This is a genomic window from Acidithiobacillus albertensis, from assembly GCF_001931655.1.
GTDB lineage: Bacteria > Pseudomonadota > Gammaproteobacteria > Acidithiobacillales > Acidithiobacillaceae > Acidithiobacillus > Acidithiobacillus thiooxidans.
The window spans coordinates 1,394,163-1,451,833 of record NZ_MOAD01000001.1 but is presented as its reverse complement, the minus strand read 5'-3'; the positions used below and the strand labels follow the sequence as shown (position 1 = coordinate 1,451,833).

The following is a 57,671-nucleotide window of genomic DNA, read 5'->3' as shown; positions in this document are numbered from 1 at the left end:
GCGGTTTTCACCAGGTGGGTTTTGCTGTTGAGTTTAAGCAGATAGGGAACTTCAGGATAATCCATTCCATAGTGGCTGATCAGCCCCATCTGAGCCGCGAAGCAACCTACCGGTGCCGCACTGGCAATCCGAAAAAGATGTTCAGGATCAGCATCATCTGCAGCAACCTGACCTCCAACAAAATCATCATTCAGATGCTCGACCTTCTGGTCGCCCGCCATCAAAAAAAGACGCCCGCTTCCTTGCGTGGCGAGTTGGTAGTTTTCTGTCCAGCGTTTAGCGCTGTCTGTGGGGATACCCAAGGGGGGGTGCTTGAATTGAGACATGCCTGCTAACTCCTTTCATGGCTAAAAGGGAAATGCGGTTGACCTGATTATAGGAGATGGACGTGAATCGTGAGCGTTTTGGTCCATCTCGTTGCTGCAATGGAGTGCTTTGGCCTGAGAATTTTACTTGGTTGTATCTCGCTGCTTGGCCACACGGTGGCTCAGGACGGCAATTTCATGGGCAAGCAGGTATTGATCCTTGGTGACCTCCCATTCCCGAGCCTGTTCCGCATCGTAGCTTTCCGGATCACAGAGGGCAGAAAGTTGTTCACAGCTCATACTGTCATTCAGGAAACCAATCAGTTCAACAAGTTGATCGTTGCCGAAAACGCCCACGGCAGCATCCAGGGATAATCCTTCTTTTTTGCTGAGTTGTTCTGCTGCCGCAATGGTTGCCGCATCCAGGGAGTCCTCGTTTTTGAGGGAGAGGGCGCGAGTCAAAGCTGACGGTAAATCGATGATGGACATATTTCCTCCTGGGCAAAATCAAATGGGTAAAGTAATGAAGATGGATGTGTCATTATTCCTGGATCATCCCATTATCCAGATAAAGGGATTCATATTCAAAAATGATGGATTGGTCAGGAAGTACCCGCATTTCATCCTTGTCTGTGTAGGACAGCCGGCTCAAAAGCCCTTTGATGAGTTGCAACCGGGCTATCTTTTTATCATTGGCATTGACAATAATCCAGGGGGCGAAAGGAGAATGACTGCGGGCAAACATGATATTGCGTGCTTCGCTATAATCCTTCCAATGTTTCAAAGCTTTTTCATCAATGGGACTGGTTTTCCACTGTTTGAGTGGATCATCTTTGCGCGCTTCAAGGCGTTGTTTTTGCTCGTCGCGCGAAATATCCAGATAGAACTTGAATAGATGAATGCCGGAACGCACCAGCATCCCTTCAAAATTATTGACTTCGGCGAAAAACTCTTCGTATTGCTGGTCTGTACAGAATCCCATCACCTTTTCAACGCCTGCACGGTTATACCAACTGCGGTTGAAAAAGACCATTTCTGCGGCTGAGGGCAGGTGTTCTATGTAGCGCTGAAAAAACCACTGACTTACTTCCCTGTCCGAAGGCTTGCTTAATGCAACCACCCGGGTTTCGCGAGGACTGAGGTGTTCGATAATGCGTTTGATGGACCCATCCTTGCCGGCTGAATCCCGACCTTCGAGTATCACCAGTATTTTTTCATTTTTACGAATAATATCTCTTTGCAACTTGACCAGCTCAATCTGGAGGGCCCGCAGTTCCGCCTTGTAATGGGCTTTTTCATCAAGATGATTTTTTTCGTGCGCATCATCTTGAAGTGACCGCATCGTACTATTTTTTTTATTCCTGGACATCTCAGGACTCCTGTTTAGTTTGTGTTGCAAGGTAATAAGTAAATTATACCTCATCATTATAGAACATTTTCATACGATTATGTGAAGCTAAAAAAAGGGGCCTTGCGGCCCCAAACGGAACATCACCAGGGAAATGACTTAATGACTTTCATAACCGGCCAGATGGGTGATGCGCTTGCGGAACACCCAGATTTGATAAACGTTATAAGTAATCATCACCGGCACGAATCCCGTCATGAACAGGGTCAGGATGGCCAGGTCATTGGCCGGATTGCCGCCCTGACTGATAGTCCAGGTCTGCGGAATAATGTAGGGGAAATTGGTGGCCCACATCCCGCCCCACATGAACAACACAATGGCGCCACACCAGAGCAGTGCGGCGAAGTCACGGTGGGCTGCGTGATTGCTCATCATTTTGTAGGCAGAAATCAGGATGGCAATGAGCAAAATCAGCCAGCCGAACCAGCCGCTCCCCGTCCACTTGGCGGCATCGGGCATGATCGCGTAGGACCAGATCAAGGTGATGACTACCGCCGCCAGCGCCAGGAAAGAAAACAGAGTGGCAGACTTGTGAGCCTTCTGGTAGATGGGATCATCCTGCTCAAAACGGGCACAAAGGTACAAGGTGCCTGCCAGACCGCCGGCGATCAACGCCCCAATGCCTGTCCAGATGCTGAAAGCAGAAAGAAAGCTCAGGGCGTTGCCGGAAAAGTGCGGAACCGTATTCACAAACGGGTCATTGGCCACCTGAATGCCTTGCGCGTTGCCGGTATTCATCGGAAAGCCCAGCAAGGTGGCTCCAAGTGCAATCCCCGCAAAAAGAGCCGCGACCAGGCTGCCAAGACCAAACATGTAGCCCCAGAATTTGCGGCTGCTTTTGGCGTGGACATGAAATTCAAAGGCCACCGCCCGGGAAATGATGCCCCAGAGCGCAAACATCAACGGGATCATCAGATAATTGAATGTGGACCCATAAACCAGAGGAAAGGCCCCGAAAATCACGCCACCGGCCACCACCAGCCAGGTTTCATTGGCATCCCAGGTGCCCGCCATGGAGGACATGACGGCCGCCCGATCATTCTCGTTGTTGAGGAGCAGGGAAAATACGCCGGCCCCCAGATCCGCGCCGTCGAGAACAATATAAATGACGAAGAAAACCCCTAACAAAATCCACCAGAATGTACTTAAGGTGCTATGTATGCGAAATATTTCATGCATGGTATCGGTCCTCAGTTCAGCTTGTTCATTGTCGGTTTGGCGAAAGTCGGCTTGGCAATTCCGCCACCGGATGGATGGGCATCATGATCCGAAGCACCAATGACCGGGCTGGTCATATCGGGTCCTTTTTGGATAACCCGGGTAAAGAAGTACCAGGCACCCCCCCAAACCATCAGTTCGAAAATGATGTAGCCAATCAGCCAGAAGGATTCAGCAGTGACTCCCATATGGCTGACACCCTGCCAAGTCCGCATCAGGTTATAAACAACCCAGGGCTGACGGCCTATTTCACGTGTCCACCAGCCGGTCCAGACGGCGAGATAAGGCAGGAATCCACTGAACACCAGCAGACGCAGGAACAACGGATTCTTACGCAGATGTTCTGCAGTCAATTTCCCCCGCAAGCGCAACCAGTTACCCCAGAGTGCCATGAAAAACAGGAAGAAGCCGATGGCGACCATCACCCTGAAGGCATAAAAGGGCACCCAGACATTGGGTCGATCATTCGGAGCAAAATGATCCATACCGGTGACTACTCCGTCCCAGGTATGGGTTTCGAGCAAGCTGAGAACATGGGGAATCTGGATGGAGAACAGATTTTTTCCTGCTGAAACATCGGGAATGGCAATCAGATTCCAGCTGGTGTTGGGCTTACCATCGGGCAGATAGGTGTGGAAATGGCCTTCCATGGCCGCGAGAGAGGTGGGCTGGTCGTGTGCCACTTCCCGACCCAGTTCATCACCAATAAAAATCTGCAGCGGGGTGATGATGATCAGTGCCAGCAAAGTCGGCTTCAAGAGTTTGGTAAACAAATTGGCCTGGCGATTTTTCAAAATAAACCAGGCGCTGACCGCCGCGAAGAAAAACAGGGCTAATTCTACGGTAGCTACCCACATATGCGGGAAGCCAATATTAAAGTTCGGGTTAAAAATGGCTTCCCACCAGTTGGTGACCTGAAACAGCCCATCTTTCAGTTGAATTCCGGTGGGAGACTGCATCCAGCCGTTGGCGACCAGAATCCACATGGCTGAAAGACTGGATGAAAGGGCTACGTTGAAGGTTGCAAAAGCATGCATGCCCTTGCCGATTTTGCCCCAGCCAAAAATCATCAGGCCAATGAAGCCGGCCTCGTACATGAAGGCGGTGATGGTTTCAAAGCCGAGAATGTTTCCGAAAAAAGGGCCAACAGCCTGGGAGAAAGGGCCGTACAAAATGCCGAAGGCCATTTCCATGGTCACGCCCGTGGCCACACCAGCGCCGAAATTGACGATAAAAAGCTTTTCAAAGAAGCGCTGCAGGCGGTACCAGTGTTCATTGCCGGTCTTCAGCCAGGCCACCTCCAGAAAAAATAGCAGCCACGACATGCCAATGGTCACCGGAGTCCAGAGAATATGCATGGAGGTGATGAAGGCAAAATCGAGGCGACTGAGAAGCACGGGCAAAGTGTCTTCAATAATCATAGTTGAATCCTCGTGAACGGTTGTTTTTAGGTGTTACTACCGGGGATAAAAGCATCTTTTGTTCCTGACTGAATTGCTCGGATATGAGTCATATAAAAACATGGTCTTATATTATTATGTAATGATGCGTCGGTTGCTTTTGGTTTATTTCACCCATGATGAATTGGTTTATATCAACCACATTGGTTTATATAAACCAGACTCTTCAAGCTAGGCTTGTGCCGATCAAAATTGTAGTATGAGCGTACCTTGCTGAGCTGCGGAGCGCGGGTGAACCGCCAAAAACACATGAAAAATACAGATAATGTCGCCAGACCGACCCGGGAGATGCAGACCGGGCGCATGCGCTTGGGTGTGCTGATTTTCATTATTTTTTTGCTGGTCATTTTGTTGTTTGTGTCCTTTATCTGGAAATCTTCGGCTGTTTCCGAACCTGGAAAAGTCAAAATGATCACTTCAGATTCCACCAGTGTATTCCTGACCTTGCCGAAAACGTCTGCCGCGACCGGTTCAGCAGTATCCACAGCCAAAACGCTGTTACTGACTTCGGCAACCCGTTCTCCTACTTCACCGGTGTCCGCAGAGTCATCTCCGGGCCCTGCCAACGTTGCGTCAGCTGTTCCCGCAGCCGTTAAACCGGTACCCATTCCCCATGCTTGTCAGCAAGCCGGTTGGTATGTGCAACTGGGTGCTTTTGGAAAAGTCACCATGGCTGAACAATTGCTGCAAGAAGTCGATAAAGTGGGTGTCAAAGCCTGCGTGGGGACGCTTTCCGTTAACCACCTGTTTCGGGTGCTGGTGGGGCCGCAATCCAGCAAAAGCGAGGCAGGATCAGCGGCCACGGGAATTGGCAAAAAATCCGGGCAGAAGGGTGCCTATCCACAGTATTGGGCTACTCAATAAATGGGTTCATGAACAGCGAAATTGCCAGCAAACGTTCTGATTGCCTGCAATGTCGCATGCGCGACCAAAGTATATTTGCAGGACTGAATACCGAAGAACTCTGCAGTCTGGGGATGGAAGTGCAGGATATAGAGGGTCGGCAAGGGGACGTTCTTTATCGGATGAAAGAACCTGCTCGATATGCTTATACCTTGCGAAATGGTGCGGTGAAGCTGGTAAGTTCTCTGGAAAGTGGTCAGGACGTTATCGTTCGTTTACTCCATCACGGAGATCTGCTTGGTTTTGAAGGCATGCAGGGAGAACATCATCGCCATAGTGCTATCGTTCTTGCTCCGAGTCAGCTCTGTCGACTTGATCTGGCAGAACTACAGCGCTTGTCGGAACGTCTGCCCAAAGTTCGGGCGGCCATTTTGCAGCGTTGGCAGGACGCCCTGCAAAAAAGTGAAGAACGGATTATTGAGCTGGGCGCTAAACGGGCCGAGGCCCGGCTGGCGACTTTTTTACTGCAATGGGCCCGGCGCTATCCGCAGTTACGCAGTTTGCCTTTCCCGTTAACGCGAACAGATATCGCCGCCTTTCTGGGGCTATCTACCGAGCATGTCAGTCGGATTATGGCAGATTTCAAGCGTAAGGCGTTGATTCAGGAGCAGGGCAGTCAACTGGAAATCTTGAAACCAAAAAGTCTTGCGCATATTGCCGGCCTGTCTGAAGCGCATAAACCCGACTAAATCAGTCAAAATTGATTTTTATCAATGCCGCTTTGTGGTGACTGCAGAATACTTACCACTAAGTAAGTTCTGGTGATGATATGTTCACTAGATATCCAATCCATTGATGTAGCTGTCCCGATGAACCTAAAAACGGCAGTTGCCGTGGATGCTTTTCAGCGACTTTTGTTCTGGGCCGTCGTTGTTCTTGGTGAAGTCCTGCGCCCGTCAGGAGGAGATGTTTGAGCCCGTAGGGCGAGTTCTCTCCTGACAGCAGGATGAGCCTTAGAACAACAGGCAAGGAACAATGGAGCAAAACGCACCCACGGCCACTACCGGTAGAATGAATCATCTGGGCGGCGACATGCTTAATTTAAGGAGTATCTATATGTTTTCAAAACAGAATATGCATGTTGGCATGCGTGGGGCTGGTCGTGATCCTATCAGGGCTGCTCGTCATCAACATGACCAGAGTGTTTTCCATCGTCTTCTGGCACTGCATGATGATATTCAGCGTGATCTGGAAATGTTGCCTGATGGGATTCGCTCGCGAACCCGTTCACACAATCCGGAGGTGGTGGCTTTATTGCACGATCATGTCCCTGCGATGAAACAGCGCTTGCACGAAAATTTTGGCCTGCGCTTTTGGGATCCGGCTTTTGCCGAGCTCTTTGCTCAACATGACAAAGTGCATATGGAAGTCAGACTGCTTCCAGATGGTGTGATGATTGAAGAACGCAGTGATGATCCCAATGTGGTGACCCTGATTCAGGCCCACGGACAAGTGATTAATTTGTTCGTGGCCCATGGTGAAAAGCAGGCGCAACAGGAAAGCCCGTTGCCGGCAGAGTACCTCCGGGTTTTATAGGGTTTGCTGTATGCTTTATAATTGCATTGCCAGCGTTCAGCGGATTATCATGTAAAAAGATGTTTTAAACTACAATAAGCTCTCAAGAGGATATTCGTCGGATGAGTATGACAGAGGCCAATCAGCCCAAGAAAGACTGGCGATTTATTTTGATTGCAATTGTTGCCGGGCTCGGTGGATTACTCTTCGGCTACGACACAGGTGTCGTAGCTGGCGTTCTCTTGTTTGTGAATCAAGTTTTTCACTTTGATGCAAGCATGAAGGGGTTGTTTGTTGCAATCGCGTTAGCTGCTGCCGCCGTGGGCGCAGCATTTGCCGGAGCACTTGCAGATGCTTTTGGACGTCGTGCCGTACTGATTGTTGCCGCCGTTCTTTTCTCAGCAGGTGCAATTTTATCTTCAGTAGCTGGGACCATACCTATTCTCTTCCTTGGCCGGGTTATGGTAGGAGCCGCCATTGGGGTTTCTTCCATGATTACCCCTCTGTACCTATCAGAGATCACAGCGGCGCACTGGCGCGGCGCGATTGTAACCATCAATCAATTTTATATTACGGTTGGTATTTTTGTATCGTATCTGGTTGATTATATGCTCTCTGGAACCCCAGATGGCTGGCGATGGATGCTGGGGCTTGGTTCCGTTCCCGGACTTATTTTGCTTGGGGGGATGATGGTCCTGCCGGAAAGTCCTCGGTGGTTGGCGGGGCGTAATTTTATAGAAAAGGCGACGGCGGGACTTCGTTTTTTACGGGGACGTCAGGATGTATCCGAGGAACTTGGGGATCTACATCGCGATATTGTTGAGGACAGCCGTCGGGCAGCGCCGTGGTCGTTACTTCTGACACGTAAAGTTCGTAAGCCTCTGATTATCGGAGTTGGTCTGGCGGTTTTTCAACAAATAACGGGTATAAATGTTGTTATTTATTTTGCACCAACCATTTTCCGGGATGCCGGTTTATCCTCCGCTTCCGGTTCTATTCTTGCCACTGTGGGTATTGGTGCCGTCAATGTGATCATGACAGGCGTCGCAATGCGGTTACTGGACACCGCTGGCCGCCGCAAAATGCTACTTTTGGGTCTGTATGGTATGCTGACCAGTCTTGTTTTTATTGGTACTGGATTCCTGATACAGCTTCACGGCCCACTAACTTATATCATCGTGGGCATGGTTGCGATTTTTGTTGCTTTTTTTGCTATTGGCCTCGGACCCATTTTCTGGCTGATGATCTCTGAGATTTTTCCGCTCGCTATCCGGGGTAGGGCCATGAGTATTGCAACCGTCGCCAATTGGGTCTCAAACATGGTGATTTCCGGCATATTCCTAGACTTGTTATTGATTATTGGACGCGGCCCTACTTTCATGTTTTATGCGGCAATGACTGTTTTGGCGATCTTGTTTACTCTTTGGATTGTACCAGAAACAAAGGGAAAGACACTGGAACAGATCGAAGATAGCCTCTAATGTGAAAGAGATGGGATAATAGACACAGGAGATCCTATGCAGGCTGCCGGATTTTTTCTTGCGTAAAATTTTCATATAATTATTAACGATTCAATCTGATAAGTGGTCATTTCCCAACGCAAGATTCAGTCTTCCAGTGTTTGTACATTAATTTCAGGGATACCTTCCAGAGGAGGGCGTTCCCAGTCGTATTCCAGCTTTTCATTTCCCTGGCTTGCCTGTTGATATTTTTGAAAGGCCCTGAGCTTGGCTAGTTCACTTTGCAAAGCCAATTCAGCGGCGACAAAATCCATTTCTGAAGCCTTACGCTCTTTCAGGATACGCTCAGCGGCGCTGATACGATTTTGGCTGAGTTTGGGGTCAATATCGCTGACGCGTAGTCCGTTGTTGGCCAGAACCGTCACCATTTCGTGCTGAACTTCTGCCATTCCGCCTTCAATGAAAAGAATTTCCGGCGGTCCTTCAACGGGGGTGATGCGTAACTCGCCAGCCTTGAGAATGCTGATTAACGGTGCATGACCGGCCAAAATGCCCAGTTCACCCAATTCACCAGGCACAACCACAAAAGTGGCTAGACCGGTATAGATTTCGCCATGCACATCGACGATCTGAAGCTGAAAATGTCGTGACTTTGCAATCATAGTATTCCCGGGCTCCCAATAAAAAGCTTAAGCATGCGTCAGTTTTTGTAGCAGAGGAACTTTGATCTGGTCCAGCAACAGCGTATAGACAACAGTCGCTCCCAGCAGACAAAGCACAAAAATCCAGGGGATAGGGGCCATCAACCAACCCATGATGGCCAGAATGCTGACAATCATAATATCTACCAGACTGGCGACGCTGAGGAATGTTCCGGGGCGGGATGCCCAGAGATGACCGCGCTCGCGGACCAGAAACACATTGGCCAATCCTGAGAATACCAGGCCGAGAAAATCCAGGGTCTGGATTGAGGGGGTAGGCAGATGGAGACTACGGCCTACAGCATAGACCGCAAAAATATAGATGAGCCAGGCGATGGCGACAGCGAGAGAGGAAAAGACCAGGGTCCGGATTGCCCAGCGATCCGGCTGGGGGGAGGGACGGACGTTATCTTCGGCCAGGGACATGGTCACAAAATCGTTGGCAAAGAGCAGGAGCAGCACGAGCAGGGGAGTGACCACAAAGCTGCGGAAAAGTAAAAATCCGAGACTCAGAAACAGGGCAACCTGAAAGACCTTGACAATTTTGTTCAGGGTATAAGTCAGCATGCGCTGATAGACGCGACGGCCGGTGATAACCGCCTCCAGTACGCCTTGCAGTCCGGGGGTGGTCAGTACAATGCTGGCAGCGGCCTTGGCCACATCGGTGGCGCTTTCCACCGCCACTCCCATTTCCGCCTGCTTGAGTGCGGGGGCGTCATTCACCCCATCGCCGGTCATGCCGACAATCCGGCCCTTTTTTTGCAGCCCCTGGACCAGATGGAACTTGTCGGCCGGGAAGACCCCGGCATAAACCCCACAATCTTCGGTGATTCGCCCCCGTTCGCAGACTTGACCGTCAATCCCGAGAGTGCTGGCGACGCTTTGCGCGGTCTGGACGCTGTCTCCCGTGACCATCCGAACCTGCACGCCCAGTTTCCGGAGCTGTTGCACCACGTCTTTGGCATCAGGGCGGATAGGATCTGAAAGAGCCAGCAAACCGAGAAAGCGCGGCTGACTATCTGGCCCTGCCGCGACCGCCAGTACCCGCGCGCCGCTGGCAGCCAATTGTGCGGTGCGACTTTCCCAGTCTGCATCCTTGCAGAGCCTGGCGATGATTTGCGGGCTTCCCTTCATGGCGCGCCACTGATTGCCATCTTGGGTAAAAGTGCCTTCAGAGCGCTTGCTGGCCGGATCAAAAGGCACGAACTGCGCACGGGTTGGCGGACTGATCTGTCTTTTGCTACTTTCCTGGAGAATGGCTAGATCAATGGGATCTTGGGTAGAACTGTCACTGGCCAGGGCGGCCATGCGCAGCAAGTCCTCCTCTTTGACATCCGGCCAGGGCTGAATCTGGCTGAGGCTGAGACGATTCTGGGTGAGGGTACCGGTTTTATCACTGCACAAATCGTTCATGGCCGCAGCCTCTTCCACGGCGGCCAGGCGGGTCACCAGCACCCCGCGATGAACCAGATGCAGGGAGGCAATGGCGGTGGCGAGGGTGAAGGTGGCGGGCAGGGCGACGGGCACCGAGGCGACCAGCAAAATCAAGGCGAAGGGCAAAATGTTGGCGAGCGGAATGTGCTGCACCATGGCATAGGCGAGAATGGCGAGCACCAGCAGAACGTCCATGGCGACCAGATAGCGGACAATGCTGAGAACCAGTTCTTCCAGATGGCTTTTGGCACCCGCGCCACGTACCAGTTCGGCGGTTTTGCCGAAATAGCTTTTGGCCCCGGTAGCGGTGACCTCCCCACTGGCCTCCCCGCGTTTCACGATGGAGGCGGAATACAGGGTACTGTCTGCCGTGCAATCCACCGGCATGGATTCTCCGGTCAGGGCGGATTGATCGACCAGGACATTGCCATCTGTCAGGTGCAGATCGGCGGGAACAATATCCCCCACGCGCACATGCACCAGATCACCCGGAACCAGATCGGCGGCCGCCAGAGTCTGCCAGTTGCCATCCCGGCACACCCGAGCCTGAATACGCAGGCGTTCACGGAGAAGGGCCAAGGCGTTTTGGGCTTTGCGTTCCTGGCTGAAGCCCAGTATTCCGTTAAAAAGTAAAAGCAGGGCGATGATGATGGCTTCCGGCCACTTGGTCAGCAGCACCTCCAGAACAAAGGTGGCTTCCAGCATCCAGGGAACCGGTGCCCAGAATTTGTGAAGGAACAACAGCCAGGTTTTGGGCGCTTCTTCGACTACGGCATTGGGTCCGTATTGTGTCAGACGTTTTTGCGCCTCGGCACTGCTGAGCCCGCTGCAGGTATGAATGGAAGAACCGGATTCAAGAGTCATGACTGCTGTTCCTCGTGTATCAACTGTTTTATCCACGTACCGGCCGCACAAAAGCCTTTTTACCGGCAAAACTGGCGGCTGTGCCCAGTTCTTCTTCAATCCGCAGTAACTGGTTGTATTTGGCCACCCGTTCACCCCGGGCCGGTGCGCCGGACTTCAGGTGACCGGTGTCCAGGGCCACGGTCAGGTCGGCAATGAAATCATCGGTGGTTTCGCCGGAGCGATGCGAGACGAAAGCTCCCCAACCATGGAATTGAGCCAGCCGGGTGGCGGCGATGGTTTCGGTGACTGTGCCAATCTGGTTGAGCTTGATCAGCGTTGCATTGGCAATGTTGTCTTCAATGGCCTGAGCAATGATTTTCGGATTGGTGCAGAAAATATCATCGCCCACCAGTTCGATGCTGCTACCCAGTTTTTCATTGAGTAGCTTCCAGTTTTCCCAGTCGTCTTCGGCCAAACCATCTTCCAGCAGAACCACTGGGTAATTACGGACGATTTCTGCATAATAATCGACCATTTCCGCGCTGCTGAGAGCCCGGTTTTCCGTGCGCAGCTGGTATTTTCCGTCTTTGAAGAATTCCGAAGAAGCCGGATCAATGGCGATGCCGCAATCTTTTCCGGGTTCAAATCCGGCACGGCGGATGGCCTCGACCAGCAGGTCATAGGATTCATGATTGGAATCGACGGCGGGGGCAAAGCCGCCTTCGTCACCGACGCCGACGGAAAGATGTTTTTCGAGGAGCAGGGCCTGCAACGCATGGTAGATTTCCGCACCCCAGCGGAGCGATTCGCGGAAGCTGTCAGCCCCATAGGGAACCAGCATGCATTCCTGAAAATCAGCCCCCTGCCAGTGCGCATGGACGCCACCATTCAGCACATTAAAACAGGGCACGGGCAGGCGGGTAGCACCGGGTCCACCCAGGTAAGCATACAATGGCAGATCACAATAATCAGCGGCGGCACGGGCGCAAGCCATGGACACGCCGAGAATGGCATTGGCACCGAGCTTTCCTTTGTTATCCGTGCCATCCAGACCGATCATGGTCTCGTCAATGGATTTTTGATCGCGCACATCCAGATCCTGCAAGTCGGGGGCAATGATCTCCTCAATATTCTGAATGACCTGGCGGACGCCTTTGCCACCAAAACGATGCTCGTCGCCATCACGGAGTTCCACCGCCTCCTTGCTGCCGGTGGAAGCTCCGGAGGGAACGGCGGCACGGGCGTGTTGCCCGTTGCTGAGATACACTTCCACTTCTACCGTGGGATTACCGCGAGAATCCAGAATTTCGCGGGCGATAAGGTCTTCAATCAAGCTGTCCATAAAACACTCTCCTGTTATTGCGTGGCAGAAACATCCAGATGAATGATTTCCAGGCGGTTGGTCCCTCCCGGATGACCCTTGCTGGGGCCTTGCGTCAGTAAAATCAAACCTTTTTCAACAGCGTTAGTGAGCAGCCAGCGACGCGCCGCATCTTCCCAGCCACTTTCAGGGCTCGGCATCTCTATAGGATAGACCCCATAGTGCAGACAGAGGCGCTGACAAGTCGAAGTATGGGGACTCATGGCCAGAATCCAGGGTTCAAGCCGAAAGCGCGCAATGCGTGCGGCGGTTGTTCCCGTTTCTGTAGGGGTTACTACAAATAAAGGATTCAGCCGTTCGGCGCTGTGCCGGACATTACTAGCAATAATAGATTCTACGCTGGGCTTGTCATCGAGGTCGATGGAACTCAAAGGATTGAGTTCCGCCCGGTTTTTTTCGGTAACGCGGGCAATTTCTGCCAGCATTTTTACAGCTTCTACCGGAAAATCTCCCATGGCCGACTCTTCCGAGAGCATGATGCAGTCCGTACCATCGAGGATGGCATTGGCCACGTCGGTCACTTCCGCGCGGGTTGGTCGCCGGTTATGTACCATGGACTCCAGCATCTGGGTAGCGGTGATGACGGGTTTGCCCACGGCGCGTGTCTTGCGGATCAGGCGTTTCTGGATAATGGCAATTTCTTCAATCGGCACTTCTACTCCGAGATCGCCGCGTGCCACCATGATGGCATCGGTGGCGTCGATGATCGCATCAATATGTTTCCAGGCCCGTGCTCTTTCGATTTTGGCGACCAGAAAAGGATGAAATCCCAGGGTATTGGCTGCACGGCGGGCGGCGTGCAGGTCTTCGGCACTTTCCACAAAAGAAACACTCAGACCATCGACTCCGGCCTTCAGGACAAATGCCAGTAATTCCCGATCGGCAGCGGTGAGCGCGCCGCCCTCCAGATAAACACCGGGTAAATTGACGCCTTTATGGGAAAGCAGCACACCACCGACGAGCACCTGACACAGTACGCCCTGGCTATCATGCTGTTCTACCCGAAGTTCCAGAAAGCCGTCATTGAGGTAGACCGTATCGCCCTTGACGAGGGGTTTGGCCAGGGGCGGCAGTTCCAGAGGAATGGCCTGCGCCGTCCCCGGCGCACCCGGAGCGAGCAGAACATGATCCCCATGCTTGAGGGTGACCGGGGCCGGCAAGCGGCCAATGCGGATTTTCGGGCCGGGCAGATCGGCCATAATGGCGACGCGATACCCGGTCTTGCGGGCGGCATCGCGGATGCGGGCAATGCGCGCCCGATGTTCATCGGGGGTGCCGTGGGCCAGGTTGAGACGGGCGACATTCATGCCCGCCCGGATCATCTGTTCCAGGACATTGGGGGCATCAGATGCGGGACCGATGGTGCAGACAATTTTGCTGCGATGCTTGGGGAGTTTCATAAGGGTTGGTCCTCCACGCAGGGGTGGAGGAGGGCATAATGACGCTGCAGGGCATCTCCGGTTGCGGCAACCAGCGGATGCAGGGAAGGGGTCAGGCGCGGCTGGCTGCCAAACTGCATGCTGACCAGATCGGGTGCAGTAGCGTGCATCTGAATGGCGAGACCGATTGTGTTGACCAGTTCCCCGGTGGTGGCACCGCCCAGGACCTGCCCGCCCAGGATTTGCAGGGAGTCAGCAGCAAAAATGATACGGCAGAAAATTTCTGTGGTGTTGGGCATGGAGGCCGGATGGTGATCGGGCAGGCGGGCTTCCCCACTTAAAATCGGAAAGCCTTCCTGTTCGGCCTGATGTTCGGTCAAGCCGGCCACACCAAAAGCCAGGCCATCAATTTCACTGGCGTAGACGCTCACCGAGCCGGCATTGGTACGCAACTGACGCAGGCCATACAAATTCATTCCGGCAATGCGGCCTTCAGCGGCGGCTTGTGAGGCGATCATGGCATGATTGGCCTTGCGCGTAAAAAAGTCCTGTTTGTGGGCACAATCACCCACGGCGAAAATATGGGGGTCTTCCCGGGTACGTTGAAAAGCATCGACCCAGATACCACCAGAGCGGCTCAGGGTCAGGCCCATCGCCTTGGCCAGATCCACCTGTGGACGGGTACCGATGGCAATGAGCACCGCATCAACCTCCAGAGCCTCCTGTCCGGCGATTTGCACTTGGCCTACCCGTTTACCATCGACACCGGCCACCAGGGCTTCTACCTTGCAGCCGGTATGAATATGGACGCCGTGCTCGCTGAGCTGTTTTTCTACCGCCTTACAGGCATCCAGATCAAAAGCCGCCTGCATCAGGTGGGGCAGCATCTCGACAATGTGGACCTCAATACCGCGCTTGCGGATTTCATCGGCAAATTCCACGCCGATAAACCCTCCGCCAATAATCGCCAGCTTTTTGATTTGCGGGATCAGGGTGCTGAACAATTTGTCGAGATAGTCATAATCCTTGTGAATGCTGAAAACGCCTTCCAGTTCTGTACCCGGAATGGGCGGAATGAAGTTTTCTGCGCCGGTCGCCAGAACCAGCCGTTCCCAATGGATGAGATCCCCGTTTTCCAGAGTGGCGGTGTGGGCATTGCGATCTATGCTGGCGACTTTACCAATCTGGATTAGGCCGCCCGCTGCTAGGAGCGGCGCACGTCCGGCCATGTCTTCTTCGGTGCCTCCCAGGGTACCGAAAATATAGGGAATCCCGCAGGGAATGACAGCGTCCGTCTCGGGGCGCAGCACCAGAACCTTTTTGTGGGGAGAAAACTGGGCGGCGGTTATGCCCGTCATCATTCCGGCGGGACCACCGCCGACAATCAGAATATCCGTTGTACTTTCCGTCATGTCGTAAATCTCCTTTTAAATATCGAGCATCTTGACGTTCACCTGTTGCAACAGTTCAACCACCTGACTGTGAGAAAATATTTCCGTACCGGGCCGTGCCGCCGTGCCACTGCCGCAGGCAACGGCCAGTCGCAACGCCTCGGCGGGGCTCTGCCTGCGTGCCAGCGCCGCTACCAGTCCGGCAACCATGGAATCTCCCGCACCAACCGTGGATTTGACCGCTATGCTGGGTGCCTCGGCCAGATAACTGCCGTCGGGTCCAACCAGCAGGGCGCCTTCAACACCCAGCGAGACACAAACGTACTGGACGCCTTCCCGCTGGATGGCGCGGGCTTCCCGGGCGACATCTTCCAGGGTTGGCAACTCACGCTGTCTGAGTACCGATAACTCATAGCGATTGGGTTTGATCAGGTAGGGCTGATGGGGAAGGGCCAGTTGCAATAACGCGCCGTGGGCATCGACAACGGCCTTGCCGCCGTCCCCCTGTACTTTGTCCACCAGGTCGCCATATATGAGATCGGGCACCCCCGGAGGAACCGAGCCGGTGAGCACCGCAAATCCGCCCTTGCAGAGTTCCAGAAAGCTTGTTTTGACGGCGCTGAGCGCAAGTTCAGAAACCAGTGGACCAATTCCGGTTACTTCAAACTGCGCAGGCGGATCGCCCTGAAGTATGGTGGCATTGATCCGGGTTTCGCCTTCCACATGCACGCAATGCGGACTGTCCAGTTGATGCTGCAGCAGCTTCTGCAACAGCTCGCCTATATTCCCGGCGACGATGCAACAACTATGGGCGCAGACCAGGAGCTCCTTGAGGGCGCGGGCAACATTCACGCCATTACCGCCAGGATCATAACGCGTAGCAAGGGCATGACTTTTCTGATCGGGAATCAGGTGCGGCACTTCATAGGCAATATCCACTGCCGGATTGAGGGTCAGGGTGGCGATGGCCTGGCATGGCTCCGTTGCAGTCATTGGGAATGGGCTCCTGTTTTGTGGTAATGAATCAGTGCCGCCAGGGCCGCCGAAACCAGTCTGGCCCGGGCCGGATCAGACCGGGAGGTGAGGATGACGGGCACTTTGGCCCCCATGACAATGCCAGCCATGGTCGCGCCGGCCAGATATTCCAGGTCTTTGGCGAGAATGTTGCCGGAAACCAGATCGGGTACCAGCAGGATATCGGCATCTCCTGCGACTTCGCTACGGATGCCTTTGATCTGCGCCGATTCCCTGGAAATGGCATTATCAAAAGCCAGGGGTCCATCGACCAGTGCATCGGTAATCTGACCGCGCTCGGCCATTTTGGAGAGGCAGGCGGCATCGACGGTGGAGGCAATGGCCGGATTGACGACTTCCACCGCCGAGAGAATGGCGGCCTTGGGATGCGCTACGTCCAGAATATGTGCCAGATCGATGGCATTTTGCAGAATGGCGGCTTTGGTTGGCAAATCCGGGGTGATATTGATGGCCGCATCGGTTATCAGCAGCAGTTTGTGATAGCTGGAAATGTCGGTAACGAATATATGAGAAAGCCGTTTTTCCGTACGGAGCTTGGCGAGAATGGGATGGAGAAAGGCATCACTATGCAAATGCCCTTTCATCAGCGCTTTTGCTGCTCCCGAAAGGACCATTTCCACGCCCTTGTCGGCGGCATCATCGGGATTGTCGGCGGCGACAATCTGAAAGTTGGGACAAGTACCCGAATCGGCCCCCATCTGTTGGAGCAGATGACGGATTTTATCAGGATCGCCGATGAGAATGGGTTCAACGATGCTTTGTTTTTTGGCCTCGCAGGTACCCAGGAGGACATGTTCCTCGGCCGCATCTACCACCGCTACCGGAATGTCCGGGAGGGTTGCTATGGCAGCAAGCAGATCGTCAAAGTGTGGATATGCCATCCTGGTTTCCTCCGGGGTTGGGTTTATTCATACAACGTATTGAGATTCATGGGGTACCCGTGCCCAGTAGGCGCAGGGTATGGCGCGCAATCATCAGATCTTCGTCGGTAGGCACCACCAGCACCTCAACGGGGCTTTCCGGGGCCGAAATCCTGCGAGCCTCCTGAGCGACAGCAGCATTGGCCTCCGGGTCGAGATGAAAGCCCAGGGCCTCCAGGGGCCGACAGATGGCCCAGCGCACGGCCGCCGCGTGTTCGCCAATGCCGCCGGTAAAAATCAGGCGCTGAACACTGCCCAGCACCGCCATGAGACTGCCGATATGCTTGCGGGCACTGTAGGCAAACTGGGCAATAGCCTCCGCTGCATGGGGATTGTTTTCCCGCTGCCGCAATAATACCTGCATATCCCCGCTGCAGGCCGAAATCCCCAGCAAGCCGGAAAGATGATTGAGCAGCCGCTCCAGTTGCGGCGCGCTATAGCCTTTTTCAGCCATCAAATAAAGAAGTATGCCCGGATCCAGATCCCCGGAGCGGGTACCCATGACCAGGCCTCCAGTAGGGGTCAAGCCCATGGTGGTGTCCAGACAACGGCCATCGGCAACCGCCGCCATGCTGGCCCCATTCCCCAGGTGGGCAATGATGGCAGGTGCTTTCCCCAGATCCGGAAGCTGACTGACAATGTACTCGTAAGAAAGACCATGAAAGCCATATTTGCGCACCCCTTCCTGCCAGAGATTGCGCGGCAGCGGCAGGCGCGCGGCCTTTTCCGGCATGCTGTGATGAAATGCCGTGTCCAGACAGGCGACCTGAGGTTTTTCCGGCCAGATTTTTTGCAAAGACTCGATGGCCGCAATTTCGGCCGGTAAATGCAGGGGGGCAAAAGCCAGGGCATCACGGAGATCCTTCAGGACGGTCGCGTCAATGCATACATGGGCCTGCTGATGGGGTCCTCCGGAAACAATCCGGTGACCGATAGCATCGGGATGGGTGATACCCAGTTCGGTTAGCACTGCGACAACCGCCTGCAGGGCGGCCGATTGATCCACAAAGGCTTGTTGTCGGTCCAATACCCGCTGACCGGCCTGTTCCAGCCATATCCTCCCCATGCTTTGACCAATGCGTTCTACGGCCCCGTCAAGCTGCTGCTCCTCAAGCCCTGCGCCGAAAGCAAACAGAGCAAACTTGATGGAAGAAGAGCCGCTATTGATGGAGAGAATCTGGGTTATGTCAGCCAAGAGAGGTCCTCCAGACGCTTGCCCAGGCGTTGCAGAAAACGCGCCGCATCCGCACCGAAAATAACCCGATGATCACAACTCAAGGTGAAATCCGTCAGCCCGTCACTATCAGCAGCCGCTACAGCCAGAATGGCTGCTGCCCCCGTGGGGACAATGGCATTGAAGCGCTCAATCTCCGGAAAAATTCCCAGATTGGACAGATAAAAACTGGCGCCCTGATAGTCATTGGGTGTAACTCGGCCTTTTTTGACCTTGCCCAGCAATATGCGCCAATCCTCAGCGAGTTCCGGCATTGTTCTGCGGGCGGCATCCCGCAGCACCGGGGTAATCAGACCTTCACCAGTGTCCACAGCGATGCCCAGATCAACCCGTTGCCGTTTGGCCAGTCCCTGGCGGGTCCAGACCTGATTGAACCAGGGATCTTCAGCCACGGTGAGGGCGCAGGCTCTGCCCAGTGCCAAGGTAAAGCTGAGTTTGGCCGTTTTGGCACTTGCGTGCAGCGCGCTCAAATTGAAGCGGCTGCTGATCAAAAAGGTCGGCGTCTGGAGGGTGGCTGACATGTTGCGGGCCACGGCAGCCCGCAGGGCACTGGGCTTTTCGATCTGGTAGGGTGGACCCATGCGCAAGTCCGCGTCCTGAGGTGCCAAGGCTGCGGCCAGTACCTGACTGGCATGAATCACACCATCAGGTCCCGGCGTGATCTGCTGGAGATCCAGATTCAGATCCGCCGCCAGAGCGCGGGCGTAGGGAGAAATCAATGCCCCGTCGGCATGGTCGCCGGATTTTGGAGAAATTGTCCCGGTGTTTTGCCTTGTCGGTGCGGAAGGGATTGCTTGGGACGGCGATGGAACGGGATTTGCTGTTCCCGGTGCCGCAATTCGCGCAGCCGGTTCCGGTTCCGGCACTGGTGCAGCATCCGCAACGGCCGCATGAGGCTCAGGCGCGGGAGGGGTAGCAGGCGCCTCTTTTTGATCAACGATATACCCGATAACCTGGCGAACCGGAATATCCGTATCCGTAGCCGCCAGTGGCCCAGCCAGAAAGCCATCCGCAAAGGCCTCCACGTCCAGGACCGCTTTATCGGTTTCCACTTCGGCAACAGCCTCGCCCTTTTTGATGGCATCGCCAACGGACTTGTTCCAGCGCGTCAGCCGACCGGTTTGCATGGTATCCGACAATACCGGCATAGTAATGGGGTTTTTCATGATTGACCTCCCTGCGAGCCCAGCATTTGCCGGGCTGCCGTAATGATGTCTGCCGTACGCGGGATACTGGCTGCTTCGAGCTGACCATTGAAGGGCGTGGGGATATCCAGTCCAGCGACCCTCTGGATGGGGCGATCCAGAAAATAAAAGCAGCGCTCCTGAAGGGTGGCGCTCAATTCCGCACCGGCTCCGGCAAAACGACAGTCCTCTTCCACAATCAGACAGTGATGGGTTTGCTTGACGGATTGCACACAGGTCTCCCAGTCAATGGGTGCCAGGCTGCGCAAATCAATGACCGTCATGGCAATACCTTCCTTGGCCAGAATGTCCGCAGCTTCCAGAGCCAGCATCACCATCCGGGAATAAGCAATACAGGTAATGTCCCGTCCCTGACGGCGGAGCAAAGCCTGATGAATAGGCGGGGCAACAGCCGCCTCATCAACATGATCCTTGGTGAAATAGAGCAGTTCATGCTCTAGAACAATGAGCGCGTCATCACTATGAATGGCCTGGCGTAATTGCCAGTAGGCATCCTGAGGCGTGGCCGGAACGGCTATCCGCAATCCGGGCACGTTCATCAGAGTATGCTCCAGGCGCTGGGAATGTTGGGCACCCAGTTGCCGGGCAATGCCACCCGGCATGCGAATGGTCAGGGGCATGGGAAATTGCCCTCCGGACATGAACGGGATCTTGGCGGCCATGTTGATGATGGCGTCAATGGCAAACAGAGCAAAATTGATGGTCATGATTTCGACCACCGGGCGCAGACCCAGCATTGCCGCGCCCACACCGAGGCCGGTAAAACTGTTTTCGGAAATGGGGGTGTCGCGCACGCGCCATTCGCCATACTTGGCCATGAGCCCCTCGGTTACCCGATAGGTTCCGCCATAAAGACCCACGTCTTCACCCAGGGTGATGACACTTTCATCCGCCGCCATTTCGGCATCCATGGCCCGATTCAGCGCTTGCCAATAAAATAGCTCGTTCATTGGGCTGTCTCCATCAGTACTTCATAACGACGATTGTGATGAAAGACGGACCAGGCATCCTGCATGTCCGGCTCCGCACTTTGTTGGGCAAAACGGACGGCGTCATCCACTTCCGTTTGCACTTCCTGACGCAAACGCGTGATTTCCGCCTCGTCGAGATGACCTTCCTGGCAGCAATGGTCACTAAAGTGGCTAATGCAGTCGGCTCCTGCGGCAGCCATGGCTTCAGGTGATGGATAAGCGGATTCTGCTTCGTGGATGGCTGCGGCAATGGGATCGTTAGCCTGATAGGCATTCAGTTCCACATTGGGGCGATAGCTCGCCGGATCCGCCATGGAGTGCCCGCGATAGCGGTAGGTTTCCAGCTCCAGAAATTGCGGGCCGTCGCCGCTGCGAACCCGCTCCAGCGCCTTGCGGGCAGCGGCATGCACCGCAAGAACATCCATGCCATCGACTTTTTCCGCCGGAATCCCATAGCTGCAGGCACGTTTATACACTTCAGTCACGGCAGAATGGCGGTGAATTTCCGTACCGATCTGATAATGATTGTTCTCACAGACAAAAAGAATGGGGAGTTTCCAGAGCGCCGCCATATTGAGGGATTCATGGAAGGTCCCCTGGTTGACCGCGCCATCGCCAAAAAAGCAGATCACGGCTTCCGGCAGACGGCGGTAGGCGACGGCGTAAGCTGCTCCCAAAGCGATGGGAAAGGTTTCGCCGACAATGGCGTAGCCCCCCAGAAAGCGCCGACTGGCATCAAACAGATGCATGGAACCGCCCATCCCTTTGCTGATGCCGGTAATTTTGCCATGCAGTTCCGCCATGATTTCCTGCGCAGGAATCCCCCGGACCAGGGCATGGACATGCTCCCGATAAGTGCTGACCACATAGTCCCCGGGCTCGGCGGCATGCAGCACCCCCACGGCTACCGCCTCCTCTCCAGGATACAGGTGCAAAAATCCGGCAATCTGGCCCTGGGCATATCCCTGGGCAGCGGCCTCTTCAAAAGCCCGGGCGCGGAGCATATCCCGGAGCATGGCGCGCATTTGCAATCTATCCATGGGTGTTCTCCGGCAGGAATTCATCCAGCGCCTTGCTCAGCGGCACCAGATACATCAAGGCGGGGCCGCCATGCATAATGACCGCCATGAAACCGGCACTCATGATTTCATCGCGACTGGCCCCGGCTTCAATGGCGCTTTTGGTATGCAAGGCAATGCACCATTCACATTGCGCAGCGACGGACAGAGCCACGTTGATCAACTCCTTTTGTGCCGCACTCAGGGCCGGGTTTCCTTCCGCCTTTCCCATAAAGCCCAAAAAGGAATTGATTTCCGAGGGATAATCCTGCTTGAGATTTTCCATCAACTGATGTACTTCGGTGAGTCGATCTTTAGCGGTCATGGTATTTCTCCGAATCAGGGGGTGCAATAAGAGAACATTATTTTGAATCTCCACCTCTCATAAAATGGGTAAAAGCCTGCCGAATGTTTCGTTGAAAGCCGGCACCATCCCGTTCCAGCTGTGTCAGGGCGAGATGCAGAGAATGATTGAGAGTGCGCAAAAACCGGCTCTGATGGGCTGCCTCATGATCCATCAGGCGGTGAATGCCCAACTTGGCAAGATCGGCCAGTACCATCCACACAATGTTGTACGCCCATACCAGGCCAATGGTCGTCCAGGGCACCGCCGTCATCAGCCAGCCGAAACCGACAATCGCCACGCCGACAATCTGGGTGCCCAGGATGGCCAGCAGGAGAATGGGCGCAGGGTAGGGAGGGCGCCAGAAAGGCCCGCGCACCCGGGTCAGGAACAACATGAGATGCCCCCCGGCAATCAGCTGCAGGAACATGATGCTTTGTGCTTCCGGCAGAGGAATATGAAACACAAAGCGGGTAAGGAGATAAAGCCCAAAGGTCCCCGCAAAAGCCAGGAGCCCCATGGCTGAAGACAGACTCAGCACTCTCGGCATTTCCCAATGAACGGGGGACTTCTTTACGGCGGTATGGTCCCAGGCAATGGTCATGATGGGAATATCATCGAGCAGGGAAAGCAGAACAACCATGATGGCCGTCAACGGATAAGAGTTGAAAATCAGCATGGCAACGACCACAAAAAACAGAATATCCAGGGTCATGGCGATGCGATATACCGTATAACTGGTCATCCGCTCAAAAATGCGTCGCGCCTCCTCGACGGCCTTGACGATCACATTCAGGCCCGGGGCTGTCAGAATCAGGGCGGCAGCACCGCGTGCAGCGTCGGTGGCACCCGACACAGCAATCCCCACATCGGCCTGTTTGAGCGCCGGCGCATCATTCACGCCATCGCCGGTCATGGCGACAATATGCCCGCGTTGCTGCAGGGCTTTGACAATGGCGTATTTATGTTCAGGAAACACCTGGGCAAAGCCATCGGAGTGTTCAATTTCATCGCCCAGTGCCTGGGGAAGTACCCCGCCCTCGGCAAATTTCGAGAGCCGGTCATCCACGGTCAGAATATGCGTGCCCAGGTTCAATTGACCGGCAATTTCACTGGCAATGGCCTGATGATCACCCGTCACCATCTTGACTTCAATACCATGTTCCTGCGCTTCCATAATGGTCTGCTTGGAATCGACCCGGGGCGGATCCAGCAATGAAAGAATCCCGAGAAAACGCCAGTTCTGCCCATCATCGTCGGAACGGACCACGCCCAGCGTACGAAACCCCTTGGCGGCGGCATCCTCGACCACTTTTTCGGCCTTGGCACGTTCAGCATCAGCCAGTTTGGCCATTTCAATGAGAACTTGAGGCGCCCCTTTACTCACCCGAAACTTTTTCCCGTCGCTTCCGTGAAGTTGCCCTTCCGTACGCTTGGAGATGGGATCAAAAGGAATGAATTTGTCCTGAGTGAAAGCCGCGAGGGTTTTGTCGCGATCGGGAAGTCCGGCAAGCACGGCATTATCAATGGCGTCCGCGTCTTCCGCCTTACTGGCCAAGGCCGCCGCAAGAATGAGTTCCTGTTCATTCTGCGCGGCAAACAGGGCGCTTCCCCCCAGGGTGATCTTGTTTTGGGTTAAGGTTCCAGTTTTATCCGAGCAGAGAATATCCACCCCGGCCATTTCCTCAATGGAAGTCAATTTGGAAACAATGGCCTTCATGCGCGATAGGGCCAGAGCCCCCAGAGCCATGGTGACGGACAATACCGCCGGCATGGCGACCGGAATGGAAGCCACCACCACCACCAGGACAAAAGCCAGCAGGGTCAAAAACGGCAAGCCACGGACTAATTCTACAACAATCAGCAATAACGAAAGGGATAGAGCCAGAACAATTAAAAAGTTACCGATATTAAGTACGGCTTTTTGAAAGTGCGAAACGGGAGCGGCTTTTTGCACCAGACTCGCCGTACGTCCGAAAAAAGTCGCAGAGCCGGTTTCATAGACCAGCCCCAGCATTTCTCCCTGCTTGGCAATAGTTCCTGAGTAGGCCACGTCTCCGGGTTTTTTGTTCACCGGTAAAGACTCGCCCGTCAGGGCAGACTGATCCACGGACAGATAATCACCGGAAATGAGTTTGATATCCGCCGGTAGAATATCCCCCAGGCGCAGACGAACGACGTCACCCGGCACCAATTGCGCTGCGTCAATGCTTTGCCATTGCTGATCGCGCAAGACCCGCGCTTTGAGCGCCAGTTGATTTTTCAGCGCCTTGAGGGCGTCATTGGCACCTTTTTCTTCCCAAAAACCAATGCCACCGTTGATGAGCAGCATGGCAAAAATGACAAAAAAGCTCTTCCAGTCGCCGTTGATGGCCGATAAAACGGCCGCAACCTCAATCATCCAGGGAATGGGTGCCCAAAAATAGGAAATTAATCTACGCCAGAGCGGAGTTTCTTTTTCTTCCAGCAGGTTGCTGCCAAATTGCGCCAGGCGGGTACTGGCTTCACTGCTGCTTAAACCTTTATCGCTACTTTCCAGAGCCTGAAAGCTGGCATTCAAATCCAGGCTTTCAAAACCCTTTGCATCAACCGGTTGCATGCGACGGTCTCCCTTTATGAAAATTCTCTACAGAAAACATCTGACCAGCTCACAATTAAAATCTCAATATCCTAATATAAGATAGCACAAGATTCGTTCGGGCAATCTGACTTCGCCATATTCGTCACCATGAGTATAGACAAGGTGAAAGAATCATCATGAATTTTAATGATATATTCATATCTGCCTGTTGTTTGCTTGTGCTAGGCTTTGCAGGATTGGATTCAACGTGGAGGGCTGCAAAATGACTGTTCAGGAAGTGGATTTGTTATGCGTAGGTGCAGGTGGCGCCGCCTATCCGGCCGCTTTTCGTCTGGCAAAAGCTGGAAAGAAGGTACTCATGGTCGATCCGAAGGGGGTCATGAGTGGTAACTGTCTGTATGAAGGTTGTGTTCCTTCCAAGGCGGTTCGGGAAACAGCCGCTTTTTACCAGGATGCCCAGCGTTTTCAGCCCTACGGACTGGGCGGCAATCTGCACGTGGATTTTGCCGCCCTGATGCAGCACAAAGATGCCATTCAGGAGCGGCGTTATGTCCAGCACGCAGCGGAACTGGCCGCAGAACCTCTTATCCGCTTGATCAAGGGCGTAGCGCACCTGTTAGATCCCCATACGGTGAAAGTAGATTCAGATGCGGGAACGGATACCTATCATGCCCGGCATATCCTGATCGCCAGTGGCTCGGACGTGTTCATTCCGCCCTTGCCCGGTGCTGAATGGTGCCTGACCAGTCATGATCTTTATAAACCTTCGCCAGCCATGCGGGCTTTGCCCGAAAAACTGCTGGTTATCGGCGGTGGCTACATAGGGCTGGAAACAGCGACATTTTTTGCTGCCTTGGGTACGGAAGTTACCTTGCTGCAAAAAGGCGCACAAATCCTGAATGGCATGGATCCAGGCATGGTCAACCTGCTGCTGCCTTTACTACCCAAAGGGCTTGAACTTCGCACCAATGTAGAGGTGCAACGCGTTGAGAATACAGGCAGTGGTCGTCGTGTTGTCTGGCTTGAGGACGGCAAGGAACAAAATCAGGAGGTCGATGCCGTCCTGCTCGCCGTGGGGCGTCGTCCGGTCATTCCAGAGGGTGCAGAAGCCCTGGGCATTGCGTTTGATCATCATGGTATTCAGGTGGGCCCCAGCCTACAAACCCGCTTTCCGCATATTTATGCAGCAGGGGATGTCAATGGACGGGTACCACTTTTTCACGCAGCAGTGCGTCAGTCTCTGGTGGCAGGCCACAATATTCTGGCGGGGAACGTTCCTACGGATTATGCGGATTTTGACCATGTGCCGACAACGATATTCACCTTGCCGGCAGCAGCCTACATCGGTCTGACACCGGCCAAGGTCTCTCCTGGATCTTTGCTGGAAGCCCGCTATGCCTTTTCAGAGGACTCCAGAGCGCAGATTCTGGAACGTCTGGATGGCGAAATCCGGCTCTTTTTCGAGCCCGGCAGTTTGCGGATTCGCGGGGCATGGATTGTGGGGATTGATGCAGGCAGCCTGATTGGACAGGTGGGTACGGCCATTGCGGGCGGAATGACGGCCTATGACCTGGCGCGATTTGCCGATCAGCATCCAATGTCCGCCGAAGGTATCGGCAAGGCTGCACGCAACCTGTTGTAAATCACCCTCTGCAATCAGTATCAGCAATATCGACGATCAATAAAAGGTTTCTAGGCTTAAACTGGGCGCTTATGCCACTTGTTGTCTGGGCTGTACTTCGCGGGCAATGGTGGCGCCCGCCCCGTTTTCCGCAGATCGTAAGCAACTTGTAGTCCCAACCAGAATTCCGGACTGGTCTGAAAGTAGCGGGACAAACGCAATGCCGTACCTGGTGAAACTGCCCGACGCTCACGAATGATCTCATGGATACGTGGTGACGGCACCCGTAATGCCATAGCCAATGCATGTGGTGTCATTTTCAGCGGGGCCAAAAACTCCTCACCTAATACTTCGCCCGGATGAATAGGGCGCATTCCATTTCTGGTCATGATTTCGATTCCTTTGTTAATTGTCATTTTTTCTGCCTGCAAGAATAAATTGGTTTATACGAACCACATGAACCGGTTGTATCACCCATTATTTTTTTGCGAAAAATCATTTTTAAAACGCAACATACTGATTAATTATAGAGCGGATAACTGGCACATTTATTGCTGTTATAGATTCGGTAATATGCTTGCCATTTTTTAACGCCGCTTTTAAAGCGAGGAGTTTATCATGCTCGTAGAAAATACTTTGCCGATTCTTCTGAGTCGGCTGGATTTTGCCTGGATTACCTCCATGCACATCCTCTGGACGCCCCTAACTATCGGGGTGTCATGGATTCTTTTCGGATTGGAAGTAGCCTGGCTGCGTTCCGGAGACGAACGATGGTACCGTCTGGAGCGCTTTTTTGAAAAAATCTTTATTGTCAATTTCGGCGCCGGTGTGGCTACCGGTGTCACCATGGAAATGGCCTTCGGCATTCTCTATGGCCCGTTTTCTCAGGCCGTGGGTCCCTTCTTCGGGAATATTCTGGGCTTTGAAACCATTACCGCCTTTATGTATGAAGCCGGCTTCATTGGCCTCATGGTGTTTGGTTGGAACAAGATCGGCAAAGGGATGCATTTGTTCTCTACCTTCAACGTGGCGTTTGCTTCCAGTTTGTCGGCCTACTGGATTCTGGTGGCCAATGGCTGGATGCAGACTCCTGATGGTGTCGTGCTGAAAGACGGTCTGTTTCAGGTGACCAATTGGTGGAGTGCCATTTTCAATGAAAGTAATGAATGGGGTTTCCCGCATATGTGGGTGGCTACCATGATCCTGGGCTTTTTTGTACTGGCCGGGACCAGTGCCTGGTTTATTCTCAAGAATCGTCACGCTGATTTGTTCGTCAAGATGCTGAAACCCGCCATTCTGGCTTTATTGATCGCGACACCGATACAAATCTGGTTAGGCGACAGTCTGGGGGTCGATGTGGCCCATAGTGAACCGACCTCGCTGGCCGCCATGGAAGGGCATTTCCACACTTATTTACAGGATGGTAAGCCGAACACTTCCTGGAATCTGATTGCCATTCCCAATGCTGCCAATGATGGAAGTCTGTTTTCAATCCGTATTCCCCATGTGTTAAGCCTCCTGGAAACCCACACCCTGAATGGCGTAGTTCCCGGTCTGGACCAGTTCCCGGCCAAGGATCGCCCCGACGTCTGGGTCCCTTTCTATTCCTTCCGGGTTATGGTGGCCATCGGCTTTTTCCTGTTCTTTATGGCGTTGTGGGGCACCATGCTCATCCTGCGCGGCCAACTGACGGTGGAGGGATTGCGTAAACGCCCCTGGTTTTTGCGGGCCATGGTCTTTAGTGCTTTTTTACCGTACCTGGCCGTCTGGACTGGCTGGTGGACTCGCGAAGTAGGGCGTCAACCCTGGGTAGTTTACAACCTCATGCGCACCTATGAAGGTGTCAGCCACATGGGTATTGGTCAGGAAATCTTCTGGTTTGCCGGATATGGCGTTTTTGAACTGACCGTCTGGGCCGGTGCCTGGTATTTCTTCTCCCGCGTGATCCGCAAGGGACCGGATCTGGAAAGTCCTTTACCGGGTGCGCCAGAGCAGCATGCTGATCAGGAACACGCCGGTGGTGGATTGGCGAAACCGACCTTTGCCAAACCGACCTTTGGGAAAACCCATTAAGCGTGGTTTTCCGGGATTTCGATTCAAGGAGTAATACAATATGTTTGATCTCGCCAGAATCGCTACCACTCTAACGACGTGGTGGTGGCTGTTACTCAGTCTACTGTTTCTTTTCTTCATTGCCCTGGACGGTGCCGATCTCGGCGCCGGGGTGTTTGCCCTTTTTTCTCCCGATGAGCAGGAGCGGGGTGCCATTATGGCTTCCATGGCCGGTATGTGGGATGGCAATGAAACCTGGCTGGTCGTTGCCGGCGGCGTTCTGTTTGGCGCTTTTCCGCTGGTGTATGGATCGGCCTTCAACTATCTGATGATTCCGTTGATGTTCGCTTTATGGGGTGTCATTTCGCGGGCTGTAGCCTTTGAGTTTCATGTCCATGCAACCGGAAGCAAGCGCTTTTGGGGTTGGGCCTTTGCCGTCGGGAGTTTTATGGCACCTTTCGGGGCGGGCGTGGCTTTGGGGGCGACCTTGCAGGGCTTCCCCATGAAGGCCGGTGAGGCCATGGCCAAAGGGGCTCCGGGCCTGTTTGTGAATTCGCCCATTCCCCATTTTACCGGGACGGCCCTCACTTTTCTGACCCCTTTCAGTATCTTCACCGGTTTTGGCGCGGTCATTGCGGCCGGACTGGCAGGCGGTCTTTACCTGAGTGCACGCTTTGAAAAGGGGGATCCGATCAATGTCAAAGCACAGCGCTGGACCACCCTTTTTTCCTACCTGGCCTTGACAGCAATCGTCGTCACCCTGGTATGGTCCTATGCCATATTCCCCTGGGCAGCGGCAAAATGGACCGGTCCTTATTGGTGGGTATGGGCCATCTGGCTCTTAGTGGTCTTGTTCTTTGCCTTTAAATCCATGATGAACCACTCCATGCAAAAAGACTTCGCCGCCCTGCTGTGGGGTGAAGGGGTGGTGGTTCTCCTGTGGTTTGCCATGTGGGCCACGATGTTTCCCTACATTGTTCCGGAAACCTGGACCATCCAGGCGGCCGCCAATCCGGCCAACTCCATTGCCGTGTTTACCTTGTTCATGACCGGGTTTGTACCCATCATGATCATGTACAACGCTTATCAAATCTGGGTGTTCCGGGGTCGCACCACAAAAATGGCCAGTTACGGCGGTCATTAAAACCTGAAGGGAAGGGCAGACTTTTCGCTGTCCTTTCCCCAGTTCCTGTGTAACAGACGGAAACTATTCATGGAGTGATTTATGAAAATCAGATCTTCTTTAACGGTTCAGGGCGAACCCGAAGCACAGCTGGATGACCGTGCCATTCTGGATATTCTCGATGTACTGGAAACACGCCACGATCTGGTCAATGAACAATGGTATGCGCTACGCGCAGAACTCTCCACCCTGAATGAAGAGCAGGTGCTGGATAACCAGTCGCAAAAAAAGGTGTCCGATCATAGCTTGCTGATGGAGCAGGAATTATCGCGTTATCAGCGCTTCTTTCGCATTTTTCGGCAAAATCTGCTGCACAAAAAGGCAAACCGGGCAGCTTATCCCGTGCTGTACACGAGCTGAATGCCATGGAGGGACTTTCATACCAGCGCATACAGGATGGCGCACAACCTGACACGACATCGGGAGATATCCTCATAATGCAAGACACGAATCGTATTCTGAACTGCCTGCGTGGCGGGCCGATGACCAGCATAGAGATGGCTTGTACCCTGCACCTGACGATGAACCGTATTCAGAGTATTCTGAATGAGTTGGCTGCCCAACGCAGCATTTATGCGCGACGTTGGGTAACCGATGCCTCTGATAACCAGATCCCGCTCTGGGAATTGGAGGATGCCGACAGCATCGCCTAACAGGAGTATCTCATGCATTCAGCGTCATGGAATCTGACGGGCCAGTCAGATTGTCAGCTTTGTCCCATGCGCCAGTTAAGCATCTTTGCAGGACTCACTGTGCAAGAATTAGACAATCTGGGGATGACCGTACAGGATATTCATCTGCCTGCTGGAGAAGTGCTTTACCATCAGGGCGAAAGCGCCCGCCATGCGTTTACCTTGCGGTCTGGTGTCATCAAACTCAGTCTGGAATCACCGCTTCATGGGGTGGAAAAAATTGTTCGGCTATTGCGTCATGGCGATCTGTTGGGATTTGAGGGCTTGAATCATGCACATCCCCGTTATCCGCATACCGCCACAACATTAGATGCCGCTGATTTATGTTTGCTGGATATATCGGAATTAAACCGTTTATCAGAAGACCTCCCCCATGTGCGACGCGCATTGCTGGAGCGATGGCAGAGAGCCCTGGAAGAGTCTGAATTCCATATTGTGGAAGTGGGGGCAGGGAAGGCCGATGCCTGCCTGGCGGCATTTTTATACCACTGGTGCGGAGTGTTCCCCGATGGCGCCTGGGTCCCTTTCCCGATGGCGCGTAAAGAAATTGCCGGTTATCTCGGGCTTTCTTCTGCACATGTTTCGAGAGTCATGGCGGATTTCAAGAGACAGGGATACCTGCGTGAATCCGGTCAGCGCATTATGGTTCAGCGCGCGTCGCTACGAAAAATTGCCAGCGGCATGAATTGATGGGTTCTAAATGATTTTTCTCAATGCGACCCTAGCCTGGCTGTGACACGCTAGGCCATATTCGGAATTCACTGCAGCCTCCGGGTAAAGGAATAACGTCATGTATTTTCGGCAACTGTTTCATATCGAGAGCAGTACCTACACCTACATTCTCGCGGATAATACCTGGCGCGATGCCGTGGTCATCGATGCGGTGGCCGAGAACAGTGCCGAAGTTTTGCAGATTTTGCGTAATGAAGGCCTGCACCTGACTCATATTCTGGAAACCCATTTGCACGCCGATCATATCAGCGCTGCCCACAAACTCCGCAAGCAGACAGGAGCACAGGTAGTCCTCAGTGTCCGAGCTCAAGCCGACTGTGCCGACATTGCGGTGGATGACGGCGATTTCCTGGTCTTGGGAGACGATGTTATTCGCGTACTTGCTACCCCTGGGCATACTCCTGAATCTCTAAGCTTTCGCTGGCATGATCGGGTTTTTACCGGTGACGCTCTGCTCATTGGCGGCTGTGGGCGCACTGACTTTCAGAGCGGCGATGCTGGTACCTTATACGACAGCATTACCACAAAACTTTTCACCTTACCTGACGAGACGTTGGTTTATCCCGGTCACGACTATCGTGGTCGCCGGGTGAGCTGTATTGGCGAGGAAAAACAGAGCAACCCGCGCCTCGCCAACAAATCGCGAGAGGAATTCATCGCTATCATGGCCGCACTCAATCTGCCGCTTCCGAAATTGATAGATGTCTCCGTCCCGGCTAATCGTCTTTGTGGTGCCAACCCTTGATGTAGCCCAGATATTCTGACACTGGAGATTGTGATTTTTGGACCAATCAGCACTATCCATAATCATGAGGATATTTTGTCTGGGATAATGTCAGGCTACTCTATTGCGTGAAACCTGTATACCTTTGCTGCCTACTCCGGGCAACATCAGAGGACTCGTGCGTCCGTTCTGTGGGGCGACCACATGGGCGGAGGCTGTGTTGGAAGATCAGCATCACATTTACTTCGGAACGCATGGTTTTTGCGCCCAGCTATTGCCGGGTATCGCTGATCCGACTCTACAACGAAATCCTGTTTGGAAGGTTCTCTTTCCATAATTTCCTGACTCAAAAAAATCAGGTCAAAAAAACCAAGTGATGATCTTGTATTTTTCACGGCATCCTATAAGATATATCATAATTAGATATATCTAAAAGGCGGTTCCCATGAAACTATCCAATGACCCAGAGGGAAAATGTTCCGGACCTTGCCACAGATCAGGGCAAGGCCGACGGAGATCCCGTATGCTTGATCCGGGCATGCTGCGTTACATCGTCCTGCAGCATATTGCCCAGCACCCACGCCACGGATACGAACTGATCAAGCTGTTAGAGCAACAATCCGGGGGGATCTACAGTCCGAGTCCCGGGATGATTTATCCGATGCTCGCAATGCTCGAAGATCTCGGTCATGTTTCTGTAATTCTTGAGGGAAACAAGAAACTTTACGTCATCACTGAACAAGGGCAAGCGTTTCTTGAACAGAATCGCGCGATGGTCGTGGCAATCGAAGAACGGATCGCGACCCGATGCAGTGAAGACGCGCGACAGATACGCGAACATCTCCATTTATTGCGTGATGCCGTTAGTCAACGAATACAAGCCTCTCCTTTGGTCTCGGAACAGTTCCAAAGGATCAAGAAGATTCTTGAAGAGGCACTCACAGAGATTCAGACCCTCTGAATTAGGTCTGAAGATGTTTAAAGGAGTAACATAATGAATACAAATAAAAAGTCTTGTTCACAGTTCGGCGATCAGCGTTCTGGTGAAAGCCGGATGAGGTCAAGCGGCTGTGGAAATGGCAGTCGTGGAAATGGTGGCCGTGGAAATGGCCGCCGAATGGATCAACGCGGGTTTAATGCGAGCACAAACACATCTACTGAGTCTGAATTCATGGAAAATGAACATGCGGAGCAGCGCCCAGTGCACCTTGCACAAATTCGTGCCGATATTGCTGCTTCACCGCGTGGCCTATTGACGAGCGAAGAACGCTCCGACTTGCTGTTGATGCGAGAGGAGGAAAAAATTGCGCGAGACGTTTATATTCGCTTATACGAGCGCTGGGGTATCCGTCCTTTCCAAAATATTACCGGTTCGGAACAAGTGCACATGGACGCGATGCTGGCTTTGCTTGAGCATTATGGGGAATCTGATCCGGTTCGGGGGTTGGCGGTTGGACAATTCTATCGTGCCGATTTGCAAGCATTGTATGATGATCTGATTAATCAGGGACTACGGAGCGAGGCAGACGCCGTTCGCGTTGGGTTATTGATTGAAGAACTCGATATAGCCGACCTACAAAAAGTGGCCCGACGCACCAATAAACCGGAAATCCTTGCGGTCTATGCAGAATTAGAGCGGGGCTCACGCAATCACTTACGGGCATTTTACCGGTGGAAACAAAAGCTTAGTGTCGACTATGTTCCGCAGCATCTGTCTTCTGCTGAATTCGAACGTACAGGTCTGTCTGCACACGAAATGTGCCATTGAAAACAGGAGCAGTTGGTCGGTGATGGTCATCGCATGATGAACATCACCGATACGGTGAGTCCATATAACTTGGCAGGTGCCGGCATCAAGATAATATAATCCGAAACTTATTGTTTTTTCGATTTGTGCTTGGCGTTACGTTATCCGTGTCACTTGAACTTCGTCATCTTCGTTACTTCATCGCGGTGGCTGAAGAGCTGCATTTCAGCCGCGCTGCAGAGCGTTTGGGCATTTCCCAACCGCCCCTCAGTCATCAGATTCATACGCTTGAAGAAATGTTGGGAGCCCGGCTGTTCGTACGCACTAACCGCCGGGTGGCCCTCACCGATGCAGGGGATGCTTTTCTCAAAGAGGCCCGTGCCATTCTTCTCCAGGTAGATCGTGCCGTCGACCATGTGCGCAGTGTGGAGCGCGGAGAGAAAGGTGAACTGCACATCGGTATGACCCGCTCAACCATGTTGGCTGAACAGGTCCCCAGAGCCATATACCAGTTTCGAACACAATTTCCGTCCGTGCATCTGAATCTGGAAGAGTTAAACTCTCTCGAACAAATAGATGCATTGATCCATGGAAAAATACAGGTAGGTATTATGCGGGTTCAGCATTTACCGGCAATGCTGCAATCCCATATGCTCTACGCTGACCCTCTCGTAGCCGTTCTACCTGCCAAACATCCGCTCTGTCCGGCTTCCCCCAATCTGTCTGTACCACTTGATCCGCTGCAACTGGCCCACGAGTCGTTCATTATCTTTACCGACTCGGCTGGCACTGGCATACGCAACCAGTTTTATCAGCTTTGCCATGATGCCGGGTTTAATCCCAAAATTGTTCAGGAAGTGCAGGAGGCATCGACCATGATAGGATTGGTAGCCGTAGGCTTGGGGATTACCATTCTTCCGGTTTCCTATTCACACCTGCAGCAGGGTAGCGTGTGTTACCTACCGCTGTCTTCCCCTAGTGCGCGTTCTGATGTCCATGTGGTTTACCGCTGTATGGACCATTCACCGCTGCTCCGACAGCTATTGGCGATATTGCAGTCAGAGGCGGCAGCACACGCAGTTTCCAGGCGATGAGTAGTCCGGAGACTGCCAGAAAAGTCAGCAGTTCCGCCACACCCTCCCAACCCCAACCCGAATAGAAATATCCCCCGGAACTGCCCAGCACCGCCGAACCCAGATAATAAAAAAAGAGATACAATGAGGCGGCCTGCGCTTTGGCTCCAGGTGCCCGGCGACCCACCCAACTGCTGGCAATGGAATGTCCCCCAAAAAAACCAAAGGTCAACAATGTGGTGCCGAGCAGAATCGCCCAGACAGCCCCCGCAAAACTGAGCAGGGCCCCTACAGTCAGCAACGCAAAAGCCATCCATAGGACCTTTCGACGCCCTATCCGCCCGGCAATATGTCCCATCACCGGAGAGCTGAAAATACCCACTCCGTAGACGCTAAAAATCAGCCCCACCTGAGCTTGGCTGAAGTCGTAAGGCGGGGCCATCAGCCGGTAAGTCAGATAATTATAAAAGGTCACGAAAATGCCCATCAGGAAAAAGCCTTCGACAAACAACCAAGGAAGCCCCGGATCGTTGAACAGCCGACCGATTTGCTGAACCCTGCCGTTCCAGGACACATGCTGCGGGGAAAAATGCTGGGAATCCGGCAAACTGCGCACAAATAGAACGGCAGCAATCAGACTGATGACGCCGATGCTGGCCAGGGCAACATGCCAACCCCAATAATTGGCCAAAACACCGGCAATCAGCCGACCTGACATACCACCCACTGCACTACCGCTGATATATAACCCCATACCTATGCCGATAGAGTCCGCATGAACTTCTTCATTGAGATAGGTCATAGCTACCGCTGGCAGGCCACTGATGCTGATGCCCAGCAAAGCCCGCTCCAACAAAAAAACCTCCCAATTGGGCGCGAATCCGGTGGCGAGCACCAGAAATGCGGACGTGAACAATGACCAGACCATGATAGACTTGCGCCCCAGACGATCCGACCAGTTCCCGACCAGGAGCATCGAGAAAGCCAGAATCCCCGTCGTCAACGACAGGGAAAGCGCACTCCCCGTGGCGGTCACGCCATATTCTCTGCTGAAGGCCGGCATCAGAGGTTGTACACAATAAATCATACTGAATGTAGCGAATCCTGCAGCGAAGAGCGCCAGGATCATCTTTCGGAATGAGCGGGTACCGTGACGAATAGGGTCTTTTGCGGAAGCTGCAGAAATCGGGGAGCTGGAAGTCAGGGATTGTTTGCGCATTGGCTCAGGAACATGAACTCATGATAAGGCTGAAGAGGACTTGGAGAATCCTAGTCCTTCGTAAATTCAGCTACCAGTGTGTTTAGGGTTTGCTTCCATACCTATTAAATATCAATCGCCAGGTGTTAATCTGCCAGCATTTACATGCAGACATCAAAAATCATCGGCACATATAAAGACATTTACATAATGTGTTCGCTAAAACTTAAGCAAAAATTTTACCCGATGGTCGTGCCGCTCATATCGTTATGGAATCTGTGTTATTATTATATTATTCGTATATTATTATTTTATTTATTATGAAAGAGGGGTAGTGCCTGGTGCGTGAAGAAATGATGAAGTCGGTGCTATCGGATCTCAATGGCAGTTCCGCAGATATAGAGGCCTCCGCCATTATTTCCACTGACGGCCTGACTATCGCTGCGTTACTTTCCGCTTCTATGGATGAAGACCGTGTGGGTGCCATGGCTGCGGCTATGCTCTCCTTGGGAGAACGGACAGCCACGGAGTTGGCACGCGGCAATCTGGAGCAAGTCATGATCAAGGGAGACAACGGCTTTGTTCTGTTGATACATGCCGGGCCAGATGCCGTTCTTAGTACCATTATTCGGAAAGAAGCCAAACTGGGGTTGGTGTTCCTGGACGCGACTCGGGCTGCAAAAGCCATTGAGAAGATGCTTTGACTGAAGCAGTCAGCCCTTCCTTTCTAAAATCATTCAAGGAAAAGCCACATGCAGCTGGATAACCACGACGCAAACCTCAGTACCTTCTGCAATATCAGCGGACTGTGCCAAGAAGAGCAACGCGCACTCACGGAAGTATTTCTGCTGATCGAAGCAGACCTTCCGCAACTCACCGACGAGTTCTATCGCCAGTTGCTGGGTGATGCACAAACAGCGCCTTACCTGGAAGGCCGGATAGAGGCTTTGAAGCAAACCCACTTAACCTGGATACGCGACCTCGTCGGCGGAGTTCACGACGCAGCCTTTATCAGCCGTCAGGAAAAAATCGGCGAAGTTCATGTCACAATGCGCATTCCACCGCATTTTGTGGCCTCCAGCATGAGTCACCTGCGCGCAGCCATGCCGCTACTGATTCAGCGTAAAGTCGATGACAGTGCCAAGGCGGGCCAGGCTACCAAAGCCCTGCTGCAACTGCTTGATCTCTGTCACTACCTGATTGATCGCAAGTACAGTGAAACGCTGATGAACAATCTCGGCATCAGCCCGGCCTTGCTCAATCGGCTGCAGACATTGAAGTAATCTGGACGGATAGTGAACGGGAAGATGGCCGTTTTCACTAACAGCATACAAAAAATCGAAGCGATCAGACGATCGCAGTACAATGCGCCATTCAAGGAAGCAAAGAGGATTCAGAAAATTGAGCACACTACTTTTCGATAATGGTATCCATAAATGCATAGCATTCACCGACCTGGTGGAAGGCGAAGGGATTCAGGCTAATCAGTTCCTGATTGTGCATAACGGTGAAGGCATGCTTCTGGATCCTGGTGGCAACCTCACCTACAAGAATCTGTTGGCCGAGATGGCCAGCTACTTCCTGCCGGCGCATCTGAATTATGTATTTGCCTCCCACGAGGACCCGGATATTGTGGCTTCCGCGAATGGATGGTTGCTGATTACCGATGCCAAAATCCTCATTGCCAACGAGTGGACCCGTTTTCTGCCGCACTTCTGTTCCAAGGGCATGACTGCCGGACGCGTCATCGGCATTCCAGCACGGGGTATGCCGATTAATCTGGCAGGTCAGGCACTTTCCCTCATTCCCGCACATTACATGCATTCCGTGGGAAATTTCCAGGTGTATGATCCTCTCAGCAAAATACTTTTTTCGGGAGATTTGGGTGCTAATCTGGTCAGTGGACCGGATGCTTCCAAAGTGATTGAAGGGGCAGAAGCGTTTGCTGCGCATCGCGCTGTGTCTTCAATGAACGGCTTCCACCGTCGTTATATGGGTGGCCAGAAAGTCTGCAGGCTGTGGACCCACATGATACGCAGTATGGATATTGACTGGATTGTGCCACAGCACGGGGCCTCCTTTAAGGGAAAGGAGACTATCACCGCATTTCTGGACTGGTTTGAAGCCCTGGAATCGGGTCCAGACCTGTTAACTCAGGACGATTTCCAGTTCCCTGTTCCTGAAAACGAAGGAGGTGCTGCTTGAATCAGGATTTGTTTGCTGATCTTTACACACAGTTGCTGGGGTTGATCCCGGAAATACTGGGCGTCGCATGGATTGCCGATGAAGGGGTTATACTCCTTCAGACGGGGGAAATGGTTGCTGATGAACCTATCATAGGGATTGCCGGAGCGGCATTGATGCGTCTTGCTGAGCACATCAGTGCTGGACTTTCAGAATGTACCACACCTGAAATCAGTATTCGCTGCGAGCAGCATACAGCATTTTTCGTGCAGGCAGATGAACACTCGATTCTGATGCTGGTTCTTCCGGCAGAAGTGGACATCCGGATGTTAACCGGGGTTGTCCCAAGCAGGATTGCAGCACTCCATGGATCAGGAAACAAATGATCTAAAGCGTTATATGGTGAACAATGATCGCATCAGAAGTTTTGTGCACACCTTATAAAAAGCAAACCAATAACTAGACTATGCCTAGTCTCTTGGTCAGAATAGACAGGTTGGTGGGATCCATCTGGTAGGATAAAACTCCAGCCGGAGTCGATTTACTTAATTTGTCTCTAGGCAGAACTTCAAAACTATATTTATAAGGGAATATAAAATTGAAATATCCCCAGCAAACGCTTCTCGAAAAAATAAAAATAAATGATAGCGAAATTTTAAACCGCATGAACCTGCTGAGTCTGGGAAAAGAAGATTTTGATTTATCATTAAGAAACAAAGCAGCTATAGAAGATGATGTGGATACTATTGTAGACGAATTTTATAAGAAACAAACTGAATTTGAGGAAATTGCTGCCATAATAGGTGACCATGAAACGGCGGAATAACCTTTCTGTATAAGAGGGTTCCGCGTTTTTTCTGGCATATTAGCACTAGAATCAGTCACCGGTCTGCTGCACAATGCGATAGGTTGTTTGCGATTTATTCTGCCGAGGCTTACCTCGGCACTTTTTTATAAAAATATGAATCTTCCAGATATAATCATTGTCGTTTTTCAGAACAACCGATAGAGGATCCGTCCCTCCATCGTATTTAGGCAGTGGATGGGTTCGGTAACGTAACTACGAGCATTTATTCTGATAAAAGAGGTAGCGACTATAAACACCCAACAAGACTCCACTCGCTATAAACTCAGCAACTGATTCACTCTGACAAAGTGATTTCATCCACCAGCTCGCACCCAGAATTCAGAATACGATCTCTCTATTATTACCTTGCAGCCCTTTCAGCGAAGAGATCCACTCGAACAGCTACCCATTGATAGCCATTTGCTATCAATGGGTAGCGTAAAATTCATTATCCATTTTCCCGTCTTGTATTAAGCTGCAGTTCCATCAGTTTTCAGGATATGGGATCATCTGTGTCTATTTCGACCTCTTCTAATGCGACGCAAACCCCGTTTCGGGGCCTGCCATTGTTGGTCCTCATCATCGGGCTAAGCAGTGGGCTTTTCCTTGCTGCATGGAGCCTGGCCTGGTCGATCCCCATGTTGCCGTATATTGCCGGAGCCTACAGCACCAGTCTGGATCATGCCGTATGGTCGCTGACCTTTTATCTCCTCGCCTGGGCCTTGGGGGTGGTGCCGGCGACCTGGGTGTACCAGCGCTTTGGTGAGGTGCGGACATACCTCTTTTCCCTGGCGCTGCTCATGCTGGCTACCTTGCCGGATCTGTTGAGCAATCATTTCAGCCTGTTTCTGGCCGGCAGGTTGGTACAGGGCTTTTGTGCAGGTTTGTTGACACCCTTGACCCGACGCATGCTCATCCGTTACGCGCCGGCGCATTGGCAGATGAGCGTGGCAGACCTGACTATCATCAATCTAGTGTTCCCCTTGTTGGCAGGACCTTCACTGGCGGGTTGGATTGCCTATACCTGGGACTGGCGCGATGCTCCTTTGTTGACTTTCCCTTTGGGTTTCCTCTCCCTGGCTGTGGTGGCCTTGCTCTTGCGCGACGATCCCCGTGAACGGCTGCAGCAACCCTTCGACTGGGTGGGTTTGTTCCTGTTGGCGTTGTGGAGCAGCACCTTTCAGGTCGTGCTCAATCGGGGCGAGGACTGGAATTGGTGGGATTCCCCGCGAATTCGCTGGCTGGTGGCGGCAGGATCAGTGTTCCTGGCAGCCTTTTTGATCTGGGCGCGCGAGCATCCGCATCCATGCCTGGATCTTAGCTTGCTCAAGCGGCGCAATTTTGTTCTCGCCACACCGGCCTTGATTTTTGGATGGGGTCTCTTGTTGGGGGGGAACAGCCTCTTTGTATCGGGACTCATCGGCCAGGCGGGTTATTCGGCCTTCTGGGCCGGCGTGGTGCTTTTACCCATGGCCCTTGCCGGTGTACCTCTTATTGCCGTTATGGGCCCCCTCTCCCATCGCGTCAACCCATTGTGGCTGGCCACCATTTGCTATCTCTTGATCGCGGTCTATGGCTTCACGACCCAGGTCAATGCCAACAGCAGTCTTAAGAGCTTGTTGCTCTGCCATTTTCTTGAGGGAGCGGCCCTGGGTTTTTATCTGGTTCCTCTGAGTCTCATTATGTTTTCACGCTTGCCAGCGCAGCGACTACCCGCTGCTGCGACTCTGCAGAATTTTGTGCGCATCCTCGGTGGGGCTTATCTATCGAGCACTTTTTCAGCTCTATGGATGCGTCACAGTGATTACTTTCGCGCCCATCTAGCTTGGCAGTCGCCCATCGAGCCCCTGACTGACCTGGCTCGGCAATTACAGGGAAAGGACATGTCCGGGCAACAGGCCCATGCCTTTTCCATCCAGCATCTAATCTTGCAGAGCGCGTCCCTCAGCATGCAATCCATGCTGACTCTATGGGGATGGATGGCCTTAGTTGTCCTCGCTCTTCTTTGGCTTAGTAAGGGTCCATATCGGCGCCGGCGCAATCGTCCAGGGCGAATCACCATTGAAGAGGAGATCATGGAAAGCGCCGGTTTCACTGAGGAAAATTTGGAAGTGGATGGACCTCATGAACAGTAATAAAGATCGCCTACATCTGTTTTTATGGGCTAAGAAAATACCAACTCGGATGGCTGTGGCTTTGATGATTATCCTTTTGAGCGCTTGTGCTCCGGCGATTCACGCTCTCTCGCCCAATGGGGTGCGACCTCCGGCCATGGCAAAGACGGTGAAGACGATACAAGGTGCTCATCCGCTGCATCCTGGGCCATGGCCAGAACAGGATTGGTGGAAAGGTCTGCACGTGGTCCTGCTCGACGGCTTGTTGCATCATGCCCTGATCCATAGCCCGCAGATCATGGCGGCCCAATCGGAGCTGGATTGGGCCGCCGCTATGAGCCGTCTCCACGGCGCTTCCCTGGGCCCGCAGATCAATGGCGCTGCCAGCATTGCCCCAATGCAGTTCAGCGGCAACGGACCCTTTGGCGCTTTGGGCTTGGGAAATAAAAGATACGATAGTGGTGACATCGGCTTGGGCTTCAGTCAGGCGCTAGATTTTTGGGGGAAGCGGCGAGACTTGTGGAAGGCTGCCTTGGGCGAAGAACATGCCGCCAATGCTCGCCTGGCAGACACGCGCCGTTTGCTGGCCGGGGCCATTGTCCGTACCTACCTGAATTGGTGCCTGAGCAGTCGTCAACATGCGCAGGCGGAAAGTTTGCTGGGTTTGGCGGAGAAGCGTTTGCAACTGGCCGAAACCCGCCAACGCCTAGGCCTGAGTTCGCAAATCCCTCTCACCCTCCAGCGTCAGCAAGTAGCGACTCTCCAGGCGCAGGCAGAACGCTGGGCCGGACTGGCGGACGATGCACGGGCCGATCTGGCCGCGCTGGCTGCCACCGACCCGGATGCCCTGCCCATGCAGCCGGGGTACCCCCAAGAAAACGTTCTCCCAACCTTACCTCCGCATCTGCGTCTGGATCTCTTGGCGCATCGGCCTGACGTCCGCGCAGCGCGAGATGTGGCGGTGGCACGTATGGCAAGCACCCGAGCTGCACGCGCGGAATTTTATCCAGATATCTCCTTTTCTGCCTTGCTCGACCTGAATAGTGCTTCCCTGGTCACTCTGTTGAATCCGGCCAGTTTTGCCTACGCGGTAGGACCAGCCGTGCATCTGCCGATTTTTACCAGCGGCGCACTCCATGCCCGTTTGCATGCCGCAGAGGCTCAGCAGTCAAAGGCTGTGGCGATTTATGAGCAAACGGTGTTACAGGCTACTCGCCAGGTACTCACAGCGCTTTCGTCCTGGACTAGCGAGACCGGCCAATTGGCGGCTCAACACCAGGCCATACAATCGGCTGCACAACGGGCGGTTCTGGTGGAGCGGCGCCGAACACTAGGCCTGGATGACGAAACAGCGGTCCTAGCTCAGCAGGAAGAAATCATCCAACAGCAAATGCGGGTTGGTTTACTACATTATGGCAGTCTCCGGGCTTGGGCCGAACTGGAGACGGCATTGGGAGGCGGTTATGGTTCTCGCTGAGACGACGAGCGAGCTGCGGCGCTTGGCCAAAGAAAACTGGCGCCGACGGCGCAATTTGTGGCTCCTCCTGCTCATCGTCCTTTTGGCCTTGTCGGGCTGGGCGGCTTGGTGGTTCTTCATGGGCCGCTGGTGGGTGAATGTGGACGATGCCTATGTGGCGGGAAATATCTATCCGGTGGATGCTCGGGTCAGCGGTACCGTGCTGTCCGTGGCCGGCTATAATACGCTCGTCGTTCGCCAGGGTGATCCGCTGGTTAGTCTGCGCGGACGCCGGGCAGAACTGGCCTTGAGCCAAGCCCAAGCTCAATTGGCCCAAAGCCTTCAAGGTGCCCGCGCCCTCGTGGCGGAAATAGACGCAAGTCGGGCCCACAGGGCGGCCCTAGCGGCGGCTTTGGCCACGGCACGACAAAAAGCCTGGCGCTATCGAGCGGCGGCCGAGAGCGGGGCGACGCAGGCCCTAGAGGCCATTACCACCAAGAACGATGTGGCCCGCCTGCAGGCAGAAATAGCGGCGGAAAGCGCCCATGGCCGAGCTCTCCAGGCCCGCCTAGGCGCTCACAACCCGGACAACACCCCTAGCGTCAAGGCTGCCCTGGAACGTGTCAAGCTGGCACGATTGGCGCTACATCGGCAGATCATTCGTGCTCCTGTCAGCGGTATCCTTGCCCAGCAGTCAGTTCAGCGCGGGCAGTGGATAAAGCCAGGGCAGCGCTTGTTTAGTATCGTCCCTCTCGATCAGATCTGGGTAGACGCCAACGTCAAGGAAACAGATCTGGCTGGTGTGCGGGTGGGGGCGAGAGTCACCCTGCACGCCGACGTGTACGGCAGCGGGGTCACCTACCATGGTTGGGTGGCAGGGATTGGCGGTGCTTCAGGGGCTGTCTTTGCGGTCCTGCCCCCAGAAAATGCTAGCGGCAACTGGATCAAGTTCACCCAACGGGTACCTGTACGCATTGCCCTTGACCCACAGGGCTTCATTGCCCACCCCCTCCGTCCAGGACTAACCATGTCTGTGACCATCCGCGTTGGCGGCAAACCCCATCAGGGGCCGACGCCCCCCTGGATGGAGACAGCGCGGCCCAGGGCTGCGAGTGCGGTCACAAACCTGGCGGCGAGAGGCCAGGATGGCGTACGCTGAGCTTTTCTCTGGGAGCACCGGCCCGTTGGATTTGCATCATCTGCGTCACTTCGTGGTTCTGGCCGAGACCCTGCATTTTCATCGCGCCGCTGAACGCCTGCATCTGGCCCAACCTTCTTTGAGCCGGAGTATTCGGACGCTGGAAGAAGACTTGGGAACCTCCCTCTTTCTACGCAGCCAGCGCGAGGTGCGACTGACATCCGCCGGAGCCGCACTGCTGCCCGAAGCCCGTTTACTCCTTGCCCAGGCGACGCGCACTCAACACCTGATACAAGATATCGTCCGGGGCGATGCCGGTCTGCTCCGCATCGGTTTTATCAGCTCCACGGCCATTACCCTTTTGCCTTTTCTCCTGCGCGCCTTCCGCGCTGTCCATCCCAGAGTGCGTCTAGAGTTGCAGGAAATGAGTAGTGCCGCACAAACCCGTGCCCTGCTTGCAGGCCAGATAGACTTGGCTCTGATCCGTGACATGGAGGCGGTTCCAGACATCCAGCAACATTCTTTGCTAAAGGAGCGCCTCTTGCTTCTGGTTCCATCAGGGCATGCCCTGGTGGAACAGGTACCTGTAACTTTCTCACGGCTCGTTGATGTAGATATTGTATTGTTGCGCCGCGAGGTGGCGCCGGGCTCCTATGACCGTATATGGGCCAACTGTCTAGCCCACGGCCTGGAGCCGCATATTTTCACGGAACTGGCCGATTCTAATGCTGTTTTCAGTATGGTAGCCGCTGGCTTGGCAGTGAGCTTTCTCTTTTCTTCGTTCGCCCAGGCCGCCCGCCCCGGTGTCACCTTCCTGCCCCTGCAGGATGAGATGGCCGACAGCGAAGTCTCTCTGGCTTGGCAGAACCAAGCAGCGCAGCAAAGTCCTGCGCTTCAGTCGTTCATTCACCTGGCGCAAAGCGCCTTTCCACTATTGGACAATGCGTCAGGCCACATCTCCAAAGGGAGGTAATACACGCCAAAGGATATCCGTTTTCCTTGTCCCGAAACTTAACTTCCCTTACAGTTTCGTTAACTCCATTAAAGAACAGATTGCCATGCTGATCGGTTATGCCCGCGTCTCGACTATGGATCAAAACCCAGCCCTTCAAATGGATGCCCTCAAGGCCGTGGGTTGCGAAAAAATTTTTACGGAGAAAGCCTCCGGCTCGCATCGGGACCGGCCACAATTACAGGCGCCCTGGATTACTTGCGTAAAGGGGATACGCTGGTGGTCTGGAAACTTTCCCGGCTGGCCCGTTCGTTGACGCAAGTCATCCAGACGGCGGCTGACATCCATGAGCGGGGAATAGCCCTTAAGGTGCTGACCCAAAACATCGGCACCAGCACCTCCGAAGGGCGGCTTTTTTTCCATATGACCGCCGCTTTCGATGAGTTCCAACGGGAATTGATTGTCGAAAATACTCGTGCGGGTCTTGCTGCAGCGAATAGGCGTGGGCGGCGGGGTGGTAGGCCAAAAGCCATGAATGAGCAAGCCATCAAACACGCGGAAACTTTACTCAAAGATACAGCAAACTACCCTTTCATTGGTGACGTGATTGACCAGCTGGGGATCGGTAGGACGGCCTTTTACCGCTATTTTCCGACAGACCGGATCAAGGCGCTCAGGAAGGAGCATTCAGCAGAAACTTAACCGGAGGATAATCCTGTGGGACTTTCGGTACCTTTATGCAGACAGACCCATGTTTCCCGACGGAATTTTCTGGGGTTCCGGCTTACACCCCCAAGCAGAGAAAATATCGGCCGCTGCGGCCCTTCGCAGGAGATTAACGGGTTTTATATTCCGTTTTCTGAGGGGACCCCGTCATGGCGGATTTCAAGAGACACGGATATCTGCGTGAATCCGGTCAGCGCATTATGGTTCAGCGCGCGTCGCTATGAAAAATTGCCAGCGGCATGCATTGATGGACTTTAAGCGTTTGATGAAGTTCCTTCAGACACATCTTCATAGAGGTCAAGCATCAGTTAATTCCTCATTGAGAGCATGACACATCCAAATTTTCTGCTTATAACGAAAATTTGAGTTTAGGGGTTGATATAATCGAAACCGGCGTGCTCCAGCTGCATGATACGGATGACACCTCCCGGAACAATAACTACCGAAGGATCCAGTTTGGGAAAATGGCCGCTCTTCTTCTTAAAAGCTTCCATGCTGTTATGGCAAACATCAAACTCTACTCCCTCAGCATTAATCGCAGCAATGCGACTCGCCATCGAGTTGTTAGGAGAATATATTTTGATGCCCGGACCAAACGCCACGACGACAATCTGAATCTTTTTATGACCAAAGTAGTTGAGCAGATTCTGGGTGATGTTCAGGTCCATAGTCCAACGGGCCGGATTATCCTGACTGACCTGGATCACCACATGATGCTCGGCAAAAGGCAAGTCATGAATAAAAGCGGGATGATCAAAACGAAAATCATGGAGCATTGAAACATTGGCTGAATCGACATTGGCCGAAGCCGTGGTCATACCCAGCATTCCCATCACTGGCAAAGCACTGACTAATACGGATACTTTCAAAAAATCTTTCAATAACATCACTGTCTCCTCGCTATCTTCTTCAAAAGGCAATCATCGCCTGCATGGCAAATTCATTATCCACGGCATTGGGAAAAACTATCCGCCTCCGGATTAGGCGGATGCGGCACATCCCGCATCCAGAAGTAGTAACGGGTATGAGGCGTTAACTAATGGCGAAAAGCCGAGTTCAGCCACTGCATAAATAAGCGTATTTCTGGAAAATCTATGGCTATGATACATGTTCATCACCTCGTGATGTTTTGGTTAAATATTTAGTGCCGAATAGCAATATGTAGCTTTTCCAAAATTCTGCCGAGTAAAATGGTGAATGGGTAGAATGTTAATACCCATTTTCGCAAATGCAGAAGATATTTCGCTCATATAAAAACCGCTCGTCGAGAGACTAACCAGATCGTCTCCCGCCGAATGGTTCACGTCAAATGCCTTTAATGAGCGGCGATTTGTGCGCTTGCTGCAGATTTCATGGTCGTTGCCATTCTGAACCTCTGTTAAGCCTTATTTAAGCCTTATTTAAGCCTTGTTGGCGTTGAATTGCGGGTTGACGTCCTTGACCGGTACGGCGTTGATCCAGTCCCACGAGTTACCCAGGTACATGGTGCCTCCGACAATGGTGGGATTCACGATGCCGAAGCGACCCCCGACATGATATTCGTGAACCATCTGCCCCGTTTTAGGCTGAATGGCATAAATATCCGGTCCGGTAGAAATATAGAGCATATTTTGATAGTACGTCGGTGCACCACGTCCTGCTCCGGCAGGACCAGGATTGGGTACGTGCCAGGTCCAAGCCACTTTACCGGTATGCAGATTCATGGCCTCATAGGTCGAGGTGACAGGAGAACCGACATAAACCATCCCATCATGAATCATGGGAACCCCGCCTTTGAATGCCGGAATCTTGGGGCCACGTCCCATATTGTTTGTCCACAGAACTTGTCCGGTATTGGCATTAAAAGCCCGAACCAGGGTTTCCATGGTGGGTTTGCCATCTACCATTTTGGGGTTGGCCACGGTGTCCATGACGACAATACCGTTATCCACAACGGGGGATACATCGCCCATACCGGTGTTGACGGCACCGGGAATTTCACCCTTCCACAACACCTTGCCGTTATTGATATTCAGTGCATAAAGACCGGGGATGACGGACATGGAGACATAGACATGGTTTTTCCAGACTACGGGGCTGGACATGTTGGCTATGCCCCCTACATGGGTTTTCCAGATGGCCTTTCCGTCCGTAGAGTGAATCCGGTAAATATTACCGTCGCCGGTGCTGATGAAAAGCGAGTGGTCCGCATAGGCCGGGGTGGGCATGGCATCACCCTGGGTCTTGAAACTCCAGAGTAGCTTGCCATCTTTACGATCCAGGCAGAAAATCCCGTTATAGCTGATATCCTTGCCACGTCCGGCCTGCTTGGGATGCTTGGAGTACTCCATGACATTGGCAAAATTGAAAGACACGCTACCCGCTGATAGATAGACCTTTTTGCCGACGACCAGAGGATTACCCATGAGGGTATTGGCTACCGGGCTGCTCCGCCAGATCAGCCTGCCAGTTTGAGCATTGACGGCGTAAGCGAACATATCATCGCTTTCCGCATACACGACCCCTTTGACCACCGAAACGCCCAGAGCATTTCCATAAAACTGGGTTTGTACCGGGAGTGCTTCCTTGATGCCATCCACTTTTTCGCCGTAGGGATGGTTATCATTGAGCGGCCAGGCCCGGGCTTCAGGAAAATTCCAGCGGACGCCATCACGAATCCAACGGGGCGCGTTGTGCGCAACAGGGAATCCGGCATTGTGCTGAGGGTTTCCATAGGCGTGGGTCCACTCTGAAGGACCGACCTGATCATTGGCCTGTGGCGCATTTTGCGGTAAATATAGCGTCGCAAAGGGACTTTGGGGGTCCAGGGTATTGTTAATGGGATCCTGGGGAACCTGATTGGTTTGCGCCCAGGCGGTCCCGGAAATCAAGATGCTGACTGCTGACAATATGACTATTTTGCGGAATTTCATCACTTCTCCTCGCGCGTTGAAAATGTGAAACAACCTCGTTGTAAATTCTCTCATGAGGCGTGCTGAACAATTAGAAAATTCTAATTTGTTAATGAATAATTCAGTATCATCATTGAGTTACTGAAACCTAAACCTCTCGATATAAGATATCAATAATATAAATGTAAAAGATTGAAACGGGGTTACATATTTTTACATGGCATTTGCAACAATTTGATATTTTATAAATCACACCAAGCATTTTATAATGAATCATGTCTTTCTGGAGGACTATAAAAGCGAAGCACTGCAATTAACCCATCATCTGTTGCCATTTCATAGTGAAGACTCCCGTTATGCAACGCCATGATGCGGTGACAAATCCGGACACCAATTCCCGCTCCATGCCCTGTTTGATGAGGTAAATTGCCCTGATTGAGTGCTTGAAGAAATGCAGCAGAAACACCAGGCCCATAATCACGAAGCCGAATTTCGAGGTACGTTGGACAGGCTAAAAACTGAATCTCCAGGATCCCTCCGCCATAACGCTTTGTGTTATCGAAAAGAATACGAAAAACTCTTTCCAACGCCAGCGGGCGGCATTGCAAAACATGCGGACTGAAATCTGGTACGGGCCTCTCTACGTGAACAAGCAGTCCGTAACGCTCCCGGGCTATTTCTGTCATTTTGGCCAACCATTCTTGCACGTTAATGGAAATGCCCTTTTCCTGGTCACCGCTGCGCACCAGTGCCAAGAATTTATCAATCGTTTCGTCCATCTCGCGGACATCTATGCGCATGGAAGATTTTTGCGCCAAAAAGTTTCTATCGGGCAAGTGCAGGGTCAACAGTAGGCGAGAAAGCGGTGTTCGCAACTCATGAGAAATACCGGTAAGGAGTAGCGTGCGTTCTTCGTGGAGTCGATGGAGATCATTGGCCATGCTGGTAATAGCCTCGGTTAATCGCTGTACTTCCAGGGGTCCACCAATCGGTCCCAGCGCATCAGGCGAGTCGCCGAGACCAATGCGCGGCGCTTCAGCGGCCAGGCGTGCCAAGGGACGATTAATCTGTCGCACGATCAACCAAGCCCCCAGCAGGGTAACCAGTGCGATGATCCCAAGGCGCATGAGCATGAATCCTTGTCCACCAAAGTCCATGGACGAAACAGGCATCCCCAACCAGGACTGATCGGGACCGCCGCGTATCCATATCCAGGTATCGTTACCTTCTTCAGGGCCAATTCGAAGGCGAGCCCCCGGCGTACGTTGTTGCAGATAACGCGCGCTTTCGCGGAGAAAATACTGATCGGGAATATGGCCAGGATGCGCATTGGCCGGACGCCATTGCAGTTTCCCGGCAGAGCCGTATGGCGCGTGACGACTGACAAGGGCATGGTCAGTCTGCAACAGAAACTCGGCAAAGCGTTCTGCGGAGGGATTTAACACGTACTGATGAAAAAGCACATAAACGGCTGCCTGCGTACTGAGTAACAGCAGTCCGAGCAGCAGCAGAGTCCGTCCCAGCGTGCTGCGAGGCCAGAAGGCTCCGATATTCAGGGTTCAGCCACAAAGAGATAGCCATGTCCCCAGACCGTGCGAATATGTCGGGGACGCCCCGGATTCTTGTCGAGCAGGCGACGCAGGCGTGATATCTGCATATCAATACTGCGATCATCTGTCTCCAGATCGCGGCCACGTGTCAGCCACATGAGTTTCTCGCGCGTTAGCGGTTGTCCCTCATGTTGGATCAGGGTAGACAGTGTTAAAAATTCAGTACTAGTTAGCGCGATGACTTGGCCATGAAGACGTATTTCTTGACGACTCATATCTACTAAAAAGGGCCCTTTCTGAAAACTGGGAGAAACTTCAGTAGTGCCTGATACGGGATTTCGAGCACGACGCAATATGGCCTGGATACGCGCTGCCAACTCCCGTGGATGAAAGGGCTTGGCCAAATAGTCATCAGCTCCCATTTCTAATCCCAGAATGCGATCAATTTCATCTCCCCTGGCCGTCAGCATGAGAATCGGTACATCATGGTGATGCTGACGCAATCGGCGGCAGATCTGCAGACCGTCTTCCTGGGGCAAGCCCAGATCCAGAATGATCAGATCAACAGGAAAAGTCCCAAGAACAGACTCTATCTGACTGCCATCCCCCATGCCCTGTACAGCAAAACCGTATCCTTTCAGATGGGATTCCACCAGACTGCGTAGACGCAGATCGTCATCGACAATGAGAATATGTTGTTTGTCTTTCATGAATCACACTGTACATTTATCGATCGAATTAGCCAAATAAAAGTGTAACTAAAAAGCCTATCATGTTACAAAAAAACAAATTGTTACATCTCACAGCGGTTATGCGCACGATTGTTACAGTGAGCCTCGTTATAATATGCGAATATTTTCTATTGAACTGAGCAAGGATGATTCATGGCTCCAAAAAAATCTGTGGTACACCAGGAATCGACACATCCTATTCAAAAAAAATATGTCACCCTGTTGATAGGGGCCACACTGATAATGGGATTGTCGGGTTGCGCAGTCGGTCCACATTTATCCGCGCCGAATGTCGCGGCGCCCAAATCGTACAATGCACATTCACTGTTTTTAAGCTCCTCTCGACAACACATACAGTGGACCAGACAGCAAGCAAAATCCTGGTGGTCTCTATTTCACTCAACAACGCTGACTGCCTACATTCAGAAGGCTATGAAAGCCAACCCCAACTTGCAGGCGGCTCACGCAGCACTGGCACGGCAGCAGGCCTTGGTGCTTGCCGCCCAGGGCGGGCTCTATCCTCAAATCGGAGCCAATGCGGGAATCAGTCGACAACGTGCGTTGCGTACAGGGTCCAATGGAGGACAGAGCTATCGGATACCAGGCAATCTTTACAGCCTTTTCCTGGGGACTCTCGATATTAGTTATAACCCGGATGTATTCGGACGCCAGAATGACCTGATACATGCCGCCAAAGCGCGCAAGACGGTCAGTCTGGCGGAGCTCGATCAAACCGAAGTGTTTTTGGCTGCTGATGTGAGTCGGGCGGTTATTCAGGGCGCCGCCCTCCAGGCACAACTACACGCGGCTCAAAAAATTACCACTGCAGATGAACACTTGTTGAAACTTTTACAGCAAGAATATCGGATTGGGGATCAAAACTTACAAAACGTAGAGCAACAAGCTGCCCAGACGGCCGCTGCTCGCGCACGCATAGCCCCTTTGCAGGCGGCATTCGCCGCTTCCCGGCACGCGCTAGCAGATTTATTGGGCGAATCTCCGAATGTGCCACTCACTATGCCGAAACTGCACAATCTGCAATTGCCTGCGCATTTACCCGCGACAATTCCCTCTGCACTGGCTGAAAATCGTCCGGATATTCAGGCGGCGACGGCAGAACTCAAGGTGGCGGCTGCACAGGCCGATGTGGCAACCGCCAACCTCTACCCTCAATTCAATATTACTGCCGATATTGGCAAGGCGGCTATGACAGGGGGACTCTTTTTCAATCCGTTTTCTACTATCTGGTCGCTGGGCGCAGGGCTGGCAGCGCCCATTTATAATGGTGGCGCCTTGCACGCCCAACGCCGTGCTGCCATAGATCAATATCACGTCGTTAGCGATCAGTATCGCTCTACCGTGCTCAATGCATTCCGGGAAGTGGCGGACGCTTTACGCGCCCTACAAGGTGCCGATGCCGCATACACTCAGCAAAAACGGGCACAAATTTCCTCTGGGAAGGCCTTGCAATTGGCTGAAGCGCGATATCGCGATGGGGTCACCGGCTACACAGATGTCTTGGATGCGGAAATTGCCTATCAGCAGGATACGGTAAAGGCCATTCAGGGACGCAGTCAGCGTTATCTGGATAGCGTGGCTTTGTTTGTCGCTCTGGGTGATGGCTGGCAGCCAACATCGGGAGCTGTCCCACATCCTGAAAAAACATCTCCTTCCACTTTGAATCACTCTGCAGGAGTTCCCGCATGAAAAAGGCTTTTCTTTTCTTAGGGTTGATTGTTGTGCTGCTTTTTGCTGCCATCTATGGCTGGCACTCCTGGCGGCAACAGCGACTACAGGCACACCTCGCGGCCAAGGCCAATCCGGCGGTGACGGTCTCCGCTACCCAAGTCCGCGAGCACAGTCTTGCGGGTAAATTAACGGCCGTTGGGGAAATTGTTCCGCAACAAGGTGCGGTACTCAGCCCTCAAGTCGGTGGCGTGATCGAAAAACTCTATTTCCATTCCGGGCAGACGGTGACCCAGGGACAGCTACTCCTGTCGCTCAACCCCGGGAATTTGCCCGGTCAACTTCAAGCTGCACAGGCGCACGCTGAACTGACCCAAGTCGATTATCAACGGGCACAGAAAGTGTATGCCATTCACGGAATTTCCACGGCGGCGCTGGATAAGGCCAAATTTGATGCCCAGGCGGCTCAGGGACAAGTAGCGGCCCTACAGGAATCATTGGCGGACACCCAGATACGAGCCCCATTTTCAGGGATGCTCAGCCTGCGCACGGTAAATGCCGGTGAATATATTCATGCAGATACCCCGGTGGTCCATCTGGAGAACCTGCATCATCTGTATGTTGACTTCACCGTTCCTCAGCGCGATGCCAAAGTGCTACATCCAGGGGCACCTGTACAAATCGACATCCATGACGGAGAAAAAGTAAAACATTACGTCTCCACGGTGTACGCCATTTCCAGCCATGTGGACGCAGCAAACCGGGCTATTAGTGTGCGGGGAATTGTGAAGGCAGCCCAGGGGCTTAAACCTGGCATGTTTGTCCAGGTGGACTTGCAGAAGTCAGCGCCTAAAGAAATGCTGATGATCCCGACAGTGTCGGTGAGTTTTAACACCTATGGTGATTTTGTTTACGTACTCACTTCCGCCGAGTCAAAGCATCATCTCATCGCCAAGGAACAGAAGGTAGTGACCGGTATACAGCGTGGCAAATATACCGCCATTATCAGTGGTCTCAAGGCGGGTGAAACTGTCGTCACTGCTGGGCAGGTCAAGCTGCACAGTGGGGATTCTGTGCACATTAACAACGCTGCACACCTATAACGACGGAGATCAGCATGCATTTTACCGAACCCTTTATCCGTCGCCCTGTTCTCGCCATTTCTTTAGCGCTCGTCCTGTTTTTCTTCGGGTTGCGTTCTCTGGGAATGTTGCCCATTACTGAGTATCCACCCACTGACAGCTCAATGCTCACGGTAACCACCCATTATTTTGGGGCGACGCCAAAAACCGTCAATGCCTTTATCACCGCGCCTTTGGAAAAAGCCGTTGGGCAGGCTCCGGGCATCAACTATATGACCGGCGTGAGCGAAGATGGTGTTTCCATAATTACACTCTATATGCGTATGGGAGAGAATCCGAACGCCGCTTTATCTCAAGTGCAGAGTAAGGTTAATACGGTACTCAATCAGCTTCCTAAAGGGGTGATGCAGCCAATCGTTCAGGAAATGTCGGGTTCTGGGGCCTATTTGATGATGTTGACTTACCATGGCAAAGGCTTTAACCAGCAGCAGATCACCGATTATCTCACCCGTGTCGTGCAACCTGCGATTGAGTCTGTCCCGGGGATAGGGCTAACCTCGATTCTTCCGCCGGGGACCGGCCCCAACGGAAATACTTTTGCGATGCGGGTATGGCTGAACCCGCATGAAATGTCGGTCTTGGGTATCACCCCATCCCAGGTCAGCGCCGCCCTGAAGAAAAATGATTTTGTTGCCGCAGTAGGGCGATTGAGGGGGGAGTACACCGCTGTTTCTCTGAGCGCTAACACCGCCCTGCATACCCCTGCGGAATTCCGCAACCTGGTTGTGGCGACCGTCCACGGTGTACCTATTCATCTGAGTCAGGTCGCCAAGGTGTCTTTGGGTGCCCAGACTTATGATTCTTCCGTCATGGTGGACGGACGAGCGGCCGTTAATATCGGGATCGAACAGGCCCCTGGCAGTAATGCGCTGCAGGTTGCCGGTGGAGTCGAAAAGGTAATGGCCCGGTTGAAATCTACCATGCCACCGGGTGTACAAGGGTCCGTCATTTATAATGGTGCACAATTTGTCAAAAGCTCCCTTCAGGAAGTAGAGGGCACTATTGGTTTGGCTCTGCTGGCCGTTATCCTGGTGATTTACCTTTTTATGGGTTCCTGGCGCGCATTGATCGTTCCGGCTCTGGCTATTCCGGTTGCGATGGTAGGAGCCATGACGATCATTCACGCGCTGGGTTACACCCTTAACCTGCTGACATTGCTGGCCATGGTGCTGGCAATAGGTTTGGTCGTGGATGATGCCATTATCGTAGTGGAAAATGTCCACCGACATATTGAACACGGCGCAACCCCTTTGCATGCCGCTTTGCAAAGTGCCAAAGAGTTGGCCAGTCCCATCCTGGTGATGGCAACGACCCTGGTAGCGGTCTTTGCGCCCATGGCGTTTATCGGTGGCCTGGTGGGACACCTGTTCAGCGAGTTTGCTTTCACCATTGTGGCCACCGTACTGCTGTCTATGATTGCCGCTCTGACTCTGGCACCCATGCTGGCCTCACGGGTTCTGAAGGCTGGGCAGGAAGGCCGGGTTGCTCATTTGGTAGATCATGTGTTTGGGCGCTTAAAGGCTTTTTATGGGCGTCTTCTTTTCGCCAGTCTGAAGATCTGGCCAGTGACGGTGACTTTGGCTCTGGTTTTGACCGGAGGAATCTATTTTCTTTTCAGCATCAGTCAGAGTGAACTGGCTCCTCCGGCCAATCAGGGGCTTGTGTATGTCAATGGGGTGGCTCCGCCCACCGCAACCCTTGAGTATATGAATACCTATGATCGTTATCTGACTAAGACCGTTTTCGACAAAATCCAGAGTCGGGGACATAGTTTTGCGGTCAACGGAGTCGGGATCGGAGGCATGTTATTGAATAATGAAGTGATGGCTGGGGTGGTTCTCAATCCCAAGCGAGGTGATGTTACTACCCAGGAGGTAAGGAACAAAGTGCAGACCCTGTCAGAACAGGTGCCTGGCATGAAGTTGTCCGCCTTTGGCCTGCCGCCACTCCCTGGCGCTGCGGTAGGCTTGCCGGTGCAGTTTGTACTGACTAGCGCAGGGGGATCTTCTTATCAGCAGTTGGATGCCCTATCCGCTAAACTGGTACAAGAGGCCAAAGCCAGCGGACTGTTTTCGTTCGTCTCTAAAAACCTCGATTACAACGATCAGATTCAGAAAATCGTTATTAATCGACAAATGGTAGCCTCTTTTGGACTGAGCATGGCGGATATTGGCCAAAATCTGGAGACCCTGCTAGGGGGGAATTATGTCAACTATTTCGACATGAAAGGACTAAGTTATCGGGTGGTCCCCCAAGTGCCGCCAGCCTTGCGGGCTAATCCCAATTTTCTCAAGGCATATACCATCAAGACGCCTGCAGGTACTGAGGTTCCACTATCCACGTTTGTCTCCTTGAAACCAGAATCTGCTCCGACCTATTTGCCGCAGTTTCAACAGTTGCCAGCAGTATTCATTCAAGCCAATCCAGCGCCCGGTGTATCACTGGGCCAAGCACTACAGTTTTTGCAAGTGCATGCGAAGAAAATTCTTCCCAGTGGCGATCAAGTGCGGTACGCAGGTGAGTCTCGCCAGTATGAACATCAGGGTGACACTTTATTGGTTACCTTTGGCTTTGCCCTCTTGATGGTGTTCCTGTTGCTGGCGACGCAGTTCAACAGCTTCCGTGACTCCCTGGTGGTTCTTACCGCCGTCCCCGTCGCACTTTTCGGGGCCTTGTTGCCTATTAGTCTTGGCGCTTCTAGCGTGAATATTTACTCTGAGGTGGGGATGGTGATGCTGATTGGTCTGATCGCCAAGCAGGGAATTCTGATTGTGCAATTTGCTCGGGTCATGCAGGAAGAAAAGCATCTGGATAAATTACACGCAGTAATAGAAGCGGGCACTTTGCGCCTGCGTCCGATTTTAATGACGGTGGCCGCTATGATTGCGGGAGCCATGCCATTGCTTTTTGCCAGTGGAGGAAATGCGGATGCCCGGTTTTCCATGGGCTTGGTCATTGTCAGCGGCCTGGGATTTGGATCAATGGTGTCCTTGTTCGTGGTTCCGGCGTTTTATCTCTGGTTTGGTCGGTCAGTACATACCCAAAAGGAGGAAAACACTCTGAACGGATAAAAACCTGGAAACGCATCATGCTATTCGTTTTCTTCTAACGTCCATTGCGACTCGCGCCACCCCGGAGAATGAAAGAGAATGGGAGCGGGTGGCGGCGGATTGAGATCGCGCGAAATTTTGGTGACTTGATCCCGTTTCTAACGTGACCCGCCGGGCCGACTCGTACCCCGGATTGCCTCCATGAGAGCGCACATTAAGAGGACCGCCTGTGGCTTGCTGCAGGCAGGTTGATTCGGCATCGGCATCCATCGCCTCCCACGTTTTCAGTATAGATGGAGAGGAAAGCCAATGGAACTGAAACCCATTTTTCAACGTGTGATCGGCCTGGATATTCATCAGGCACAAGTGACGGGCTGTGCCATCATTGGTAACCCGGATGGCACTGTGGAGGTAGAGCGCCGTCAGTTTGGCAGCTTCAAGAAAGACCGCTGGGCCTTGGCGGATTGGTGTGCGACCTGGCAGTCGGATGCAGTGGTCATGGAGAGTACCGGGATTTACTGGAAAAGTCCCTATGCGGCTTTGGAGCAGGTCGGCATTCGTGCCCAGGTCGTCAATGCCCGTCACGTCAAACAGGTGCCCGGTCGCAAAACCGATGTCGGCGATGCGGAATGGCTGGCCATGCTGGCGCGCGCGGGCTTGTTACGCGGTTCCTTTGTCCCGCCAGCGCCACTGCGGGAATAACGCTTGATTACCCGCCAACGACAGAAGTTGGTCGGCATGCTGGCCTCCGAAAAAAACCGGCTACACAAGGTGCTGACCGACGGGGGGATCCGCCTGGGCGTGGTGGTCAGCGACATTCATGGTCAATCGGCACGCGCCATGATCAAGGCGCTGATTCAGGGCGCCACGCCTCAGGAGGTACTGTCCCTGGCGAGCCATCGCCTCAAGGCCAGCCGGGAGGAGATTCTGGATGCGTTGCAGGGCGATTTGAGTGCCTGCCATCGTTTTGTTCTGGACGAAGTGATGCACCATATCGAAGCCCTGGAAGCGCAGATCGCGCGCTTCGATACCCGCTTGTTGGACGGTTTGGCCCTGCAACAGCATGCCCTGGCCTTGCTGCAGACCTTGCCGGGGGTGGATACCATAGGTGCTGCCTTATTGCTGGTGGAAATCGGGGACGATATGAAGGCCTTCGGGAGTGCCGATCGCCTGGCGTCGTGGGCCGGTCTGTGCCCGGGCAACAACGAATCGGCCGGTAAGCGCAAAAGTGGTCGCACCCGGAAAGGGAATCCTTACGTGCGCCGCGTCTTGTGCGAATGCGCCCATGCCGCCAGTCGCACCCAATGCGCTCTGCCCACCAAATTCCAGAACCTGGTCGTGCGCCGAGGTCATAAACGATCCATTATCGCCTTGGCCCACAAAATGCTGCGCATCATCTACTTCATGCTCTCTCGCGGCACATATTACCGGGAC

Annotated in this window: 50 protein-coding genes and 2 pseudogenes (1 of these 52 only partly in view); 28 read left to right on the top strand and 24 right to left on the bottom strand. The window is 53.1% G+C overall.

What is annotated here, in order from left to right; translation table 11 throughout:
* The 5 genes from BLW97_RS07475 to BLW97_RS07455 all read right to left on the bottom strand — a co-directional run.
* A protein-coding gene (locus tag BLW97_RS07475) for a beta/alpha barrel domain-containing protein (RefSeq protein ID WP_075322818.1) crosses the window boundary here: on the bottom strand, positions 1–326 show its 5' end (the start). 595 nt of this gene lie to the left of the window's left edge; the window shows 326 of its 921 coding nt (coding positions 1–326); the start codon lies at positions 324–326; its stop codon lies off the left edge, out of view.
* Positions 327–449: 123 nt separating this feature from the next.
* Positions 450–794 carry a hypothetical protein gene (locus BLW97_RS07470; RefSeq protein WP_024895147.1) on the bottom strand — a complete coding sequence of 115 codons (345 nt, stop codon included), beginning with the start codon at positions 792–794 and terminating at the stop codon, positions 450–452.
* A 52-nt stretch (positions 795–846) separates the two neighbouring features.
* Positions 847–1,674, bottom strand: coding sequence for a polyphosphate kinase 2 (gene ppk2, locus BLW97_RS07465; protein WP_024895146.1), 828 nt, complete (start codon positions 1,672–1,674; stop codon positions 847–849).
* 138 nt (positions 1,675–1,812) lie between these two features.
* Entirely contained in the window at positions 1,813–2,892 is a 1,080-nt protein-coding gene (locus BLW97_RS07460; protein ID WP_075322817.1) for a cytochrome d ubiquinol oxidase subunit II, read from the bottom strand.
* A gap of 11 nt (positions 2,893–2,903) precedes the next feature.
* Complete coding sequence (locus BLW97_RS07455) at positions 2,904–4,352, bottom strand: cytochrome ubiquinol oxidase subunit I (protein WP_065974826.1); 1,449 nt, start codon at positions 4,350–4,352, stop codon at positions 2,904–2,906.
* Between the two features lie 270 nt (positions 4,353–4,622).
* Between BLW97_RS07455 and BLW97_RS07450 the strand changes: the two genes are divergently transcribed.
* The 4 genes from BLW97_RS07450 (at position 4,623) to BLW97_RS07435 (ending at position 8,290) form a co-directional block, all read left to right on the top strand.
* Entirely contained in the window at positions 4,623–5,255 is a 633-nt protein-coding gene (locus BLW97_RS07450) for an SPOR domain-containing protein (RefSeq protein ID WP_075322816.1), read from the top strand.
* An 8-nt stretch (positions 5,256–5,263) separates the two neighbouring features.
* Entirely contained in the window at positions 5,264–5,983 is a 720-nt protein-coding gene (locus tag BLW97_RS07445; protein WP_193639624.1) for a Crp/Fnr family transcriptional regulator, read from the top strand.
* A 367-nt stretch (positions 5,984–6,350) separates the two neighbouring features.
* Positions 6,351–6,830 carry a hypothetical protein gene (locus BLW97_RS07440; RefSeq protein WP_077218305.1) on the top strand — a complete coding sequence of 160 codons (480 nt, stop codon included), beginning with the start codon at positions 6,351–6,353 and terminating at the stop codon, positions 6,828–6,830.
* 74 nt (positions 6,831–6,904) lie between these two features.
* Positions 6,905–8,290: a sugar porter family MFS transporter gene (locus BLW97_RS07435; RefSeq protein ID WP_319026037.1), complete on the top strand. Its 1,386-nt coding sequence runs from the start codon at positions 6,905–6,907 to the stop codon at positions 8,288–8,290.
* A 125-nt stretch (positions 8,291–8,415) separates the two neighbouring features.
* Here the strand turns inward: BLW97_RS07435 and atpC are convergent, their stop codons facing one another.
* From atpC to BLW97_RS07370, 13 genes are read right to left on the bottom strand one after another with little or no spacing between them, the layout of a single operon-like run.
* Positions 8,416–8,931, bottom strand: a complete 516-nt coding sequence (atpC, locus tag BLW97_RS07430; protein WP_075322815.1) for an ATP synthase F1 subunit epsilon — start codon at positions 8,929–8,931, stop codon at positions 8,416–8,418.
* A 27-nt stretch (positions 8,932–8,958) separates the two neighbouring features.
* Complete coding sequence (locus tag BLW97_RS07425; protein WP_075322814.1) at positions 8,959–11,268, bottom strand: plasma-membrane proton-efflux P-type ATPase; 2,310 nt, start codon at positions 11,266–11,268, stop codon at positions 8,959–8,961.
* Positions 11,269–11,296: 28 nt separating this feature from the next.
* Entirely contained in the window at positions 11,297–12,592 is a 1,296-nt protein-coding gene (eno, locus tag BLW97_RS07420) for a phosphopyruvate hydratase (RefSeq protein ID WP_075322813.1), read from the bottom strand.
* Between the two features lie 14 nt (positions 12,593–12,606).
* A complete protein-coding gene (gene pyk, locus BLW97_RS07415; RefSeq protein ID WP_075322812.1) occupies positions 12,607–14,031 on the bottom strand; it encodes a pyruvate kinase in 1,425 nt (474 codons plus the stop codon).
* A complete protein-coding gene (locus BLW97_RS07410; RefSeq protein ID WP_075322811.1) occupies positions 14,028–15,422 on the bottom strand; it encodes an NAD(P)/FAD-dependent oxidoreductase in 1,395 nt (464 codons plus the stop codon). The genes pyk and BLW97_RS07410 overlap by 4 nt, the downstream gene beginning before the upstream one ends.
* Before the next feature lie 15 nt (positions 15,423–15,437).
* Positions 15,438–16,394 (bottom strand): 1-phosphofructokinase family hexose kinase, encoded by a 957-nt coding sequence (locus tag BLW97_RS07405; RefSeq protein ID WP_024894596.1) that lies wholly within the window; start codon positions 16,392–16,394, stop codon positions 15,438–15,440.
* The gene (locus BLW97_RS07400) at positions 16,391–17,317 is read right to left on the bottom strand and encodes a bifunctional enoyl-CoA hydratase/phosphate acetyltransferase (RefSeq protein WP_075322810.1); all 927 of its coding nucleotides are present in this window, start codon (positions 17,315–17,317) and stop codon (positions 16,391–16,393) included. The genes BLW97_RS07405 and BLW97_RS07400 overlap by 4 nt, the downstream gene beginning before the upstream one ends.
* A gap of 46 nt (positions 17,318–17,363) precedes the next feature.
* Entirely contained in the window at positions 17,364–18,551 is a 1,188-nt protein-coding gene (locus BLW97_RS07395) for an acetate/propionate family kinase (RefSeq protein ID WP_075322809.1), read from the bottom strand.
* A complete protein-coding gene (locus BLW97_RS07390) occupies positions 18,539–19,756 on the bottom strand; it encodes a dihydrolipoamide acetyltransferase family protein (RefSeq protein ID WP_075323615.1) in 1,218 nt (405 codons plus the stop codon). Before BLW97_RS07390 ends, BLW97_RS07395 begins: the two co-directional genes overlap by 13 nt.
* Positions 19,753–20,745 carry an alpha-ketoacid dehydrogenase subunit beta gene (locus tag BLW97_RS07385; RefSeq protein WP_031570074.1) on the bottom strand — a complete coding sequence of 331 codons (993 nt, stop codon included), beginning with the start codon at positions 20,743–20,745 and terminating at the stop codon, positions 19,753–19,755. The genes BLW97_RS07390 and BLW97_RS07385 overlap by 4 nt, the downstream gene beginning before the upstream one ends.
* Positions 20,742–21,806 (bottom strand): thiamine pyrophosphate-dependent enzyme, encoded by a 1,065-nt coding sequence (locus BLW97_RS07380; RefSeq protein ID WP_077218303.1) that lies wholly within the window; start codon positions 21,804–21,806, stop codon positions 20,742–20,744. The genes BLW97_RS07385 and BLW97_RS07380 overlap by 4 nt, the downstream gene beginning before the upstream one ends.
* The gene (locus BLW97_RS07375; protein WP_010638908.1) at positions 21,799–22,149 is read right to left on the bottom strand and encodes a carboxymuconolactone decarboxylase family protein; all 351 of its coding nucleotides are present in this window, start codon (positions 22,147–22,149) and stop codon (positions 21,799–21,801) included. The genes BLW97_RS07380 and BLW97_RS07375 overlap by 8 nt, the downstream gene beginning before the upstream one ends.
* A gap of 37 nt (positions 22,150–22,186) precedes the next feature.
* Positions 22,187–24,766, bottom strand: a complete 2,580-nt coding sequence (locus BLW97_RS07370) for a plasma-membrane proton-efflux P-type ATPase (RefSeq protein WP_075322807.1) — start codon at positions 24,764–24,766, stop codon at positions 22,187–22,189.
* A gap of 244 nt (positions 24,767–25,010) precedes the next feature.
* On the opposite strand from BLW97_RS07370, the gene BLW97_RS07365 reads away from it, so the two are divergent.
* On the top strand, positions 25,011–26,390 hold the full coding sequence (locus BLW97_RS07365; RefSeq protein ID WP_075322806.1) for a dihydrolipoyl dehydrogenase: 1,380 nt from the start codon (positions 25,011–25,013) through the stop codon (positions 26,388–26,390).
* A 56-nt stretch (positions 26,391–26,446) separates the two neighbouring features.
* Here BLW97_RS07365 and BLW97_RS07360 read toward each other — a convergent pair whose 3' ends face one another.
* Complete coding sequence (locus BLW97_RS07360; protein WP_207650572.1) at positions 26,447–26,758, bottom strand: HigA family addiction module antitoxin; 312 nt, start codon at positions 26,756–26,758, stop codon at positions 26,447–26,449.
* A gap of 229 nt (positions 26,759–26,987) precedes the next feature.
* On the opposite strand from BLW97_RS07360, the gene BLW97_RS07350 reads away from it, so the two are divergent.
* The 9 genes from BLW97_RS07350 (at position 26,988) to BLW97_RS07310 (ending at position 34,593) form a co-directional block, all read left to right on the top strand.
* Positions 26,988–28,442 carry a cytochrome ubiquinol oxidase subunit I gene (locus tag BLW97_RS07350; protein WP_075322804.1) on the top strand — a complete coding sequence of 485 codons (1,455 nt, stop codon included), beginning with the start codon at positions 26,988–26,990 and terminating at the stop codon, positions 28,440–28,442.
* A gap of 40 nt (positions 28,443–28,482) precedes the next feature.
* Positions 28,483–29,565, top strand: coding sequence for a cytochrome d ubiquinol oxidase subunit II (locus tag BLW97_RS07345; RefSeq protein WP_075322803.1), 1,083 nt, complete (start codon positions 28,483–28,485; stop codon positions 29,563–29,565).
* Between the two features lie 81 nt (positions 29,566–29,646).
* Positions 29,647–29,964, top strand: coding sequence for a hypothetical protein (locus BLW97_RS07340; protein WP_075322802.1), 318 nt, complete (start codon positions 29,647–29,649; stop codon positions 29,962–29,964).
* Between the two features lie 77 nt (positions 29,965–30,041).
* Positions 30,042–30,257, top strand: coding sequence for a hypothetical protein (locus BLW97_RS07335; protein WP_010638922.1), 216 nt, complete (start codon positions 30,042–30,044; stop codon positions 30,255–30,257).
* Positions 30,258–30,269: 12 nt separating this feature from the next.
* Entirely contained in the window at positions 30,270–30,986 is a 717-nt protein-coding gene (locus BLW97_RS07330) for a Crp/Fnr family transcriptional regulator (protein WP_075322801.1), read from the top strand.
* 100 nt (positions 30,987–31,086) lie between these two features.
* Positions 31,087–31,773 (top strand): MBL fold metallo-hydrolase, encoded by a 687-nt coding sequence (locus tag BLW97_RS07325; RefSeq protein ID WP_075322800.1) that lies wholly within the window; start codon positions 31,087–31,089, stop codon positions 31,771–31,773.
* A gap of 502 nt (positions 31,774–32,275) precedes the next feature.
* Positions 32,276–32,713 carry a PadR family transcriptional regulator gene (locus tag BLW97_RS07320; RefSeq protein WP_207650571.1) on the top strand — a complete coding sequence of 146 codons (438 nt, stop codon included), beginning with the start codon at positions 32,276–32,278 and terminating at the stop codon, positions 32,711–32,713.
* A gap of 33 nt (positions 32,714–32,746) precedes the next feature.
* Complete coding sequence (locus BLW97_RS07315) at positions 32,747–33,520, top strand: DUF2202 domain-containing protein (protein WP_077218299.1); 774 nt, start codon at positions 32,747–32,749, stop codon at positions 33,518–33,520.
* 146 nt (positions 33,521–33,666) lie between these two features.
* Entirely contained in the window at positions 33,667–34,593 is a 927-nt protein-coding gene (locus tag BLW97_RS07310) for a LysR family transcriptional regulator (RefSeq protein WP_075323612.1), read from the top strand.
* On the opposite strand, the gene BLW97_RS07305 is transcribed toward BLW97_RS07310, so the two are convergent.
* Positions 34,475–35,791 (bottom strand): MFS transporter, encoded by a 1,317-nt coding sequence (locus BLW97_RS07305; protein ID WP_075322799.1) that lies wholly within the window; start codon positions 35,789–35,791, stop codon positions 34,475–34,477. The two genes, BLW97_RS07310 and BLW97_RS07305, sit on opposite strands and share 119 nt — an antisense overlap.
* 320 nt (positions 35,792–36,111) lie before the next feature.
* On the opposite strand from BLW97_RS07305, the gene BLW97_RS07300 reads away from it, so the two are divergent.
* The 10 genes and pseudogenes from BLW97_RS07300 (at position 36,112) to BLW97_RS07255 (ending at position 45,163) form a co-directional block, all read left to right on the top strand.
* Positions 36,112–36,474 (top strand): roadblock/LC7 domain-containing protein, encoded by a 363-nt coding sequence (locus tag BLW97_RS07300; protein ID WP_075322798.1) that lies wholly within the window; start codon positions 36,112–36,114, stop codon positions 36,472–36,474.
* A gap of 48 nt (positions 36,475–36,522) precedes the next feature.
* Positions 36,523–37,053 (top strand): protoglobin domain-containing protein, encoded by a 531-nt coding sequence (locus BLW97_RS07295; protein ID WP_075322797.1) that lies wholly within the window; start codon positions 36,523–36,525, stop codon positions 37,051–37,053.
* A 118-nt stretch (positions 37,054–37,171) separates the two neighbouring features.
* On the top strand, positions 37,172–37,975 hold the full coding sequence (locus tag BLW97_RS07290; protein WP_075322796.1) for an oxygen-binding di-iron domain-containing protein: 804 nt from the start codon (positions 37,172–37,174) through the stop codon (positions 37,973–37,975).
* A complete protein-coding gene (locus BLW97_RS07285) occupies positions 37,972–38,340 on the top strand; it encodes a roadblock/LC7 domain-containing protein (protein ID WP_075322795.1) in 369 nt (122 codons plus the stop codon). The genes BLW97_RS07290 and BLW97_RS07285 overlap by 4 nt, the downstream gene beginning before the upstream one ends.
* Positions 38,341–38,552: 212 nt before the next feature.
* On the top strand, positions 38,553–38,780 hold the full coding sequence (locus tag BLW97_RS07280) for a protoglobin domain-containing protein (RefSeq protein WP_075322794.1): 228 nt from the start codon (positions 38,553–38,555) through the stop codon (positions 38,778–38,780).
* Positions 38,781–39,313: 533 nt separating this feature from the next.
* Positions 39,314–40,936, top strand: a complete 1,623-nt coding sequence (locus BLW97_RS07275; protein WP_242947746.1) for an MFS transporter — start codon at positions 39,314–39,316, stop codon at positions 40,934–40,936.
* Positions 40,926–42,392, top strand: a complete 1,467-nt coding sequence (locus tag BLW97_RS07270; protein ID WP_227485346.1) for an efflux transporter outer membrane subunit — start codon at positions 40,926–40,928, stop codon at positions 42,390–42,392. The genes BLW97_RS07275 and BLW97_RS07270 overlap by 11 nt, the downstream gene beginning before the upstream one ends.
* The gene (locus tag BLW97_RS07265; RefSeq protein ID WP_075322792.1) at positions 42,379–43,530 is read left to right on the top strand and encodes an HlyD family efflux transporter periplasmic adaptor subunit; all 1,152 of its coding nucleotides are present in this window, start codon (positions 42,379–42,381) and stop codon (positions 43,528–43,530) included. Before BLW97_RS07270 ends, BLW97_RS07265 begins: the two co-directional genes overlap by 14 nt.
* 25 nt (positions 43,531–43,555) lie before the next feature.
* Entirely contained in the window at positions 43,556–44,482 is a 927-nt protein-coding gene (locus tag BLW97_RS07260) for a LysR family transcriptional regulator (protein WP_075322791.1), read from the top strand.
* Positions 44,451–45,163 (top strand): annotated as a pseudogene (locus tag BLW97_RS07255) (recombinase family protein). The gene BLW97_RS07260 and the pseudogene BLW97_RS07255 overlap by 32 nt, the downstream one beginning before the upstream one ends.
* Positions 45,164–45,555: 392 nt before the next feature.
* Here BLW97_RS07255 and BLW97_RS07250 read toward each other — a convergent pair.
* The 4 genes from BLW97_RS07250 to BLW97_RS07235 form a co-directional block, all read right to left on the bottom strand.
* A complete protein-coding gene (locus BLW97_RS07250) occupies positions 45,556–46,074 on the bottom strand; it encodes a DsrE family protein (RefSeq protein WP_193651284.1) in 519 nt (172 codons plus the stop codon).
* 513 nt (positions 46,075–46,587) lie between these two features.
* On the bottom strand, positions 46,588–48,099 hold the full coding sequence (locus BLW97_RS07245) for an outer membrane protein assembly factor BamB family protein (RefSeq protein ID WP_075322790.1): 1,512 nt from the start codon (positions 48,097–48,099) through the stop codon (positions 46,588–46,590).
* 242 nt (positions 48,100–48,341) lie between these two features.
* Complete coding sequence (locus BLW97_RS07240; protein WP_242947743.1) at positions 48,342–49,541, bottom strand: ATP-binding protein; 1,200 nt, start codon at positions 49,539–49,541, stop codon at positions 48,342–48,344.
* Positions 49,542–49,630: 89 nt separating this feature from the next.
* Positions 49,631–50,338 (bottom strand): response regulator, encoded by a 708-nt coding sequence (locus tag BLW97_RS07235; RefSeq protein WP_075322788.1) that lies wholly within the window; start codon positions 50,336–50,338, stop codon positions 49,631–49,633.
* 174 nt (positions 50,339–50,512) lie between these two features.
* Here BLW97_RS07235 and BLW97_RS07230 point away from each other — a divergent pair, with 174 nt between their 5' ends.
* From BLW97_RS07230 to BLW97_RS07215, 4 genes and pseudogenes are all read left to right on the top strand, one after another.
* Positions 50,513–52,066: an efflux transporter outer membrane subunit gene (locus BLW97_RS07230; RefSeq protein ID WP_077218297.1), complete on the top strand. Its 1,554-nt coding sequence runs from the start codon at positions 50,513–50,515 to the stop codon at positions 52,064–52,066.
* On the top strand, positions 52,063–53,148 hold the full coding sequence (locus tag BLW97_RS07225) for an efflux RND transporter periplasmic adaptor subunit (protein WP_075322787.1): 1,086 nt from the start codon (positions 52,063–52,065) through the stop codon (positions 53,146–53,148). Before BLW97_RS07230 ends, BLW97_RS07225 begins: the two co-directional genes overlap by 4 nt.
* 14 nt (positions 53,149–53,162) lie before the next feature.
* Positions 53,163–56,258 carry an efflux RND transporter permease subunit gene (locus tag BLW97_RS07220; protein WP_075322786.1) on the top strand — a complete coding sequence of 1,032 codons (3,096 nt, stop codon included), beginning with the start codon at positions 53,163–53,165 and terminating at the stop codon, positions 56,256–56,258.
* A gap of 288 nt (positions 56,259–56,546) precedes the next feature.
* A pseudogene (locus tag BLW97_RS07215) lies at positions 56,547–57,671 on the top strand (IS110 family RNA-guided transposase); the annotation flags it as partial.

Coding starts and splice junctions, on each gene's coding strand:
- BLW97_RS07305 (WP_075322799.1), bottom strand. CDS start 35,791: ATGCGCAAACAATCCCTGACTTCCAGCTCCCCGATTTCTGCAGCTTCC.
- BLW97_RS07375 (WP_010638908.1), bottom strand. CDS start 22,149: ATGACCGCTAAAGATCGACTCACCGAAGTACATCAGTTGATGGAAAAT.
- BLW97_RS07370 (WP_075322807.1), bottom strand. CDS start 24,766: ATGCAACCGGTTGATGCAAAGGGTTTTGAAAGCCTGGATTTGAATGCC.
- BLW97_RS07345 (WP_075322803.1), top strand. CDS start 28,483: ATGTTTGATCTCGCCAGAATCGCTACCACTCTAACGACGTGGTGGTGG.
- BLW97_RS07405 (WP_024894596.1), bottom strand. CDS start 16,394: ATGACTGCAACGGAGCCATGCCAGGCCATCGCCACCCTGACCCTCAAT.
- BLW97_RS07235 (WP_075322788.1), bottom strand. CDS start 50,338: ATGAAAGACAAACAACATATTCTCATTGTCGATGACGATCTGCGTCTA.
- BLW97_RS07400 (WP_075322810.1), bottom strand. CDS start 17,317: ATGGCATATCCACACTTTGACGATCTGCTTGCTGCCATAGCAACCCTC.
- BLW97_RS07315 (WP_077218299.1), top strand. CDS start 32,747: ATGAATACAAATAAAAAGTCTTGTTCACAGTTCGGCGATCAGCGTTCT.
- BLW97_RS07470 (WP_024895147.1), bottom strand. CDS start 794: ATGTCCATCATCGATTTACCGTCAGCTTTGACTCGCGCCCTCTCCCTC.
- BLW97_RS07295 (WP_075322797.1), top strand. CDS start 36,523: ATGCAGCTGGATAACCACGACGCAAACCTCAGTACCTTCTGCAATATC.
- pyk (WP_075322812.1), bottom strand. CDS start 14,031: ATGAAACTCCCCAAGCATCGCAGCAAAATTGTCTGCACCATCGGTCCC.
- ppk2 (WP_024895146.1), bottom strand. CDS start 1,674: ATGTCCAGGAATAAAAAAAATAGTACGATGCGGTCACTTCAAGATGAT.
- eno (WP_075322813.1), bottom strand. CDS start 12,592: ATGGACAGCTTGATTGAAGACCTTATCGCCCGCGAAATTCTGGATTCT.
- BLW97_RS07350 (WP_075322804.1), top strand. CDS start 26,988: ATGCTCGTAGAAAATACTTTGCCGATTCTTCTGAGTCGGCTGGATTTT.
- BLW97_RS07265 (WP_075322792.1), top strand. CDS start 42,379: ATGGTTCTCGCTGAGACGACGAGCGAGCTGCGGCGCTTGGCCAAAGAA.
- BLW97_RS07335 (WP_010638922.1), top strand. CDS start 30,042: ATGCAAGACACGAATCGTATTCTGAACTGCCTGCGTGGCGGGCCGATG.
- BLW97_RS07445 (WP_193639624.1), top strand. CDS start 5,264: ATGAACAGCGAAATTGCCAGCAAACGTTCTGATTGCCTGCAATGTCGC.
- BLW97_RS07390 (WP_075323615.1), bottom strand. CDS start 19,756: ATGAAAAACCCCATTACTATGCCGGTATTGTCGGATACCATGCAAACC.
- BLW97_RS07410 (WP_075322811.1), bottom strand. CDS start 15,422: ATGACGGAAAGTACAACGGATATTCTGATTGTCGGCGGTGGTCCCGCC.
- BLW97_RS07360 (WP_207650572.1), bottom strand. CDS start 26,758: ATGACCAGAAATGGAATGCGCCCTATTCATCCGGGCGAAGTATTAGGT.
- BLW97_RS07230 (WP_077218297.1), top strand. CDS start 50,513: ATGGCTCCAAAAAAATCTGTGGTACACCAGGAATCGACACATCCTATT.
- BLW97_RS07325 (WP_075322800.1), top strand. CDS start 31,087: ATGTATTTTCGGCAACTGTTTCATATCGAGAGCAGTACCTACACCTAC.
- BLW97_RS07250 (WP_193651284.1), bottom strand. CDS start 46,074: ATGTTATTGAAAGATTTTTTGAAAGTATCCGTATTAGTCAGTGCTTTG.
- BLW97_RS07455 (WP_065974826.1), bottom strand. CDS start 4,352: ATGATTATTGAAGACACTTTGCCCGTGCTTCTCAGTCGCCTCGATTTT.
- BLW97_RS07385 (WP_031570074.1), bottom strand. CDS start 20,745: ATGAACGAGCTATTTTATTGGCAAGCGCTGAATCGGGCCATGGATGCC.
- BLW97_RS07225 (WP_075322787.1), top strand. CDS start 52,063: ATGAAAAAGGCTTTTCTTTTCTTAGGGTTGATTGTTGTGCTGCTTTTT.
- BLW97_RS07460 (WP_075322817.1), bottom strand. CDS start 2,892: ATGCATGAAATATTTCGCATACATAGCACCTTAAGTACATTCTGGTGG.
- atpC (WP_075322815.1), bottom strand. CDS start 8,931: ATGATTGCAAAGTCACGACATTTTCAGCTTCAGATCGTCGATGTGCAT.
- BLW97_RS07340 (WP_075322802.1), top strand. CDS start 29,647: ATGAAAATCAGATCTTCTTTAACGGTTCAGGGCGAACCCGAAGCACAG.
- BLW97_RS07245 (WP_075322790.1), bottom strand. CDS start 48,099: ATGAAATTCCGCAAAATAGTCATATTGTCAGCAGTCAGCATCTTGATT.
- BLW97_RS07425 (WP_075322814.1), bottom strand. CDS start 11,268: ATGACTCTTGAATCCGGTTCTTCCATTCATACCTGCAGCGGGCTCAGC.
- BLW97_RS07330 (WP_075322801.1), top strand. CDS start 30,270: ATGCATTCAGCGTCATGGAATCTGACGGGCCAGTCAGATTGTCAGCTT.
- BLW97_RS07365 (WP_075322806.1), top strand. CDS start 25,011: ATGACTGTTCAGGAAGTGGATTTGTTATGCGTAGGTGCAGGTGGCGCC.
- BLW97_RS07380 (WP_077218303.1), bottom strand. CDS start 21,806: ATGGATAGATTGCAAATGCGCGCCATGCTCCGGGATATGCTCCGCGCC.
- BLW97_RS07440 (WP_077218305.1), top strand. CDS start 6,351: ATGTTTTCAAAACAGAATATGCATGTTGGCATGCGTGGGGCTGGTCGT.
- BLW97_RS07220 (WP_075322786.1), top strand. CDS start 53,163: ATGCATTTTACCGAACCCTTTATCCGTCGCCCTGTTCTCGCCATTTCT.
- BLW97_RS07320 (WP_207650571.1), top strand. CDS start 32,276: ATGCTTGATCCGGGCATGCTGCGTTACATCGTCCTGCAGCATATTGCC.
- BLW97_RS07270 (WP_227485346.1), top strand. CDS start 40,926: ATGAACAGTAATAAAGATCGCCTACATCTGTTTTTATGGGCTAAGAAA.